The 57,671-nt window shown below is 43.1% G+C and carries 48 protein-coding genes and 4 tRNA genes; 26 read left to right on the forward strand and 26 right to left on the reverse strand.

Features of this window, described 5'->3' with window-relative positions; all coding sequences use genetic code 11:
• Window positions 1–159 precede the first annotated feature (159 nt).
• From C1E24_RS06865 to murB, 7 genes are all read right to left on the reverse strand, one after another.
• A tRNA-Thr gene (locus tag C1E24_RS06865) sits at window positions 160–235 on the reverse strand.
• 12 nt (window positions 236–247) lie between these two features.
• Window positions 248–322: transfer RNA gene (locus tag C1E24_RS06870), tRNA-Gly, on the reverse strand.
• 45 nt (window positions 323–367) lie between these two features.
• Window positions 368–452 (reverse strand) — tRNA-Tyr (locus tag C1E24_RS06875).
• A 47-nt stretch (window positions 453–499) separates the two neighbouring features.
• A tRNA-Thr gene (locus C1E24_RS06880) sits at window positions 500–575 on the reverse strand.
• A gap of 121 nt (window positions 576–696) precedes the next feature.
• Complete coding sequence (locus tag C1E24_RS06885) at window positions 697–1,401, reverse strand: type III pantothenate kinase (protein WP_138480018.1); 705 nt, start codon at window positions 1,399–1,401, stop codon at window positions 697–699.
• Window positions 1,398–2,399, reverse strand: a complete 1,002-nt coding sequence (gene birA / locus C1E24_RS06890; RefSeq protein WP_138480019.1) for a bifunctional biotin--[acetyl-CoA-carboxylase] ligase/biotin operon repressor BirA — start codon at window positions 2,397–2,399, stop codon at window positions 1,398–1,400. Before birA ends, C1E24_RS06885 begins: the two co-directional genes overlap by 4 nt.
• Window positions 2,396–3,406 carry a UDP-N-acetylmuramate dehydrogenase gene (gene murB / locus C1E24_RS06895; protein WP_138480021.1) on the reverse strand — a complete coding sequence of 337 codons (1,011 nt, stop codon included), beginning with the start codon at window positions 3,404–3,406 and terminating at the stop codon, window positions 2,396–2,398. The genes birA and murB overlap by 4 nt, the downstream gene beginning before the upstream one ends.
• A 130-nt stretch (window positions 3,407–3,536) precedes the next feature.
• Here murB and C1E24_RS06900 point away from each other — a divergent pair, with 130 nt between their 5' ends.
• Complete coding sequence (locus C1E24_RS06900; protein ID WP_138480023.1) at window positions 3,537–5,381, forward strand: M1 family metallopeptidase; 1,845 nt, start codon at window positions 3,537–3,539, stop codon at window positions 5,379–5,381.
• A gap of 49 nt (window positions 5,382–5,430) precedes the next feature.
• Here the strand turns inward: C1E24_RS06900 and C1E24_RS06905 are convergent, their stop codons facing one another.
• Window positions 5,431–5,613, reverse strand: coding sequence for a hypothetical protein (locus C1E24_RS06905; RefSeq protein ID WP_138480025.1), 183 nt, complete (start codon window positions 5,611–5,613; stop codon window positions 5,431–5,433).
• A gap of 67 nt (window positions 5,614–5,680) precedes the next feature.
• Window positions 5,681–6,292, reverse strand: coding sequence for a DUF2057 family protein (locus C1E24_RS06910; RefSeq protein ID WP_171040820.1), 612 nt, complete (start codon window positions 6,290–6,292; stop codon window positions 5,681–5,683).
• Between the two features lie 138 nt (window positions 6,293–6,430).
• On the opposite strand from C1E24_RS06910, the gene C1E24_RS06915 reads away from it, so the two are divergent.
• The 5 genes from C1E24_RS06915 to C1E24_RS06935 all read left to right on the forward strand — a co-directional run bounded on the left by C1E24_RS06915 (window position 6,431) and on the right by C1E24_RS06935 (window position 16,897).
• A complete protein-coding gene (locus C1E24_RS06915) occupies window positions 6,431–6,802 on the forward strand; it encodes a histidine triad nucleotide-binding protein (RefSeq protein WP_138480029.1) in 372 nt (123 codons plus the stop codon).
• Window positions 6,803–7,028: 226 nt separating this feature from the next.
• Window positions 7,029–7,685, forward strand: coding sequence for a helix-turn-helix transcriptional regulator (locus C1E24_RS06920; RefSeq protein WP_138480030.1), 657 nt, complete (start codon window positions 7,029–7,031; stop codon window positions 7,683–7,685).
• Between the two features lie 98 nt (window positions 7,686–7,783).
• The gene (locus tag C1E24_RS06925) at window positions 7,784–9,943 is read left to right on the forward strand and encodes an ATP-binding protein (protein ID WP_138480032.1); all 2,160 of its coding nucleotides are present in this window, start codon (window positions 7,784–7,786) and stop codon (window positions 9,941–9,943) included.
• Window positions 9,944–10,039: 96 nt separating this feature from the next.
• A complete protein-coding gene (locus tag C1E24_RS06930) occupies window positions 10,040–13,393 on the forward strand; it encodes an amidohydrolase family protein (RefSeq protein WP_138480034.1) in 3,354 nt (1,117 codons plus the stop codon).
• A 213-nt stretch (window positions 13,394–13,606) separates the two neighbouring features.
• Window positions 13,607–16,897: a methyl-accepting chemotaxis protein gene (locus tag C1E24_RS06935; RefSeq protein WP_138480036.1), complete on the forward strand. Its 3,291-nt coding sequence runs from the start codon at window positions 13,607–13,609 to the stop codon at window positions 16,895–16,897.
• Between the two features lie 73 nt (window positions 16,898–16,970).
• On the opposite strand, the gene C1E24_RS06940 is transcribed toward C1E24_RS06935, so the two are convergent.
• Window positions 16,971–17,573 (reverse strand): hypothetical protein, encoded by a 603-nt coding sequence (locus tag C1E24_RS06940; RefSeq protein ID WP_138480038.1) that lies wholly within the window; start codon window positions 17,571–17,573, stop codon window positions 16,971–16,973.
• A gap of 323 nt (window positions 17,574–17,896) precedes the next feature.
• Between C1E24_RS06940 and C1E24_RS06945 the strand changes: the two genes are divergently transcribed.
• From C1E24_RS06945 to C1E24_RS06970, 6 genes are all read left to right on the forward strand, one after another.
• The gene (locus C1E24_RS06945) at window positions 17,897–19,300 is read left to right on the forward strand and encodes a sensor histidine kinase (protein WP_138480039.1); all 1,404 of its coding nucleotides are present in this window, start codon (window positions 17,897–17,899) and stop codon (window positions 19,298–19,300) included.
• The gene (locus C1E24_RS06950; RefSeq protein WP_138480041.1) at window positions 19,293–20,648 is read left to right on the forward strand and encodes a sigma-54-dependent transcriptional regulator; all 1,356 of its coding nucleotides are present in this window, start codon (window positions 19,293–19,295) and stop codon (window positions 20,646–20,648) included. Before C1E24_RS06945 ends, C1E24_RS06950 begins: the two co-directional genes overlap by 8 nt.
• A 65-nt stretch (window positions 20,649–20,713) precedes the next feature.
• Window positions 20,714–21,733 (forward strand): metal-dependent hydrolase, encoded by a 1,020-nt coding sequence (locus C1E24_RS06955; RefSeq protein ID WP_138480043.1) that lies wholly within the window; start codon window positions 20,714–20,716, stop codon window positions 21,731–21,733.
• Between the two features lie 108 nt (window positions 21,734–21,841).
• Window positions 21,842–22,336, forward strand: a complete 495-nt coding sequence (locus tag C1E24_RS06960) for a hypothetical protein (protein WP_138480045.1) — start codon at window positions 21,842–21,844, stop codon at window positions 22,334–22,336.
• A 2-nt stretch (window positions 22,337–22,338) separates the two neighbouring features.
• The gene (locus tag C1E24_RS06965) at window positions 22,339–22,560 is read left to right on the forward strand and encodes a helix-turn-helix domain-containing protein (protein ID WP_138480047.1); all 222 of its coding nucleotides are present in this window, start codon (window positions 22,339–22,341) and stop codon (window positions 22,558–22,560) included.
• Entirely contained in the window at window positions 22,550–23,095 is a 546-nt protein-coding gene (locus tag C1E24_RS06970) for a hypothetical protein (RefSeq protein ID WP_138480049.1), read from the forward strand. The genes C1E24_RS06965 and C1E24_RS06970 overlap by 11 nt, the downstream gene beginning before the upstream one ends.
• An 87-nt stretch (window positions 23,096–23,182) precedes the next feature.
• Here the strand turns inward: C1E24_RS06970 and C1E24_RS06975 are convergent, their stop codons facing one another.
• Window positions 23,183–24,250 carry a glycosyltransferase family 4 protein gene (locus tag C1E24_RS06975; RefSeq protein ID WP_138480051.1) on the reverse strand — a complete coding sequence of 356 codons (1,068 nt, stop codon included), beginning with the start codon at window positions 24,248–24,250 and terminating at the stop codon, window positions 23,183–23,185.
• Between the two features lie 386 nt (window positions 24,251–24,636).
• Between C1E24_RS06975 and ahpC the strand changes: the two genes are divergently transcribed.
• From ahpC to C1E24_RS07000, 5 genes are all read left to right on the forward strand, one after another.
• A complete protein-coding gene (gene ahpC, locus C1E24_RS06980; protein WP_138480053.1) occupies window positions 24,637–25,206 on the forward strand; it encodes an alkyl hydroperoxide reductase subunit C in 570 nt (189 codons plus the stop codon).
• A gap of 224 nt (window positions 25,207–25,430) precedes the next feature.
• Entirely contained in the window at window positions 25,431–27,008 is a 1,578-nt protein-coding gene (gene ahpF / locus C1E24_RS06985; RefSeq protein ID WP_138480055.1) for an alkyl hydroperoxide reductase subunit F, read from the forward strand.
• Window positions 27,009–27,227: 219 nt separating this feature from the next.
• A complete protein-coding gene (locus C1E24_RS06990) occupies window positions 27,228–27,881 on the forward strand; it encodes an XRE family transcriptional regulator (protein ID WP_058028442.1) in 654 nt (217 codons plus the stop codon).
• A gap of 250 nt (window positions 27,882–28,131) precedes the next feature.
• Window positions 28,132–29,451: a trypsin-like serine protease gene (locus C1E24_RS06995; protein WP_240721959.1), complete on the forward strand. Its 1,320-nt coding sequence runs from the start codon at window positions 28,132–28,134 to the stop codon at window positions 29,449–29,451.
• Window positions 29,452–29,525: 74 nt separating this feature from the next.
• Entirely contained in the window at window positions 29,526–29,756 is a 231-nt protein-coding gene (locus C1E24_RS07000; protein ID WP_138480057.1) for a hypothetical protein, read from the forward strand.
• A gap of 50 nt (window positions 29,757–29,806) precedes the next feature.
• Here the strand turns inward: C1E24_RS07000 and C1E24_RS07005 are convergent, their stop codons facing one another.
• Entirely contained in the window at window positions 29,807–31,891 is a 2,085-nt protein-coding gene (locus C1E24_RS07005) for a winged helix-turn-helix domain-containing protein (RefSeq protein WP_138480059.1), read from the reverse strand.
• Between the two features lie 330 nt (window positions 31,892–32,221).
• Here C1E24_RS07005 and C1E24_RS07010 point away from each other — a divergent pair, with 330 nt between their 5' ends.
• Both C1E24_RS07010 and C1E24_RS07015 read left to right on the forward strand, forming a co-directional pair.
• Window positions 32,222–35,248 carry a TonB-dependent receptor plug domain-containing protein gene (locus C1E24_RS07010; protein ID WP_138480061.1) on the forward strand — a complete coding sequence of 1,009 codons (3,027 nt, stop codon included), beginning with the start codon at window positions 32,222–32,224 and terminating at the stop codon, window positions 35,246–35,248.
• Between the two features lie 109 nt (window positions 35,249–35,357).
• Window positions 35,358–36,443, forward strand: coding sequence for a metallophosphoesterase (locus C1E24_RS07015; RefSeq protein WP_138480062.1), 1,086 nt, complete (start codon window positions 35,358–35,360; stop codon window positions 36,441–36,443).
• A 64-nt stretch (window positions 36,444–36,507) separates the two neighbouring features.
• On the opposite strand, the gene C1E24_RS07020 is transcribed toward C1E24_RS07015, so the two are convergent.
• The 5 genes from C1E24_RS07020 to C1E24_RS07040 all read right to left on the reverse strand — a co-directional run bounded on the left by C1E24_RS07020 (window position 36,508) and on the right by C1E24_RS07040 (window position 42,432).
• A complete protein-coding gene (locus tag C1E24_RS07020) occupies window positions 36,508–37,038 on the reverse strand; it encodes a DUF4124 domain-containing protein (RefSeq protein ID WP_240721960.1) in 531 nt (176 codons plus the stop codon).
• Window positions 37,039–37,415: 377 nt separating this feature from the next.
• Window positions 37,416–38,156, reverse strand: a complete 741-nt coding sequence (locus tag C1E24_RS07025) for a phosphoadenylyl-sulfate reductase (RefSeq protein ID WP_138480064.1) — start codon at window positions 38,154–38,156, stop codon at window positions 37,416–37,418.
• Between the two features lie 45 nt (window positions 38,157–38,201).
• Window positions 38,202–39,920, reverse strand: a complete 1,719-nt coding sequence (cysI, locus tag C1E24_RS07030) for an assimilatory sulfite reductase (NADPH) hemoprotein subunit (protein ID WP_138480066.1) — start codon at window positions 39,918–39,920, stop codon at window positions 38,202–38,204.
• Between the two features lie 60 nt (window positions 39,921–39,980).
• Window positions 39,981–41,795, reverse strand: coding sequence for an assimilatory sulfite reductase (NADPH) flavoprotein subunit (locus C1E24_RS07035; RefSeq protein WP_138480068.1), 1,815 nt, complete (start codon window positions 41,793–41,795; stop codon window positions 39,981–39,983).
• Window positions 41,796–42,051: 256 nt separating this feature from the next.
• Window positions 42,052–42,432 carry a hypothetical protein gene (locus tag C1E24_RS07040; protein WP_138480070.1) on the reverse strand — a complete coding sequence of 127 codons (381 nt, stop codon included), beginning with the start codon at window positions 42,430–42,432 and terminating at the stop codon, window positions 42,052–42,054.
• A gap of 242 nt (window positions 42,433–42,674) precedes the next feature.
• Here C1E24_RS07040 and C1E24_RS07045 point away from each other — a divergent pair, with 242 nt between their 5' ends.
• The 5 genes from C1E24_RS07045 to C1E24_RS07065 all read left to right on the forward strand — a co-directional run bounded on the left by C1E24_RS07045 (window position 42,675) and on the right by C1E24_RS07065 (window position 46,732).
• The gene (locus tag C1E24_RS07045) at window positions 42,675–43,382 is read left to right on the forward strand and encodes a hypothetical protein (RefSeq protein ID WP_138480072.1); all 708 of its coding nucleotides are present in this window, start codon (window positions 42,675–42,677) and stop codon (window positions 43,380–43,382) included.
• 127 nt (window positions 43,383–43,509) lie between these two features.
• The gene (locus C1E24_RS07050) at window positions 43,510–44,142 is read left to right on the forward strand and encodes an endonuclease (RefSeq protein ID WP_138480074.1); all 633 of its coding nucleotides are present in this window, start codon (window positions 43,510–43,512) and stop codon (window positions 44,140–44,142) included.
• Window positions 44,143–44,230: 88 nt separating this feature from the next.
• Complete coding sequence (locus tag C1E24_RS07055; RefSeq protein WP_138480076.1) at window positions 44,231–45,940, forward strand: S41 family peptidase; 1,710 nt, start codon at window positions 44,231–44,233, stop codon at window positions 45,938–45,940.
• Window positions 45,940–46,320, forward strand: a complete 381-nt coding sequence (locus tag C1E24_RS07060) for a hypothetical protein (protein ID WP_138480078.1) — start codon at window positions 45,940–45,942, stop codon at window positions 46,318–46,320. The genes C1E24_RS07055 and C1E24_RS07060 overlap by 1 nt, the downstream gene beginning before the upstream one ends.
• Before the next feature lie 52 nt (window positions 46,321–46,372).
• The gene (locus C1E24_RS07065; protein ID WP_138480080.1) at window positions 46,373–46,732 is read left to right on the forward strand and encodes a hypothetical protein; all 360 of its coding nucleotides are present in this window, start codon (window positions 46,373–46,375) and stop codon (window positions 46,730–46,732) included.
• A 15-nt stretch (window positions 46,733–46,747) separates the two neighbouring features.
• On the opposite strand, the gene C1E24_RS07070 is transcribed toward C1E24_RS07065, so the two are convergent.
• The 7 genes from C1E24_RS07070 to fabR all read right to left on the reverse strand — a co-directional run bounded on the left by C1E24_RS07070 (window position 46,748) and on the right by fabR (window position 53,669).
• The gene (locus tag C1E24_RS07070) at window positions 46,748–47,164 is read right to left on the reverse strand and encodes a globin family protein (protein ID WP_138480081.1); all 417 of its coding nucleotides are present in this window, start codon (window positions 47,162–47,164) and stop codon (window positions 46,748–46,750) included.
• Window positions 47,165–47,255: 91 nt separating this feature from the next.
• Complete coding sequence (locus C1E24_RS07075; RefSeq protein WP_138480083.1) at window positions 47,256–47,846, reverse strand: hypothetical protein; 591 nt, start codon at window positions 47,844–47,846, stop codon at window positions 47,256–47,258.
• 79 nt (window positions 47,847–47,925) lie between these two features.
• Entirely contained in the window at window positions 47,926–48,525 is a 600-nt protein-coding gene (gene leuD / locus C1E24_RS07080) for a 3-isopropylmalate dehydratase small subunit (RefSeq protein ID WP_138480085.1), read from the reverse strand.
• A complete protein-coding gene (leuC, locus tag C1E24_RS07085; RefSeq protein ID WP_138480087.1) occupies window positions 48,525–49,925 on the reverse strand; it encodes a 3-isopropylmalate dehydratase large subunit in 1,401 nt (466 codons plus the stop codon). Before leuC ends, leuD begins: the two co-directional genes overlap by 1 nt.
• 51 nt (window positions 49,926–49,976) lie before the next feature.
• On the reverse strand, window positions 49,977–51,053 hold the full coding sequence (gene leuB / locus C1E24_RS07090) for a 3-isopropylmalate dehydrogenase (RefSeq protein WP_138480089.1): 1,077 nt from the start codon (window positions 51,051–51,053) through the stop codon (window positions 49,977–49,979).
• Window positions 51,050–52,597, reverse strand: coding sequence for a 2-isopropylmalate synthase (leuA, locus tag C1E24_RS07095; RefSeq protein ID WP_138480091.1), 1,548 nt, complete (start codon window positions 52,595–52,597; stop codon window positions 51,050–51,052). The genes leuB and leuA overlap by 4 nt, the downstream gene beginning before the upstream one ends.
• A 445-nt stretch (window positions 52,598–53,042) precedes the next feature.
• Window positions 53,043–53,669 carry an HTH-type transcriptional repressor FabR gene (fabR, locus tag C1E24_RS07100; protein WP_058028411.1) on the reverse strand — a complete coding sequence of 209 codons (627 nt, stop codon included), beginning with the start codon at window positions 53,667–53,669 and terminating at the stop codon, window positions 53,043–53,045.
• Window positions 53,670–53,772: 103 nt separating this feature from the next.
• Here fabR and C1E24_RS07105 point away from each other — a divergent pair, with 103 nt between their 5' ends.
• On the forward strand, window positions 53,773–54,900 hold the full coding sequence (locus C1E24_RS07105; RefSeq protein ID WP_138480093.1) for an acyl-CoA desaturase: 1,128 nt from the start codon (window positions 53,773–53,775) through the stop codon (window positions 54,898–54,900).
• Between the two features lie 82 nt (window positions 54,901–54,982).
• The gene (gene sthA / locus C1E24_RS07110; protein ID WP_138480105.1) at window positions 54,983–56,371 is read left to right on the forward strand and encodes a Si-specific NAD(P)(+) transhydrogenase; all 1,389 of its coding nucleotides are present in this window, start codon (window positions 54,983–54,985) and stop codon (window positions 56,369–56,371) included.
• Window positions 56,372–56,445: 74 nt separating this feature from the next.
• Here sthA and C1E24_RS07115 read toward each other — a convergent pair whose 3' ends face one another.
• On the reverse strand, window positions 56,446–57,093 hold the full coding sequence (locus tag C1E24_RS07115; protein WP_138480095.1) for a cytochrome b/b6 domain-containing protein: 648 nt from the start codon (window positions 57,091–57,093) through the stop codon (window positions 56,446–56,448).
• Window positions 57,094–57,238: 145 nt separating this feature from the next.
• A complete protein-coding gene (locus C1E24_RS07120) occupies window positions 57,239–57,421 on the reverse strand; it encodes a PA3496 family putative envelope integrity protein (protein WP_138480097.1) in 183 nt (60 codons plus the stop codon).
• Between the last annotated feature and the right edge of the window lie 250 nt (window positions 57,422–57,671).

Below are 57,671 nucleotides of genomic sequence, written 5' to 3' on the forward strand. Positions count from 1 at the left end.
TTCAAACTTTTCTTTTGCCATGACGGAACCTATAAGTAAGATTTATGTGTATCTAGATTACATATAAAAATAACCCGCAAAATGCAGATTAAAATTATTCTTCAATTATTAAGTATTTTTATGACAAGTCAAAGGAAGTATTATGGAAGATTCTAGTACTGGTGCTGATAGGCAGATTTGAACTGCCGACCTCACCCTTACCAAGGGTGCGCTCTACCGACTGAGCTATATCAGCACACCAGAACTCTGGAGCGGGCAGCGGGAATCGAACCCGCATCATCAGCTTGGAAGGCTGAGGTAATAGCCATTATACGATGCCCGCTTTAGGAACCTGTTATTCAACTACCTCTAACCGTCAAGAATAAAGTGGTGGAGGGAGCTGGATTCGAACCAGCGAAGGCAGAGCCGTCAGATTTACAGTCTGATCCCTTTGGCCGCTCGGGAACCCCTCCACGTCAAAAATTCTTGCCTAAAGCGCCTCATAGTGAGGGTAAATAAATGGTGCCGACTATCCGAGTCGAACGGATGACCTACTGATTACAAGTCAGTTGCTCTACCAACTGAGCTAAGTCGGCACTGCTTTAGTACGGGGCAGGATTCTAGAGCAAGGTTTGGGGCGATGCAACAAGAATCTGAAAAAAAATCAAAGTTTCTTGTTTAAATGCTCACATTTACAACAAAAAAGCCAAAAAACATCTATTTGCGTATGAATTCACACCAATTTCTCAGCCCTTTTAAAACCAGGTCATCGACATATACACTTGGCTTTTCAAAGTGAAGTTGTAATAACTCGCCATATCCACCAGCAAAAATCACCTGAATATCGTCAAAATCACTCTTTAATTGTGCAATGCCCGCTTCAACAGCACCTAAGGTAGCAATCAAGGCTCCATTCTTAACCGCATTTGGGGTGTTTCTACCAAGATCAGGCAAAAATAAACTCTCTGAGTCTGAAAATACCTTTTGCGTGTTACTCACAAGACTGTCGATCATCATATCTAAACCGGGCAAAATCCACCCACCTAGATGCTCACCAGATTTAGTAACCACATCCACTTTACTTGCCGTGCCCGAATCCACTACCACACAATGTTTTTTTGGATATAAGTAATGGCAGGCAACTACCCCCAACCAACGGTCAATGCCGAGATTTTGAAATTGCGGATAAGCACATTTAACTGTACCAAGCTGTGCTGTCACATTTGCTTGTAATAAAGGTATGCTGAGCTGCTGTGCTTTAGCAGTTATATCTGCAAGCAGTTTGTCGGGCCCAACTTGTGCAATCGCGATTTCTTTAACCGCTGACCACTTAATATCATCTTCTTCTATAAGGGTGATCTGGCCATTTACTTCACCGGCAACTTTTAATGCGGTATTGCCCACATCGATTAACAATCTCATTCTGTTACTTCCTTACGCAATGAAATCTCTCCACCATAGTAGCTTTTCACTTCGCCATCTTGTCGCAGTACAATGCCGCCTTGATGATCAATGCCTTCACAAATACCGCGCCATTGTCTTTGCCCAGTAGAAAGGCAAACCACTTCTCCGGCAAATGCGTTTAGTGCATTCCACTGCGTGACCATCTCGGTTAAGCCTGACACCTGATATTGCGCTAACCTTTCATCGAGGGCATAAGTTAAATGTGCCACCAGCTTATCTTTATCTAGTTCATTGCTGTGAGAGGCTATATCTGTCCAAGGTTGATCAATATGCTGTGATGCCGTTTCAGGCATTTGTAAATTAATACCGATACCAATTACTAAATGACATGGCCCTTCAACCTGACCATCTAATTCGACTAATACGCCGGCTAGCTTTTTATGATTCAGATAAATATCGTTGGGCCACTTCAGCGCCACTTCCAAGCCATAAAGCGCTTTTAGCGCATCATACACCGCAAGGCCTACCGCAATAGACACGCCCATCGCTGCTTGTAGTCCATCATCTAAACGCCAGTAATAACTGTAATACAGGTTTGCACCAAATGGAGATTGCCAAGTACGGCCGCGACGGCCACGCCCTGCTTCTTGCATTTCAGCGACCAGCACTTGCCCTGAATTAATCGGCAATTTATTTTGCACACGGCGCATTAACTCTGAATTGGTTGAATCAATAATAGGCATCACTTCAAGCTGTTTTTGCTGCCCCGACAGCGCTTGGTAATACTGATTAACAGCTGATTCATCAAGTAAAGGGACACTGTGATTGAGTTTGTAACCTCTGCCACTGAGCTTAAAGATGTCGATGCCCATTTCTTGTAGCGACTTAATATGTTTCGATACCGCAGCGCGAGAAATATCTAAGCTTTCACCTAAATGCTGCCCGGACACAAACTCTCCCTTATTAAGGGCTTTTAAAATAGCCAGCTTGTTCCCTTGTGGTCCTTTATAACTCATGCTTGCACACCTTGTAGTTGCACATTGCCATTTGCAGCAATCACACGCACTTCATGATCTAGTTGTACATTGAATTTTTGCCACACACTTTGTTGGATATGTTGGATCATGGCTTTAAGATCTGAGGCTGTACCCGCACCTTGATTAACCAGTACTAAAGCTTGTTTGTGATACACGGCAATGCCCCCTAACTCAAAGCCCTTGAGCCCGGCTTGTTCAATCAACCATCCTGCGGCTAATTTTGTATGCTTAGCATCGACTGGATAATTTGGCATATCAGGATACTGCTTTAACAAAGTTTGTACTTGCTCGCTTCCCACAATGGGGTTTTTGAAAAAACTACCGGCATTGGCTAGCTCTTTCGGATCAGGGAGTTTACTTTGTCGTATTTCAATCACTTTGTTAAATACCTGCTGTGCAGTGACCGTATTTTTATCAAGCGATTGTAAAGGTCCATAGCTAATTACAGGCTGCCATTGTTTAGGTAGCTCAAACAGCACTTCGGTAATAATAAACGTCTCTTTCAACGCCTGCTTGAACACAGACTCTCGATAAGCAAAACCACACTCAGCTTGCGCTAGTTCTACAAATTGTGCTTTGGCAATATCATAACCTTTGACCGATTTAATGAACTGCCCGACCTCAACGCCATACGCACCGATGTTTTGTACAGGAGCTGCCCCCACCGTCCCCGGGATTAAGGCCAGATTTTCAAAACCAAATACGCCTTGTTCAAGTAAATAAATAACCAGTTGATGCCAGTTCTCACCTGCGGCTACTTGAACATGCCAAACATCTTGTTGTTCTGTCACTGCTATGCCTTTAGTGGCAATTTGCAATACCGTGCCAGCAAAGTCTTCAATAAACACCGTATTGCTACCCTCACCCATTACATAGCAAGGCTTAGAAAAATCGAGCTCAGTGAGGTTATCTGGATGAGTAATGGTTATGAGCGCTGCACAGTGGGCAGGTAAAGCAAAAGTATGGAGCGATTGGACTGATGGCACGTTCAACCTAACAAGTAATATAGTAATCGGGCTAGTTTACCCTATGCTATGCCTGTACGCACCTATGTGATCTTATCCTTAAGCATGATATAAATGCCGCTCGTTTACTCAATCCGTGCAAGGATAAACAATGAAAAAAACTGCTTTAGCCGCAAGCTTAATGCTGGCAGGCTTCTCTCACAGCGCATTGGCAACACAGGCGTTCGACGAACATACCTATGCAAATTTAAAAGATGTAGTCAGTACCCACCTGCATTTAGACCTAGACGTGGATTTTGCAGATAAGCAACTGGAAGGCTTTGTAGAGCACACCCTTGATTGGCGCAATGCGTCAGCGCGTACCCTAGTTCTAGATACTCGCGACCTTGAAATAGATAAGGTGATGTACCAAGGTAAAAACGGCCAATGGCACAAAGCAGATTTCACCCTCGCACAACGCAATGGCGTAAAAGGCGCAAAGCTGACCATTCGCTTTAAAGAGCAAGCTAATAAAGCCCGTATTTACTACAACAGCTTACCGCAAGCTTCTGGCCTTCAATGGTTAACACCGGTACAAACTGCCAGTAAAACACACCCGTTTATGTACAGTCAGTCACAAGCAATTCATGCGCGTAGCTGGATCCCAGTGCAAGACACACCAGCAATGCGTACTACCTACACAGCCCGCATTCAAACACCAAAAGATGTTCGTGCGGTCATGAGTGCTGATAACTCAGAAGCATTTGTTAAAGACGGTGACTACTGGTTTGATATGCCGCAGGCTATTCCACCTTACCTCATTGCGATTGGTGCGGGTAACCTAGAATATAAAGAAATGTCACACCAGACTGCGATTTTCGCAGAGCCACAAATTCTAGATGCCTCGGTGGCAGAGTTTAATGACACGCAGGCGATGATCGACAAAACCAATGCGATGTACGGTGAATATGCATGGGGTCGTTACGACCTACTGATGCTGCCGCCAAGCTTCCCGTTTGGTGGCATGGAAAACCCACGTCTGTCATTCATCACCCCAACCGTTGTTGCAGGTGACAAAAGCCTAGTTAACCTAATTGCCCATGAACTTGCGCACTCTTGGTCAGGCAACCTAGTGACTAACGCGACGTGGGAAGACTTATGGCTAAATGAAGGTTTCACCTCTTATGTTGAAAACCGTATCATGGAAGAAGTATTTGGCCGCGACCGTGCTGTAATGGAGCAAGCATTAGATGCCGCAGGTCTGCGTGCACAGCTAAAAAATATTCCAGCGCCAGATACCCGCCTTAACTTAAAACTTAATGGTCGCGATCCAGATGATGCGTTCAGCAAAGTACCTTATATCAAAGGTCAGTTATTCTTAATTTACTTAGAAGAAAAGTACGGTCGTGCGCGCTTTGACGAGTTTGTAAAAGGCTACTTTGCAAAATATTCGTTTAAATCTCTAACAACTGCTGAGTTTGTAGAATACCTAAATACGCACTTACTAGAAAAACACCCTGGTATCGTGTCTTTAGAAAAAGCTAAAGAGTGGATCTACGAGCCGGGTTTACCTGCAGATGCGCCAAACCCGACTTCAGATGCATTTAATAAAGTCGATGCTGCAACAGCAGCTTGGTTAAAAGGTAACAAAGACTTGGCAGACTTACCAACGGACGCATGGACAGTGCACGAGTGGTTACACTTTTTAAATAACCTACCGCGTGATTTAAGCCTAGATAAGATGGCGAAGTTAGACGAAGCATTTAACCTAACTAATTCAACCAATGCTGAGCGCGCATTTGCTTGGTATATGTTGGCAGTGGGTAATGGCTATGAGGCTATTTATCCGGCACTGGATAAGCACCTTACTAGCATTGGTCGTCGTAAACTCATCGTGCCTTTATACAAGTCTCTTGTGCAACATGGCAAACGCGATTGGGCACAAAAGGTATATAACAACGCACGTCCGGGTTATCACCCGTTAGCACAAGGTACTGTGGACGCGATTTTTAAATAAACAGACAAAAAATAGCCTCTGTAAAGAGGCTATTAATTAATAACTATTTTTAGAAAGCCTTACAATCACAATTAGTCGCTGTTCTGCCTAAGTAACCTCGACAAGTAAAGCCACCTTCTTGAGACGCTGCGCCTGGATTACCACCCGCAACTTTTGGTGTGAACTCTTTTTCAATTAGCTGTTTGTTAGCATTAAGGTTTTTTAAATTTTTTTTATTTAGTGTAAGTTTCATTTTCATTTCCTTGTTTTCTTTATCGAAACAAACGAAAGGTAACACCATTCAAATTAAATTAAAACATCTAGTTAACCTTAACCGCTTTCAAAAACGCCTTTCGCTGCTTTTCATCGGCCTGTTGCCACCAGTAGTGCAACATAAGTTCAGCACTTGGGTGCGTCACCCCTTCAATCTGTTTTCTACTCTTAGGTGCAGTTTGTGTTGTAATCGCCATTGGCGTTGCTACAGTTTGAACAGTTGCAGCGACCACAGCGGGAGCTACCACTGCTTTAGGTTTTACTTTGACAGCCTCTTGCTGGGACTTATTCGGTGCTATCACATATACACTCGGTGATTTAGCAAACTGCTCGGCTGCATCCGCATCTTTTGCCCTATCAAAACCAACACGATATTGGCCATCTTGCGTGATGGTCACTTCAATCCAAAAAGGCGCTGATGACACAGTTTGATGCTCATCATAGTCTAGCTCATATAGGTCACTATATTTTATCTGCACTTTGTGAGCACCAATTGGCAAGTCAAAGTCAAGTTTCTTACTAAACAAAGAGTGTTCAACTTGTTTACCATTGACTGTGATTGGGATCAGCTCTTCTGGAAAGCTAAGAGTTGCAGCCTGCACTGCTAGATTAAAACTCCCCAACAAAACCGCTAAAATTAAGCCTTTAGTTTGACTCATCACACACTCCCTCATTGAATTTTTATCATCTAACCGTTTGCAGTTTGACAGTTCATAGATTCTTTGTCATTAGTGTATAGACACTAAAATAGTTTTAATAAACCAATAGATAGCAACAACATACTTTTAGGATACATCATGGCCGAAGCCACTATTTTTGACAAAATTATTAGTAAAAAAATACCTGCCGATATCATCTATGAAGATGAACACACGCTGGCTTTTCGAGACATTAATCCGCAGGCCCCTTTTCATGTACTGGTGATCCCTAAAACACCCATCGCGACTATTAATGATGTCAATGAAACTAACGCCCATTTAATTGGTCAACTCTACGTAGTAGCGGCGAAGTTAGCAAAAGAGCATGGCTTTGCAGAAGATGGTTATCGTGTCGTGATGAATTGTAACGAGCACGGGGGTCAAACTGTGTTTCATGTTCACTTGCACGTACTGGCAGGTTTAGAAATGGGCTGGCCACCGTTCACAAATAAGAAAAAAGAATTAATTTAAAAAATTCTGCGTTAATAAATGTAAATGAATAAGCTATTAATGCGACTAACAAAATAATAACATTATCAATTAGTTAAAATTGAAAATGCCAATTAGTCGCATTATTTAACAAAAACGCTTGTATATATAGCAAAATTTTCTATATTTTTAGTAGCAAACTCATACAAAAGGTCTGAGTCGCGTGTTAGCATTAAAGCAATAATTTGAATGAGAGCGTCCATTTAAAATGAGCAGTACCGCCTTTTTACTTTTAGATAAAGAGCCAATTAATACAATTGGCATTAATGTCCTTCAACCTTTACTCAAAACCCAAGGTTTAGAAGTTACTACCGGCACAGACATTACTGAAGTGCCAGAAGATACCAGATTGTTATTCATCGAAACCGCACAAAACGATGCATGGAACAAACTAAAAGAACATTTAGTTAAGCTAAAAGTAAATTGCGATATCGTGCTATTTAATCTAGACGAAAACCCTGAACTTGCAAACCGTGCATTACTAAGTGGTATTCGCGGCGTATTCTATACCACTGATAACGCTGATGTACTGATGAAAGGGATCCGTTTACTAATGGAAAACCAACTTTGGTATCGTCGTGACATCATGTGTAATGCCCTTAACCGTATGTTGCAATTCAATAAAGATGCACTTCATAAACTCACTGAAGGCGATATTGAACCGGTTAAGTTGACCAAACGTGAAAAAGCCATCATTTCACTGATGAGTAAGGGTGCGAAGAACAAAGAAATCGCCGAAGATTTAAATATCAGCCCGCATACAGTTAAAACTCATCTTTACAGTGCATTCAGAAAGACTAAATGCCGTAACCGAATTGAATTGTTGTCTTGGGCGCAACAAAATATCCCAGACGAAATTCGTTAACAAAACAATTCTCAAAAGAGGAAGCCTAGCTTCCTCTTTCTTTACCTGTTCCTAACTTCCCTCTATGCTAGAGTCATTACTTAATAAGTTCGACGCGTATGTTTGATCCCAAAACTCTCTATTTTACTAGTGGCGCTATGATGGCCATGATGACCTTGTTATGTTACTTAACTTGGCGAACCAATAAAAACATACCCGGCACTGCCACTTATACCCTCTATCCGCTGGTACTTTTTCTGGCAACTATGAGCTTTTCACTTCATGGTTATTTAGAGCATTGGCAAACCATAGGCATTGGTAATGCGCTTTTATTTGCCGCATCCATTATTCATGTATTAGCGATCAGCCAATTCTTAGAGCATAAAGGTTGGGAGTTAAAGAGTTTCTTAGCATTTACCTGCGTTTTACTCGTTGCTTTGGGCTACTACAGCATAGTCGACGACAATTTAAGAGCGCGGATCTGGATTTCAGACTTACAGCACATCGCTGAAATTGTGTTGCTTCTATCAATGTTTTGGCGATTTGCCCGCCCACGCTACCCCAATGGCACCATTGTATATACCATAGTGCTTGGTTTGCTGCTTATCGCTTTTATTGGCCGCTCAATTATGATGGGAGAGGTCACACACCTTACCATTATGCAAGACACTTGGTTCACCAGCACTGTGTTCATTAATGGCGTGCTCTCTCCAATCTTCTATGCCACTGGTATGGCCCTGCTCTGCAATGAGCGACGTGAATTACATTTAAATGCGCTGACTGAAAAAGCACAAAAAGATTTAGAAATACGTGGCTTATTTTTATCTACAGTAAGCCACGAAATCCGCACCCCGTTAAACGGTATTCTTGGCAGCGCACAGCTGGTGCTAAGCCGTACCAAGAGTCCAAAAAATAAAGCCTATTGCGAAGCCATTATTAATTCCGCAGAGTCACTGAATTTACTCATTGATAAAGTACTCGATTACGCCAGTTTAGAGCAAAGTGATGAGTCACTCTATGAAGAAGATATCGAGCTCAAGACTTGGTTAAATAATCTCTGCTTGCTACTCACGCCATTAGCAGAACAAAAACAATTGAAGTTTGAGCTCGACTATGACCTGCCTGAACAGGCTTGTTATTACTGTGACCAACAAAAGCTTCGACAAATTATCATTAACCTCGTCGGCAATGCCATTAAGTTTACCGACTCAGGAACAGTAAAAATTAAAGTCCACCTTGAGCAAGATAGTGCTATGGCACATACCGTCACATTCAGCGTGATCGACTCAGGCCCAGGCATTGAAGATGACGATATTGAAAAACTGACTCAGCCTTATGTGCAAAGTAGCGCAGGTAAAGTAAAAGGCGGTACTGGTTTGGGGTTGGCGATTACTGCACGCTTACTCGAACGTTTAGGTTCGAAGCTTGAAATTGCCAGTCAGTTAAATAAAGGCAGTGTGTTTAGTTTTAGTCTAAATCTTGCCATTGGTGAGCTCAGCCTTGTCCCGCAACGTCTTCATGAGACAGACTGTGTGACTGGACTTAACATTTTATTAGTCGAAGATTTAGAGTTAAACCAAAAAATTGCCATTGAGTTTATGGCTGAAGATGAGCACAAAGTTAAGCTCGCAACCACAGGGCAGTCAGCACTCGATTTACTCCAGAACCACCAGTTTGATGCTGTGTTGCTCGATATGAATCTACCAGATTTGACCGGTCAAGAAGTACTGAAGTCATTGAAAAAAATAGAGCATAAAAATCAGCGTACCCCCTTCCTCGCGTTTACAGCAAGTTTAAGCCCGGATGAAATAAAAGAGTACATGATGTTGGGGATCAAAGACATTGTTGCCAAACCCATCAAACAAGAGAAGCTACGCCAAGCGCTCAGTGATTCACAGACACTAAAAGAGCCTACCATCAGTGTTGAGCTGGCTGATGTGCTATATGATGAAACCGCGGCAAGCTCTTTACAGAAAAACTTTAATGAAGATGAAGTGTCTTCTATTTACAATGAATTTGTACTTTCTGCACGCAACAAATTAATTAGCATTCAGCAGCAGTTAGACATAGACAACGACCAATGCATAAAAATGCTGCACCGCCAAGCGAGCACAGCCTTACAATTAGGTTTTAATCGCTATGGGCAAATGCTAAAAACCATCGAGCGTCGTTTACTAGAAGATAAATCTGCCCACGAAGAACTGACTCAAGCCATGGTCTTGTGGCAAGACAGCTTATCGGCATATTTGCAATTCGTTCGCTCCCAAACGCTGAATTAAGGCGTTTTATCGCGCAGAGTCGACACCTAGAAGTAAATTCGTCATGCTAATGACAAGTGTGGATATCACACATATAACAAAACAAAGGGAACCATTATGGCATTACTTAAAACACCACTGGCGCTGGCCGTCAGTTTAGCCGTATTCGGTGCAAGTGCTCCTGCGCTTGCTAATGCTGATAGTAAAGCAACCGATAAGGCAGCTGTAAAAACTGAAGCTAAAACAACAGAAAAATGGGATGTACTAAACCCACCAGGTGAAAAGCAAACCATCACCATCGACACCAACGAAACGACATGGAGTAACCTAGACGTTAGTCCTGATGGCAAAAACATTATCTTCGATATGTTAGGCGACATCTATGTGATGCCTATCTCAGGTGGTAAAGCAACAGCAATTACCAATGACAGAGCATGGAACTTCCAACCGAAATTCTCTCCAGATGGGTCTAAAATTGCGTTTATCTCTGACCGAGAAGGTGCTGAGAACCTATGGGTTATGGATGTGAACGGCGAGAACATGCGTAAAGTATCGACCGAATCTCACAACCTACTTCACAACCCTGCATGGTCGCCAGATGGTCAATACCTTGCGGTTAAGCAAGGTCAAGTAACTGGCCGTACAATTCCTGGTGGTTCAATTCGTATGTACCACATTTCTGGTGGTAAAGGCGTGGTTGTTCGCGACCGTCTACACGGTGCTAAATCACAGAAGAACGTTGCAGAACCGGCTTTCTCAAAAAACGGTAAAAAAATCTATTACTCAGTTGATGCAACGGCAGGCGTACGCTGGCAATACAACAAAAACGCACTTGAGTCAGTCTTTGAGATCCGCTCTTGGGATTTAGCAACCGGTGAAGAAGAGACTGTGATCCGCGGCTCAGGTGGTGCTATTCGTCCAACGCCAAGCCCAGACGGTAAATCGCTTGCATTTGTAAAGCGCATCGAGAATGGCAAAGAGATGCAAAGTGCCCTGTATATCAAAGATCTTAAGTCAGGTATCGAGACTGAAATCTTTGCAGGTCTAGACCGTGACTTACAAGAAGCAAATGGCGCACAAGGTAATACGCCAGCATTCGCTTACACGCCAGACGGAAGAGCATTAGTGTTCTGGTCGGGCGGTGTATTCCACAAAGTAGATATTGCCAGCAAGCAAGCGCAAGTGATCCCAACGCGTGTTGTGGCTGAAAAGCAAATCACGCCAGCGCTGAAGTTTGCAGTAGACGTTGCCCCTGACACATTCAAAGTGAAACTGGCACGTTGGTCACAAATTTCTCCAGATGGTAAAACAGCCCTATTCCAAGCACTTGGTCACCTTTACACCAAAGACATCGCGTCAGGTAAAGTAAAGCGTGTGACTAAGCAAAACGACCACTTTGAGTTCTACCCTAGCTTCTCTCGTGATGGCAAATATATTGTCTATACAAGCTGGGATGACCAAGATTTAGGCGCGGTTCGCGTGGTATCTGCAAAAGGTGGTAAAGGTAAAGTGATCACGCAAGAGCCAGGTCACTACATCAACCCAAGCTTCTCACCAGATGGTAAAAAAGTACTTTACCGCAAAGTAACCGGTGGTTACTTACTCAGTGGTGACTGGTCAATGGAGCCGGGCATTTACTTAACCAGCGTTAAGGGCGGTGAAGCAAAGCGCATCATCAAACGTGGTGACAACCCACACTTTGGTGCTGACAGCGACCGTATCTTCTTCAATGTTGCAAGCAGCGAAACTAGCCGTGAACTTAAATCAGTCGACTTAAACGGTCAGCAAGAGCGCTCACACTTCAAAGGTGAATACATCTTTGACTACCGCGTATCACCAAACGGCAAATACGTGGCCTTCATTGAAAACTTCAATACCTTTGTAGCGCCATTCACAAGCACAGGTAAAACACTATCTATTAACAAGGGCACTAAATCATTCCCTGTTAAGCAAGTGTCTAAGTATTCTGGTGACTTCTTAAACTGGAAAGCTGACAGCAGCGCATTAACTTGGGCGTTTGGTCCTAACCTTTATCAACGCAAGCTAACTGATACATTTGCGTTCTTAGAAGGCGCAGCAGATGATGTCAGCGAGCTAACGGCTGAAGGCATCGACTTAAGCTTTGAGAAAAAAGCGGATAAGCCAGAAGGCATACTAGCCCTAGTTGGCGGTAAAGTCGTCACCATGCGTAACGCAGACCAAGAGCAAGAAATCATCGAAGACGGCGTGGTCCTTATCGAAGATAACCGCATTATCGCAGTCGGTACGCGCAGCGATGTGAACATTCCTAGCAAAGCAAAAGTCATGGATATCTCAGGTAAGACTGTGATCCCAGGTCTTGTAGATGCACACGCACACGGCAGCTATGGTAGCCGCAACTTGCAGCCTGAGCAGAACTGGAACCAGTTCTCAAACGTAAGCTTTGGTGTAACAACCATTCACGATCCATCGAACGATTCAAACGAAGTGTTCTCAATGGCTGAACTTCAGCGCGCTGGTCTAACGGTTGCACCACGTATTTACTCTGTAGGTCGTATTTTATACGCAGGTAATGCACCGGGTTATAAAACGCCGATCAACAATCTTGAAGACGCTCAGTTCCACGTTAAGCGCCTGAAAGATGCGGGTGCTATTTCTGTTAAAAGCTACAACCACCCTCGTCGTGACACCCGCCAGCAAGTGTTAGAAGCAGCGAAAGAAATGGAAATCATGGTGGTGCCTGAAGGCGGTTCTAAGTTCCAACAGAACATGAACATGATCATCGACGGCCACACAGGTCTTGAACACGCGCTACCGATTCCAAACATCTACTCAGACGTGGTACAAATGTGGAGCCAAACCAAAGCGGGCTTTACACCAACCTTTAACGTCGCTTACGGTGGTATTAAAGGGGAAGATTACTTCTACGATAAAACAGAAGTATGGAAGAACGAACGCCTAAAAGCATTCGTACCTGACTACATTCTAAACACACGCTCAATTCGTCGTCCTACGGCACCAGAGCACCACTATAACCACATCAATGCCGCTAAGTCGGCGAAGCAACTGCGCGACAAAGGCGTAACGGTTCACATTGGTGCACACGGTCAACGTGAAGGTTTAGGCGCACACTGGGAGCTATGGTCAATGGCACAAGGTGGCTTCACAGCATGGGAAGCGCTTCGTAGTGGTACAATTGATGGCGCTAAATACCTAGCGCTAGACAATGACATTGGTACCATTGAAAAAGGCAAATTAGCCGACTTGGTGATCATCGATGGCGACGTATTAAACGATATTCGTCAATCAGAAAAAGTGGCTTACACAGTGCTAAATGGCCGTATCTTTGATGCTGCAACGATGAACGAAGTAGGTAACTACAATCGTGAGCGTCAGCCATTCTTCTTCGAAAACGGAAGCAAAGCACCGATGCACTCAGCAACCGAAGCGTATATGGAAGAAAAAGCACACAAATATCACTGGAAGCATTAATAACCCGAGCTCAGGCTAATTATTACAGTTTGATGTAGTGTAAAAACTTCAAAAGGCCGCAAATCAGCGGCCTTTTTTACATTCATAAAAAAATAACCTAAATTTGCAACAAAATCGGACGATAACTGTAGACGCAACTAATAATTGTTCTAAACTTTGCACCTATATTAGTCACCATCTCAAATAAGATATAATCTTAAAAAGGAATGCGCTATGACCAGCCCATTGACGTCTTTCCGCTCATTGAATTTGAGCAGAAAACTCATCGCCGCGTTTTTAACTGTGGCCCTAGTTCCTATCGTGGTAATCATTTCAATTGCGCTATATAAAGCTTCTACCGCGTTAGAACAACAAGCCTACTCACAACTTGCAGCAGTAGGTGAAATAAAGAAAAGTGCAGTTTCTAGGCATTTCGAAAGCGTCAAAGATAATTTATACACACTGGCAATCAGTCAAAAAACCGCTGATGCCTCAAAAGCATTTATTGCCAGTTTCAATGAGCTTGAAGGGCTAAATAGCAAGCCACAAAGCTTAACCCGTTACTATCAGCAAGATTTCAGTAGCAAGTTCAGAGCAGAAAATCCAAACACCTCTGTACCAAGCTCAGTCTTAGATGGTCTTAGCCCGAGAGCACTTGAGTTACAGGCTCGTTATATTGCTGACAATCCGCATCCGCTAGGTGAAAAGTCTGCACTAGACTCAACCGGTCACAATGATGCCTACGACCTAGCACACCAAAAATTTCATAGTTTTTTCAGTGAAGTAGCTAATGTTTATGACTTCTACGATATCTTTATTATCGATAATCAAAGCGGCTATGTTATTTACTCTGTTTATAAAGAGCTAGACTTTGCGACCTCACTTAATAACGGCCCATACGCAAATAGTAATCTCGCCTCAGTATTTAATGAAGCCAAAGACTTATTCAGCCAATCTGATTTTGCGTTTGTCGATTATCAGCAATACTTACCTTCGTATAATGCACCTGCCAGTTTTATTGCGGCCCCGATTATCTATGAAGGTATGCCACAAGCTACACTGGTATTTCAGTTATCAATCGACGCATTAAATAGCATCATGACTGAGCGTGAAGGCTTAGGTGAAACCGGCGAAACCTATCTTGTTGGTCCCGATGGCTTAATGCGTTCAGACTCTTATTTAGACCCAGAAAATCACTCTGTGATTAATTCATTTAAGTATCCGAACAAAGGCAGTGTGAATACCGAGGCATTCAAACTCGCTATGTCGGGCCAAGAAGGTGAAAAAATCATTACAGACTACAACGGTCAACCTGTCCTTTCAGCCTATCGCAATATCGATGTATTTGGCAATAACTGGGCTCTTTTAGCAGAAATAGATGAAAAAGAAGCCTTCTCAGCTGTCACATTATTAAGAAATGTACTGTTAGGCATTCTGGCAGTTGCCATCGCTTTTATTGTCGCTGTCGCTATTTTCTTTGCTCGTTCACTTACACAGCCAGTGCATGAACTCATGGCCACGATGCGCCGAGTTGAAAAAGAAGGCGATTTCTCGCTTCGTGCTCCTGTTTCTTCTAAAGACGAAATTGGTCGCTGTGCAGTGGCGTTTAATTCACTGTTAGAAGCACTGCAAACTTCAATTAGCGCATCGAATCGCGTGCTTAATGAAATGGCTGACGGTAAATTCCATGACCGTATTAAGGTTGAATGTAAAGGTGAACTAAACACCCTTAAGCAAGCAACCAATAACTGTGCAAATAGTTTAGACGTGGCGATTGGTGAGATTAACCATGTCATCAGCGCTATGTCTCAAGGTCAATTCGACAAGCAATTACAAGCGCCTATGTCAGGGGATCTTGCGCACCTTAAAGACAACATTAATTGTTCTTTAAACTCACTCGATAGCACCATGAATGCCATTGTTGAGACTATGGCTAATGTGGCTAAAGGCAATTTCACCGACACCATTCAAGTTGAAGCACAAGGTAAGCTAAACGAGCTAAAAGTTAGCGTGAATGATTCCGTGAAAAGCATCAATGGTGCCGTTGCCGAGATTAATATGGTGATGGGTGCTATCCGTCAGGGTGATTTCTCTAAGCGTGTTAACTTACCACTTCAAGGTCAGCTTGAGGCACTAAAAGACGATATCAATTTCAGTGTTGCCAACTTAGCTGAAATCATTAGTGATATCAGCAATGTCATGGCTGCTGTGAATAAAGGTGATTTCAAACATATCGTTGAATGTAACGCTGAAGGTGAGCTAGGCCAACTTAAGCAAGACATTAATGCCTCGATTAACAGCCTAGATAAAGCAATGAGCGAAATTTCTGCGGTGATGATGGCAATCAGTCACGGCCGTTTCGACCGCACCATTGATTCTCCAATGACGGGCCAGCTCAATACCCTCAAGCAAGACATCAACCGCTCAGTATTGACCTTAGACCAAGTGATCCAAGAGCTAGCAAGCGTGATGGCGGCCATGTCTGAAGGTGACTTCACTCAGAAGATTGAGTCAGATCTACAAGGCCAGCTACTACAACTTAAAGAAGACATTAATGGCTCAACCGATACCATTTCTGATGCCATCAATGAAGTGACACAAGTGCTTAGCGCAGTGGCACAGGGTAATTTAACACACTCAATTAATAGTGATTACCAAGGGGTATTCTTAACCCTTAAGCATGATGTGAATAGCACCATTGCAAAACTTACAGAGGTGATCCAAGGCATTCAGATTGCTGCTAACCAAGTCTCACAAAGTGCCGGCGAAATCGCCAATAGCAATACCGAGATAAGTTCACGTACTGAAGAGCAAGCAGCCAACCTTGAAGAAGCCAGCGCCAGCACCAGCAATATGTTGGATGAAATTGGTCAAGTTGCCGACCAATCAGATGTAGCTGTGGAACTCGCTGAAAGCGCCGAAGCCATTGCCAAAGAAGGTGGCACACTATCGCACGATACGGTATTGGCCATTGACGAAGTTAACACGGCGAGCAAAGACATTAATGAAATCGTGTCTGTTATCGACGGCATCGCTTTCCAAACTAATTTACTTGCCCTTAACGCTGCGGTAGAAGCCGCCAGAGCCGGTGATAATGGTCGCGGGTTCGCAGTTGTCGCTAATGAAGTTCGCGAACTCGCTGGTCGCAGCGCATCTTCAGCCCGACAGATCAAAGACATCATTGCCAACTCAAATGACAAAGTTGAGCAAGGCACTGAGCTAGCCAATAGTTCAGGTCAAAAGCTAGAACAAATTGTTGGTGCGGTTGCACAAGTAAATCACTCGATTGTGAAAATCAACCAATCGACTATGACTCAGCAGCAGGCAATTAGAGAAGTTGATACGGTTGTACAACGACTGACTCATCTAATTCAAGAAAACTCCGCCATTACTGAAGAAACTATGGCTGCTGCGAAGCAAATGGCCGACCAAGCGCATAATATGCGACGCTCATTAGAGTATTTCAATTTAGGTGAAAGCGACTATGCTGAGCCAACTTTGCTGGTGCATCACTACAACCGATAGCACCCTGCAATAAACAAAAAAAACGGCCCATTAGGGCCGTTTTCTTTTATCAAACTCAGTTAATACTTTTAATTCAGTATTTTTCATTTAGCAAAGTTTGCAGCTCATCAATTTGCTCTGGTGTTAACTTGGTTTCTTTCAGTAATGACGTGATCAACTTAAACTCATGATCGCCTTCACCATCTGTACCAAACGAGAACTTAAAGATTTTAGGCGCTTTAGCTGGCTTAACTGGTTTTGGTGCGCCTGGCGGTAACGGTGGCTCTGGTGGTAAATGAAGCGTAAAATCTTCACTGTCATGTTGTACAAATACCACTTTGTTTACTTCACCATCTTTACCTAGCTTTTGAACCACCTTATCGGCAAAGACAGTGACTTTATTATCATTTAAGTCGATTTGTTCGAGCACTTCCTCAATCTTCTGACGTGCTTCATCAGGTAAATCGGCCAACTTTTCAACAAGTACTTCACTGTTCAGATCTGCTTTATCAAGCTTAATGACTCGAACATCACTATTATGACCTTCACTCACCATCACTTTGACATCATCATTGATTTGTTTAACTTTAATCACATGAAGTGCTTCTTTATCTGTTGCGTAACTGCTGGCCGCAAAAACAATACCTGCAGCAGCAAGTGCTTTGGCGACTTTTTTATACTTAATGGTTGAAAACATGATCTTCTCCTTATAGTGCGATTTATACACGCTAAAATAAAATGTCGACCTAGATATAGAAAAAGGCATGCCAAATTACTTTTTATAATACTTTCATGGTGTTACTAATATTTATTAGAAAGGTCAATGAAAAATATCCTGATATCAGGATAAAGTAAGGCTGATATCAGGAATACTAGGTAGGTAAAATCTAAGCACTTAAAAAAACTCTAATTAATCTGCATAATTTCATAAACTTACAAACCACTTGCGATCTAGCATTTTGGAATGCATCTTGTAGTAAGTGCTGTAGAAGCAGTTTAAAGATCTAATTGGGAGAGGGTGTGACGATTAAACGCTATTTTATTCTGGGTATTTTGGCGATATTTCTTTTACTCGCCGTGAGCCAAACATTGCTAGTCTTGCATTTCAAATCACAAGTCAGTGCAGATATCACAGAACAATCAAAGGTGATCACTAAGCAACTGATTGGTAAAGCTCGAGAAGATATCAATCAAATCATTCACAAATTAGATGGCGACGCTCCTAAAGTTGTGGTTTTATCTGACACAGTGACGATTTCGAACACCTTAGAGCGACCCCCTGCACCACCTCTGCCTCAGATGCCAACTGGAGCGCCGGAGCCAAATAAACCACCCATACCGACTCAGCCGGTTAAACCTGTAGTTACGATAAAAGCTGAATCACTCAAAGATGAAGTAAACTCAATATTTTTTCATTTTGAAGATGACAAAAGTATCAGGAAGATTATTAGCACTGAACACAACAGCCATACCCAAAGTCATAGCTTCGAACGCTTCACTTCGCTCATCCTTTGGAGTATTGCTCTATCAACGCTCATTGCCGTTGGTTTAATGCTGTATTTTGTACACCGCCTTACCCAGCCAATTACCGCGTTAAAACAAGGCTTTAATGATTTATCAGATGGTAAGCTTGGTACTCAACTGCCAGCACAGGGCGTGGGTGAAATTGCAACCTGCATTGACAGCTTTAATGCCACCAGCACTAAGCTCGAACAACTGAACCAAGTTGAAAAACAATTACAACAACAAAAACAATTGGCGGAGCTCGGCGAACTCAGTCGCGCTATCGCCCACTCTCTGAGAAACCCTTTACATACTTTGGGCCTCACGCTTGAGCAATTTTGGCAAAGCCAAGACAGCCAACTCAAGGACAGCTTAAAAACCATTGCGGATAATAAAATCGCGCATTTAAATAAGAGTATCAGCGCTTTGTTGCAGCTCAGTAATCAGGACTCTTCTAGAGCGCAAGCTGTGCCAATTTCTGCCGTTTTACAAGATATTCAACTCGAAGTAGGCCAACTTGATTTTGACCTTAATATTCAAGTAGCTGATAACTTGTCTATACAAGGTGCCGAATCTGAGATCCGCGCTATATTGCACACCCTGTTAGTTAACGCCATTGAGGCGCAGCAAGTCACTCAAAACACCCAAACCATTGAGGTGAAAGCCTATTCAGAGCAAAACACGTTATTTGTAGAAGTTGAAGATCATGGCGGTGGTTTTGAAGCGCATATTCTTGCTCAGTTATTTGACCCCCATGTGAGCAGCAAAGCCGATGGCGCGGGCATGGGCTTGTATTTAGCTAAACGTTTAGCAGAACTTTACTATGAGGGTGATATAAAAGTTCAAAATATACAAAATGGCGCACGTGTTACCTTGCAACTAACGCAGTCATCGCTTGAAGAAGGAGCAATTCATGACTAAACCCCAACCTATCTTGTTGGTTGAAGACGACCAAGCGCAAAATACCCTGATCAGCGCCATGCTAAGTGCTGCGAACTATCACGTTTATAGCGCCTTTAGCGTTGAAGATGCCATCGTCACCCTTAAAAACTATGCAGATATCGAACTCATCTTTACCGATTGGAAACTAGGTAACCTATCGGGCATGGACTTGATCAAATACGTGCGGGCACAACAAAAGCATATTGGTATTGTCGTCGCGACTGCCTATGGGTCAATTGAGCATGCCGTTGAAGCCATCGAACTGGGCGCTGATGACTACTTGAGCAAGCCATTTCAGCGCCAAGAGTTACTGTTGGCACTGGCCAAAGCCAATAAGGCTAATCAGTTACGTCTTGCCAACCAGCAGCTCAGCTCGCAAATAAGCGAGCAAAACCAGTTGGTCGATATCATTGGCCATGCTCCGTGTATGCAAAAAGTCTTTCAGCGTATAGAGCGCGTCAGTGCCACCAGCGCCACAGTGTTAATCAGTGGAGAAAGCGGCACAGGTAAAGAGCTTGCTGCACGTGCGCTTCATCAACTCTCAAATCGTAGTAAACAAGCGTTTATTGCCATTAACTGTGGGGCGATTCCTGAAAACCTAGCCGAATCAGAACTCTTTGGTGCACTCAAAGGCGCCTACACTGGGGCAACACAAGATAAACTCGGTAAGTTTGCCGCGGCCAACAAGGGCACGATATTTTTAGATGAAGTGGCAGAGCTGAGCCTCAATGTACAAACCAAGCTACTGCGCTTATTACAAGAAGGTGTGGTGACGCCGGTAGGTGACACCAAAGAGCATAGTATTGATGTCCGAGTACTTGCTGCAAGCCATAAAAACCTGCAACAAATGGTACAAGATGGTTTATTCAGAGAAGATTTATACTACCGCTTAAACGTAGTGCCGTTACATATGCCACCACTGCGAGAACGCCAAGAAGATATTCCACGATTAATAGAACACTTCTTAAAACGATTTAGTCAGCAATATGCTATTGAAGCCCCCCAACTGAGCAGCACACTACTAAAGCATCTCCTTAACTTTAATTGGCCCGGAAATGTGCGCCAACTCTCAAATACGCTGGAGCAATTTGTACTTCTGCAGGATGAAAATGAACTAAAGGAAAACCTAAGCAACACGGCTAACACGTCACAAAAGAATGGGCTGTTTACCTTACCAAGTGAGGGGTTAAATTGGGATGAATTTGAAAAAGACTGCTTACAACAAGCCCTCAACCGAGAAGGTGGCAATAAAACCCAAGCTGCCAAACTATTGGGGATTAGCTACAAGCAGTTTTTATATCGTCTAGAAAAGCATAATTTAAATTAAAAAAGATCGCATTGCGCACCACAGCACTATTAATTGCTTAAGCAAAGTTCACCGGGAGTAACAACTTGGATTCAGTCACGCAAATTTTACTTGGCAGTGCCGTGGGCTACGCCACTTTAGGCAATAAACTTGGTCGTAAGTCGCTACTTGTCGGTGCTGCTTTTGGCACCCTGCCCGACTTAGATGTACTGATAAACTTTGGAGGTGACGTCGAAAACTTTGTTTATCACCGCAGCTTTAGCCACTCTTTAATTGTGCAGTTACTGCTTAGCCCTGTATTTGCTTGGTTAATTGCAAAAATGAACTGGGCAAAATCCGTGTCGCTGACACGTTGGACTCTAGCCATATTTTTAATCATGAGCACCCACGCGCTGCTCGATACTTTTACAGTATATGGCACGCAGCTGCTTTGGCCTCTGAGCAATTATCCGTTTGGTATTTCCAGCGTGTTTATCATCGACCCCATGTATAGCCTACCTTTACTGTTTGCGTTTGTCGCTCTGTGCTTTGCTCGTACAAAACCCTATGCAAGCAAAATTAACACTACCGTACTGGTAGTGAGCTCGCTTTATCTGACTTGGAGCCTAGGGGCAAAATGCTTTATAGACAGCAAAATACTAGAGGCATTAGACAAGCAAGCCATTACTTTTAAACAATTCGAAAGTACCCCTTCGCCATTTAATACTTTGCTTTGGCGCGCCGTAGCGACCACAGAGCAAGGCCACTATGAGATTTATGCATCGGTTTTTGATTCAGTAGATGAGGTAGATACTCGATTTTATAAAACAGCAAATCATGTCCTTGATACCTTGAGTGAAGACCAACGTATTGCCTTACTGCAAAATTTTACCAAAGGCCTATACGGGGTTTATCAACAAGATCAGACTTATGTTTTTAGTGATTTAAGAATGGGCTTAGAAGGCTTTTATGTGTTTTCTTTTGAGATAGCCAAACAGGCTGAAAGTAGCATTAAACCAAGCGATTTCAGACAACTACAAAGTCGCCCTCCACTTAGTCGAGCAAGCCTAGTATTCGATAGGATCACCAATCCAAATATCGATTTATCACAAATTAAAGCTGATTAATAAAACATAAAACAATAAAAACTTATCGTTTTTCGATAAGTTTTTATTGTTTTCCAAATTTAACACGTTTATGCTTTACCTGTAACAGTGACTTTTTAAGGATAAAACATGAACGCATTCAAAAAATATATGGCGCGAGAGCGCAAGCAATTAAAAAGCTCAATCTTCCTAGTGGCGGTTTGGAGTTTTCTAGGCCTGCTCTCAATTGTTTTTTTGATCATAGGGCTAGAGCCACAAGATAACCTGTATGTTGAAGTTAGAAATGCACTGCAATTAGGCGCTGATGGCTTAGTAGCACTTGGGCTACTACTTGTGTTTTCTAAATTACTCAAAAGTTATGAGCAGGGTCAGCAAGTATTTAATGCTATCAGCTTACAAACCAACCTACTGATCGCCAGAGTTATCTTACTCTATGCGCTTATCGCTAAGCCTATGCTGAGCATCGTGCTTGAAATGATTTATTTTGATATCGAGGTCAGCTTGATGGATTACTTTGCCAATATTGAAATAGTGCTCGCCACGGCTGGATACATACTGCATGTGTTCTGTGCCAACAATAAAGTCGCCAAAGATCTCGAAGAAGAACAAGAGTTAACGATTTAATTATGGCTATCATCATTAACTTAGATGTCATGCTCGCAAAACGGAAAATGAAATCCAGTGAGTTAGCTGAGCAAATAGGCATTACGCCACAAAACCTCAGTGTGCTGAAAAGTGGTAAAGCCAAAGCGATTCGCTTTAGTACCCTAGACGCTATTTGTGATGCACTTGAGTGTCAACCAGGTGATTTGATTGAATTTCAAAAGGACAATAACGATGAAAATTAATACTGAATTTAACTATCAAGATAATATCATTGCCATTGAAGCAAACATGTTTGGCAAAGAGGTTATTTATCTGAATGGCGAAAAGGTATCAGAGCAAAGAAACATCTCATCAAAAGGCACTCACTGCATTGAGGTTAACGAGGAGCAATTGCAAATCAAACTCACGGTTGTGTCTCAACTAAAAGGTAACCTCGTTATAGAACTCAGTAATTCGCAAGGTCTAATTGAGTCTAAAACCATCGACCTCTATTACGAATATGGTCAACAAAACCCAGAAGCTGGCGTTAAGTTCACACCTGAAGAATATAACTGGAAAGACGAACTTGAGTTGCCTTGGTATTTTATTATTTATGGCCTGTTAATTACCTTAGTTATGCTGTGCCAAATTTTAGAAAAGTCTCCTATAGAGGCAACTTGGCCTGATCAGGTGACATTTTATGGCTGTATCGGTCTGGCAGTTATCGCCTGCACAGAGATTGTTTATCGGATTTTAAAACAATTTAAAATATTAAGCTCACAGCAGAAAAACATCTGATTTAAACTAAAAATGACAAGAAAACGATATGGATGATACTGACTCAGTGCCATCCATTATTGTGTGTATTAGACACACCTTGTTACTTTAGACTAACGATGATTGATACAACTTTAGTGTTTTCTCAACGGCACCTTGCAGGGTTAAGTTTGCAGAAATATCTTGCTGTAAAAGCTCTACTTGTTGTTGATAATACGCTGGGTTGTCTAGATATTTGGAAATTTGCTGGATCAAGCCTTGGGGCGTAGGTGCTGGAAAAGTGGTGGGCTCAAAGTTATTTGCCATCAAAGCCGAAAAGTTTTTCGTGGTGATTGGCTCACCAAGATTATGAACATTGACAGGCAATACAGCCGTATTATTACATAATGCGTCCATCGCGGAACGAGCGCAGGCTAGTGCAAGACCAGCTTGCTGGTATTCTAAACCAAGCTCAGATGTATACCCTCTAAAGTCAATTACCTGCTTGCCTAATGAAGAGTTAGTTTGCTCTATTAGTTCTTTTAATTCTGACGAAAACTTTCCTTCACCGAAAACCAGTAGCTTTACGTCATTATTTAGTTGATATAACTCTGGCAAGACATCCTTGATCAACATAGTCAAAACCGCAAAGTGTCGTTTATCGATACGACTTCCATACATTAAGGTAAAAGGTTCTTTATTTTTGCTAAGAGGGTAAGGACGTACACCATTTAAAATAAGCGACGAATTTTGATGTAGCTTTGGATATTTCTTAGTTTGCTCATAGGTATTGCTGCGTACACAAATTAACTGCTGAACCCAACGACGTATCATAAATGAACGAATATCATATTTGAGCTGGCCATGTATCGTTGCAACATTCGGCGTGCCTGTTAACTTTGACGCCATAATTGCGAGTGAAATACCTAACCTTTGATGACCGTGAACGATGTCAATTTGCTGCTCTTTGATTATCTTTTTAATAAAAAATAAGTTTTTCAGATAATTAATATCATTCACTTTTAGCGCATGATGTTCCACCTGAGGTACCAAATGCTCAGTTTGCCCCCCCGCGTTTGATATCAGAACAACATGATGTCCAGACTCTGATAGCTGATTTGCGAGATCACATACATGAACCTCTGCACCACCCATATGGAAGTTTTTAGTAATCAGCAATATGTTTAGTTTTTTCATGGTAGACAGAGCTTCCTCACGTTGATGACATCTGGGCTATAAGCCATGTTACTTTGGCAAAATAATGAAATTAGGTCTCAAAGCTAAACACAATACGCTCATCGCTATTGTGTTTTTATTTTAGAGCCAAACAATCAAATAAAAGGAGTATATCTCACCTTATTAAATCAAGAAAACCAATGTGCTCTTTCTGATCAGTTTAAACTCAAAGCTTTAAATTAATGAGGCATAAAGTATTCCAAGCCACATTCACAAAAATCGATTGAACTAATCAAAACAATCCATTTTATTTAAAAACCCAAACCCTCTATCTTAGTTACCAAGCAAAGGGGCACAGCAACAGGATGCCCCAAATGATGTAAATACAAACTAAGAGAGTAAACATTATGACTACTTCATTGATCAACACACAAATCAAACCATTCAATGCAACGGCTTACCACAATGGCGACTTCGTTGAAGTAAGTGAAAAAGACCTACTAGGTAAATGGTCAATCGTATTCTTCTACCCAGCTGACTTCACATTTGTATGTCCGACTGAGCTAGGTGACCTTGCTGACCATTACGCAAAACTTCAAGACATGGGCGTTGAAGTTTACTCAGTATCAACTGACACGCACTTCACACACAAAGCATGGCACGATGCGTCAGACACAATTAAGAAAATCCAATTCCCAATGATTGGTGACCCAACAGGTCGTATTACACGCAACTTCGGTGTAATGATTGAAGAAGAAGGGTTAGCACTTCGCGGTACTTTTGTAATCAACCCAGAAGGCGAAATCAAAGTAGTTGAAACACACGACCTAGGTATCGGCCGCGCTGCAAATGAATTAGTACGTAAAGTACAAGCAGCTCAGTATATTGCAAACCACGACGGTGAAGTATGTCCAGCTTCTTGGCAGCCAGGCGAAGAAACATTAGCGCCATCATTAGACCTAGTTGGCAAAATCTAACTATCCGTCATCTTTCGCACTGCACGGGTGTTGGCTACGCTTCTTCTTCCCAATCACATAGTAAAACTATGCTCATGGGATTCATAAGCTTGCCGCCTACGTGCAGCACGAAATCTATTGGATATTAATTTATTCAGTTAAAGGCTGTTACAGCAACAGCCTTTTATTCAAACCTTTACCTTAAGCATGTCAAAAGGCGACGAGTAAAAAATAGGACAATCACCATGCTAGACCAAAATATTAAAACGCAATTACAAAGCCACTTTGCTGCCATTACCGATCCTATCGAGCTAGTGCTTGCCCTAGATGACAGCAACAAATCAAACGAATTAAAAAGCTTAGCAAACGATTTAAGTTCATTGAGCACACACATCACAGTGTCAGAACAAAGTGATGCGACCCGTGCACCGAACATGTCTGTGCGCTCACCCAAGCGCAATACACACATCGATTTTGCGGGCATTCCGATGGGTCATGAGTTTACCTCATTGGTATTGGCACTGTTACAAACAGGTGGACACCCAAGCAAAGCCTCTGAAGAAGAACTGAGCATCATTGATGGCATTACTGAGCCATTAAACTTTGAAATCTATATATCTCTGAGCTGCCAAACTTGTCCGCAAGTGGTACAAGCGCTTAATACGATGGCGGCCAGAAACAGCAATATTAAAGCGACCATGATCGACGGCGCACTGTTCCAAGACGAAGTGAACGCACGCAACATCATGGCTGTGCCGAGTGTATTTTTAAACGGTCAGCAATTCTCACAAGGTGCCCTATCACTGAGCGATATTCTTAATAAACTAGACACAGGCGCGGCGGCCAAACAAGCCGAGAAGCTCAATGAAAAAGACCCATTTGACGTACTGGTTGTCGGTGGTGGGCCTGCAGGTGCATCGGCAGCCATTTATGCTGCACGTAAAGGTTTAAATACCGGTGTTGTCGCCGAGCGTTTTGGTGGTCAAGTTGCCGATACCCTCGCCATTGAGAACTTTATTTCAGTCAAAGCCACTGAAGGGCCAAAGCTGGTTGCCCAACTTGAAGAGCACGTTAAAGAATACGATGTCGATGTTATGAAAGGCCAACGCGCTGCGGGTATTGCTCGCGGTGACTACATCGAAGTGCCCCTAGAATCAGGTGCGACGTTAAAAGCGAAATCAGTGATCATGGCAACCGGTGCGCGCTGGAGAAACATGAATGTACCAGGCGAGCAAGAATACAAAGGCAAAGGCGTCGCTTACTGCCCACACTGTGATGGCCCATTATTTAAAGGCAAGCCAGTTGCGGTGATCGGCGGCGGTAACTCAGGTATTGAAGCGGCAATTGACCTTGCAAACATTACCTCGCACGTCACCGTATTAGAATTTGTCGACACATTACGTGCCGACGAGGTGCTTATTCGCAAAGCCAACAGCTTGCCGAATATCACTATTATTAAGAATGCGCAAACCACCGAAGTACTCGGTGATGGCAAGCGTGTAACAGGATTAAGCTACACCGACCGCGTATCGGGTGAGCAACACCAAGTAGACTTAGCCGGTATTTTTGTACAGATCGGCTTAATTCCGAACAGTGAATTTTTAAAAGAAACCGACGTACAGCTGAGCCGCTTTGGTGAAATTGAAGTTGATAAACACGGTGCCACCAGCATGAGTGGTGTCTATGCTGCGGGAGATGTGACTGACTCAGCGTTTAAGCAAATCATTATCGCCATGGGCTCAGGGGCAACCGCCAGCTTAGGGGCTTTTGATTACCTTATTCGCCACAGCGATGAATCACAAACCGAAGCAAGCGCAGCGTAATAAACTAAATAGCTGCACCCAAGCACCGATTTACTCCTAATACTTGCTATTACACCCAGCAAGTCCAAAGCAGCCCTAGAGTTAGGTCAAGGGCTGCTTTTTTCTGTAATTAACCCAAACCTGACTACTTATTCCGCAGTTGCACTGCACTTGGCTATACAAGTGTCAGGTCAGAGATTATGCTGTGCGGCCAAATTAAAGATGTTGAGGTGATGTATTATGAGCACGGCTTTTTCTCGTCGTTTTATGGAGCTGGTTGAGCAATTTGCTGGCGGTAACAAACGCCAATTTGCCATTTTAACAGGCAAGTCACCTTCGCATATTTATCGTATTTGTCGTGGTTTAAGCCGCCCTTCAATGACCTACCTTGAACACCTTTATGGCCTATTTAGTATCGACTTAAATTGGCTATTAACTGGCGAGCAGCCCGTCGATAAACCGTTTTCATCAAGCCAAGACGAATTATTAATGGTGCCACAACTCGACGTTGAGGCCAGTGCGGGTTTTGGTAGCATGGGCGGCAGTGAAGATGTCACCGAGCAATTTGCGCTAAATAAACGCTGGTTAAGCTCACAACTTGGTGTGCACAGCGACCGTTTGGCATTCGTGTCTATTCGCGGTGACAGTATGCTGCCAACCCTTGAGCATGGCGACATGGTGCTGGTTGATTTAAGCCAACAACAAGTCAGTCGTGAAGGCGTGTATGTGATTCAAACCCAAGATGGTTTAATGGCAAAGCGCTTAAAGCAAAAATCTGATCATATTGCAGTCGTATCAGATAACGATGCTTACCCAAGCTGGCAAATTGATAGCCAGAACGCCGAGCAACACGGTGTGGCGGGTCGCATTGTCTGGTGTGGTCGCAGCTTATAACAATGGCTTTTAAACTTATGCAGGTGACGTAAGTCACTTGCAAAACGTTCAAAGTTACCACAATGTAAACAAAATCAAATCAGACCACTTTCTTCATTCTTTTATAAACCTCCCATTAAAGCTATATCTTACTTGATTAAGCTGAAAGACACTCCCTGACTTGAAAAATAATCATTAACATTTCATTTGCATTTAACCAACCAGTACCCATAATCACCACTCGATTAAAAAAACAACAAGGACACCCGTTGTGAAAAAACTCAACCTATTAACAACAAGTTTAGCGATTGCGCTTTCAAGTGTATTTGCAGCCCAAGCACAAAGCGATACCTTGCCATTTATTCCTGAACAGGATACTGCTGAAATCACCCCACAAATTGTTGGTGGTGGTCCTGCGAACACGGCGAACTGGCAGTTCTATACTCAAATTTTGAACTCAAATGGTACGACTGCTTTTTGTGGTGGTAGTTATATTGGTGACGGCTATGTTCTGACTGCCGCGCACTGTGTCAGCAGTAAAGCAGCCCGCTTTATTGATGTAAAAGTGGCCGGTTTTAGACTCGGTGGCACAGATGGCGACCGCATTGGCGTTGTTGAAAAGTACGTGCATCCGCAATATAACCGCAGCACGTTGAACTATGACATCGCGCTATTAAAACTAGAACGCACACCAACACAAGGGCAAGCCGTTCGTTTGGCAACAGGCTCTTTAAGCCAATACGCCCGCAGCGGTGACTTATTATCTGTAGCCGGATTAGGTCGTTTATCAGAAGGTGGTAGTCGTCCTTCATTCATCCAAGAAGTCGATGTGCCACTTGTCTCTGATGCTATCTGTAATCAATCAGGTGGTAATTATGCCAATGTAGGCAGCGTCGCGTTTTGTGCAGGCTACCCACAAGGTCAAAAAGATTCATGTAGTGGCGACAGTGGCGGCCCTATCGTGATCAACCGCGGCGGCGAGATTGTACAGCTAGGTACAGTCAGTTGGGGGATCGGCTGTGCACGTCCTAGTAAATACGGTGTATATGCCGATGTGGCAGCACTGAGTGGTTGGATCGACGAAATTAAATTCGGTGGCGGCGGCTCAAACCTAGTTTATAAGCAAAGCCAAACCTTAGCTGACTTCACATTATATGAAGTTGTTTCGCACCGCTTTAACATCAGTAATACAGGCAGTGAAGCATCAGCACTTAATGCGGTTACAGTGCGCGGCAGTGGTGTAACAAGTGGTCTGGTTGTGACTTCTGATACTTGTAGCAACCGCACACTGAGCCAAAATGATAATTGTAGTGTCAATGTAGAATTCACAGCCACTCAGTCTGGTACCGCAGGCGTGACCTTTGAATTTACAGAAGCTGGCAGCAACACTAATCACGCAGGATCTATTTCTGCAAAAGCAGCTGATATTCCTGTATGTGCAGGCTCTTGGGATGCCAATACCGTTTATCGTAAACCTGACCGTGTAACTTACAACGGCAAAGTGTACGAAGCAAAGTGGTGGACGCTAGATGAAAAGCCTGGCTCTTCACAAGTTTGGCAGCTAATCGGTAATGATCCGAGCTGTAAGTAATAGTAAGCCGAGGGGAGTGTGCTCCCCTTTTGATATAAAACAAAGTTAAACCTACTGACAAATAAGGAAAGATCATGTCTAAAATCACCAAACTCATTGCCGCTGCTAGCTTAAGTTTTATCACCACAGCGTCACTTGCAGTTGTAGCTGCAACGCCTTGCTCAAGTAATTGCAGTGCATGGGCTAAGCAACAACAACTGTCATTTTGTGCCCGTGTAGGTGGCGGCTCAGCTTGTGCATCAAGCCAAGGTCTCTACAACCACCTGCTACAGCAATGTAAGCAAGGTCAGTGTCAGGGTGTTTAATTAGAACACTTTGAGCAGTCGATTAAGGCGTAAGTGCATACATTCACGCCTTAGTTTTTTATAGTTAGACGGTTAATGTCTGATTGTGGCGTTAAACTCTGAGTAAATAGCAGTGCTTGTGTTGTCTCATCAAAGACAAACGGAGCCGCTTTACTAAAACTTGATTTAGGCAATCGCAATAACTTTTCAGTGGTTTTACTATTTAAATCGTAAGCATGAATAAAGTTATAGTCGTCGCCCAAGTGCTTATAGAAGACCTTTTCTGGCGTCGCTAGCCAAGCATATCGGGTATTAAATTGCGCTTTTGCAATTAACAACGCCTGCTTCTCACCTTGCTTTATCCATAAACCTTTACCATTAACAAACAGCAGTTCATGCTCAGAAATATACTGCCCGGATCGGGCTGGTTTAGTTAACAGAGCTGAAAGTGCCATGGTTTCAACATTTAGGCGAAATAGTTGCCACCCTTCATCTGTTGATTGACGGATCACGATATCTTGCCCGTTACCATGCCAAAACGGTCGGCCTATTTTGCCAAAAGATAAATCAAGACGACGTAATTGCTTCGAGCCATAATCGAACACATAGAGCTTATCGTGGCCATCGGCTTCATCTGAACTCACGACGAGTAGTTTATCACCTTGCAAAGACCAACTTGGGTAGCGTAAGTTACGATGTAACTGAGTGATTTGTTCTCGACCCGTGCCATCTAAGTTCGCCAGCCATAGCTCATAATACCCTGATTCATTTGACAGAAATGCTAATTTTTCATGCGCGCGTGATAAAGACGGGTACTGGTTTGAATAGTGAGATTCAATTAACGGCGATGGCATAGACATTACTTCACTGTCTAATGCAAAACTGGCGATAAAATAATTCTCTCGACGTTTCTGGTAATACAAGTTCCCAGAGTCATCAAAATGGGGGTAGCTAAAGCCTCTCGGAGCCAACTTGGTTTGTGCTTTAGTCTCTAAGTCAACGACATAGCCACGACGTTTATCCGCAGCTTGTGCACCATATACCAAGTATTGACCATTCGGATGAAAGCTCATACCAACGATATCTGCATGACTTGAGTCCAATATTTGGAACTCCTTCTTACCTAGATGATAAAGACTCAAGCGCTCTTCTGACGTGCTTTTACGCTGTGTGACCGCTAAATACTGCCCATCAGGCGAAAAAGCCACATCTCGATCTCTCAAGTCACACTCTGTATCACAACTCAGCCGCTCAGGTGTTGCGTCGTCTTGGCTTAAATCGAGCAAGTAAATACCATCTTGCGACGCCAAAGGTGCTTTGCCATTAAACGCCAAGGTTTTACCGTCTGGGCTGATCGCAATATAGTTATAACCAGAATCAGTCGGGCAACTGGTCAAAACCAACTGCTCTAAGTCAGCTAAAGAGAGTCGAACAATTTCACACGCTTGGCTATTCTTCTGAGCAAAATATAAATATTGCTGATCGGGGCTCCAGACTGCTTTCCAAGGTCTTTTATCTGAAAAGGTCAGCTGCTTAATAGGTACGTTGGGGTGGGTTAAATCTTTTAAATAAAGCTGACTGTCTTGCCCCTGCTGCCAAATAAACGCTAACTGTTTACCGTCTTGTGAAGGACTCGGGCGCAATTCACTGCCCGGCATTTTCGTGATTTCATCTATTTGAGAGGCTGACTTTACAGGCGCTTCAATGGGAGACTTCAAGAAGGACCAAGCCACTAAAACCATCATTATGCACACTAAGCCAAAAGCAACTTGATATTTGTAAGACTTTTTCTCAATCAGTGACGCTGGTTTAATTGTTTCTGAGGATAAGCTCAGGGGCTCGGGTGTTAGTGTCAGCTTGTAGCCCTTTTTACGGATCGTTTCAACAACATCAAGGGGTGCACTTGGGTGAGCAAATAATTGTCTAAGCTGCCAAATCGTGTTGGTGAGGGCTTTTTCACCGATGATTTCATTACCATGCCATACGCCTTCAATCAGCTCATTGCGACTCACAACTTCAGGGTATCGTTGTACTAGAACTTGTAATAGCTCCATCACTTTCGGTTGAGCCGCTACCTTTTCGCCATTCAGCACCACCAAGTGTTCATCAATAAACACTTGATACGGACCCAACTGAAACGACTTTTCATACTGCATGTTCTTCGCTCTACTTAACCACTTGACTTGCAACCGCTACTTTTTATTCATATTTATTCAGTGCGGGCGAATAGTTTTATCTTACCTTATTTATAAAAAACAGGGAGTAGCTAGAGTTATTTAATTGCAACAAATAATTTTACTTAACAATTCACAAGATTATGAAAAGTAATAAAAAGATATAAAAAAGAGATAAATCGGATGTTCCCGAGGTTGAGTTAGGAGGGCAATTTATCAAGTCTCATGTGTCCTTGATCATCAAGGTATAAGAAACACAACACAAAAACAGACATCACTTTAACAAGTTAACTCATCAAAACGGGAACAACCATGAACAAGAAGCAACTTTGCGTTGCCGTGCAAGCCGCCCTATTTGGTGCCGTATTCAGCACCCATGCACAGCAAAATGATTTAGATGCCGTAAAAGTAAAACAAAACCAAACGACAATAGAGCAAGAAGAAGAGAAAGTTGAGAAGATTGTTGTCACCGGTTCACGTATTAAACGAGATAGTTTTAGTGTCGCCACACCACTAGTGACTATGAATAAAGATGCAATTTCAGATACTGGCTTAGGCTCTCTGTCTGAAATTCTAGTCGATAATATTCCTTCAATTAATGCCTCTATCAGTAACACCACCAGCCAATCGAGTGTAGCGTCGACGGGTATCTCGTCTATCAGCCTGCGAGGCTTAGGTTCAGATAGAACACTTACCCTTATTGATGGACGCCGCGTCGTATCAAACAGTTACAGCGGTAACGTGGTCAGCCTAAGTACCATTCCAAGTGGTATGGTACAACGCATTGAGGTGATCAGTGGCGGTGCATCAGCCACTTATGGTGCCGATGCGGTTGCCGGTGTTGTAAATATCATCACACAAACTGACAAAGAAGGCGCAACATTTAAGACGCGTACTGGTGAGTCATTTGATGGCGGCGGCAAAGAATTCACGCTAGATTTTGATTTTGGTAGCAGCTTTGATGATGGTCGTGGCTATGCTTTTGTCAGTGCAAACTGGGATCGACAATTTGGTATGAGCTTCTTCGATCGCGAACGCGCTCAAATTGAAGATGCATACCGCTACAGTGAAAGCGAAATGTGTAACCAGATGCAGACCGCAACAGGTTACCAGTGTATGCGTGACATCACTCAGGCTGATTGGGTAAGTAAGAGTGACGGCATTCCAGGTGGCGTATTCTTAGAAAACTCGAAAAATGACAAACAATTTTGGTATGACGGTCAAACATTGCGCGACGACTGGAAAGACAACGAAGAAATTTACGGTCTCAATACACGTCAATATGTGATGTTAAAAGTACCAAATGACAGTTTTTCTATCGCAGGTAAGGTTGATTATGAACTAACTGATGATGTTAGCTTTTATGGTCAGGTGCAACTCAGTATCGATGAATCATTCAACGACAAGTCACCAGAAGATGAGTATGAAGGTGCAAGCCAGACCATTTATGATCCAGAAACCGGAGAACGCTTAGGCCGTATTAAACCTGGTTATATTCCGCTAGATAACCCATTCGTTCCACAAGCCATTCTTGATAGTGAACCTTACAAAGATCGTATTTATTGGGACAGACGCTTCAATGAAGTCGGTAATATTGCCACCGATAACACACGTACCACCATACGTTCATGGGCTGGCTTGAAAGGCACTGCATTCGACGGAGAGTGGGATTGGGATGTGTCAGTCGGTCTAGGTAAATTCCACCAAGAGCAGTTGCGTTATAACGAACTCGATGTGCGTAAACTAAGCCATGCCCTAAATGCTGAAAAGCTTGCTGATGGAACCATTCAATGTAAAGACGAGGCAGCACGTGTAGCTGGTTGTGTGCCAATCAATCTATTTGGTGAGGGCTCTATCACTCCAGAAATGGCTGACTGGATCCGCGTTAATCCTGAAATCAATACCTATATTGATCAAACTAACATTGTTGGTTACATGACCGGTGAGCTGTTTGAGCTACCAGCCGGTGCCGTATCGGCAGTATTTGGTGGTGAATATCGTAAAGATAAACAAGATCTTCAAACCAGTATTGGTATGCGTGAAGGCGGTATTACCTTTAATGTTGTACCCCAGTTTGAAGGCTCTATCGATGTCTACGAGAGTTTTGCTGAATTTGATGTGCCGCTACTTAAAGATGCGCCACTAGCGAAAAACCTTTCTCTCGAAACCTCGCTACGCTTAGCAAAATACAGCATAGATGCCGTAGGCACAGTGCCTAGCTATAAGTTAGGCATATTGTGGCAACCTATTGAAGATCTGACTATTCGTACTAACTTTGCCCGTGCGCAACGTGCTCCGACTATCACTGAACTGATGTCTCCTGCTCGCGGTGACTACGATAGCTTTACTGACATTTGTGAGGGCTTAACGGCAACTTCGACCAATGCAGGGCATGATAAATGTCGTCAAGACCCTGTGTTCACGGCTTTACTGGCTGAAGACCCGGACTTTGAATTCGATCCAAGCTCAGGTAGTAAATACTCACCAAATGCAGGTAATGCCAACCTAAGAGAAGAAACGGCTGACACCTTCACATTTGGTTTTACTATGGCGCCAAGTGCCATTGAAGACCTGCAAATTGCCGTTGATTATTATGATATTGCCATTGAAGGCGCTATCTCGGTGATCTCTAATGAACGCATCTTACAAGAGTGTTACGATTCAAGCGCCGCATTTGGCAGTAGTAACCCTTTCTGTAATGAAATAAGCCGTGATGATGAGGGTAATATTACCGAAATCGTACAACGTGAAGATAACTTAGACGAAGTCAGTAGCCGTGGTATCGATGTCGCCATCGAGTATAAATACGACTTTGAAACCTTAGGTCGCTTATCTTTTAAAGCGGACTATAACCATATTCTTGAAAGCTCAACCACTTACCTTGGTTTAGATGGCCTAGAGACCGATGACTATGCAGGCTATGGTAGCTCAAAAGACAAATTATCAGCCTCAGTAGTTTGGCGTCTAGATGAGTGGCGAGTTCGTTATGCGATGAAATATTTAGGGTCATTTACTGATAGCCTAAGCCGTGAGCGAGAATACACCGCTGCACTAGAGCGAAATGCTGAGCGCTGTGCATCAACTGAAGAAGACAATGGCTGTATCGCTAGCCCTGAAGCGCTGGCATATCACAAATATGGCAGCTATATGCGTCACGATGTATCTGTATCATATAATACAGACTTGGCAGCTGACATTGAGTTACGCGTGTTTGGTGGTATTAACAACCTACTAGATGACAAGGGTGACTTTATGCCGGGCGGTCGTGGTAACTTCTATAGCCGATATGGCACAGGTATGGGTCGCTTTGGCTACTTAGGCGCAGAAATTAAGTTTTAATTTTTAGCATTAGAACAGCAGCCTTGATAGCCTCAAAAAGCGTGTAATCAAGGCTGTTTCTTTTCTAAGAAAAAAACTGACACTCGCCAATTTAAACAGGATAAAAATAATGATAAAAAGCCGCTTTCGCATCACACTGTGTGCCTCACTGATATTTGCTTCACAAATCAGCGCTGCAGAATCGACCAGCAAAGAAGTCATTTCTGACGGTCCATACATTGACGTGCACGCCAGTGCATTAACAGTCAATTGGATTTGCAATGACCAAGTTAAACGCAAAAAGGTCAATCTTGAAGGGGTCTCCCTGCCCTATGGATTTACTGATTGCGGTTTAACGGCAAACACTTCGCAGCTAACTTTTGATGAGCAGTTAATTGAGTTCCAAGGTGTTAAACGCGTAGCGGCCCTCAGTGATTTACACGGACAGTATGATCTGATGCTCACTTTACTTAAAAATAATGGCATCATTAACGCGCAAAACCAGTGGGCGTTCGGTGATGGCCATTTTGTAATAACCGGCGATATTTTTGACCGTGGCGAAAAGGTAACTGAAATCCTTTGGTTTATTCACGACCTAGAAAAGCAAGCCGAGCAAGCCGGCGGTAAAATTCATCTACTGCTAGGTAACCATGAAGTCATGGTTTTAAATGGCGACTTGCGTTATTTACATCCTAAATATGTCAAAGCAGAAAAGCTGCTAGAGACACCTTTCGACCAGTTATTTAATCAAGATACCATTTTAGGTCGTTGGCTGCGTAGTAAGCCTGTGCTGGTAAAAATCAACGACCACTTATATGCCCATGGTGGTTTTCATCCGCAGCTCGCTGAAGATAAGGTTACTTTAGACACCATAAACAAAACCTTTAAGTCTCACCTTGTTGAAAAAGAACTGCTGGAGAAACGTAAAGGCTTTGCCCGTTACTTACATAAAACCCATGGCCCAATTTGGTATCGCGGCTACTTTAAAGACGACGGTGCTACTGCTGAAGAACTGGATTTATTATTAAAGCATTTCGATGTGAATCACATCGTTGTTGGTCACACCTCTCAGAAAAAAATCGAAACCCGCTTTAAAGGTAAAGTGATTGCCATCGATAGTAGTATTAAACGCGGCAAGTATGGCGAAGTGTTATTTATTGAAAATGGTAAACATGAGCGTGGCACGTTAGAAGGCGAGAGGAAGAAGCTGAAATAGTTTTGTAATCCAGATAGTTAACTGGGGCGAAGGATACTTGAAGCAACTTCGCCCATATCACTATCTAATTCCCTTTTTCTTTCTTACCCTCAGTAACAGCATCTAGTTGCTTTTGTCTATCGTCCATTAGCTTTTGAATGTTTTTAGTGTTCTTCATCAGCTCTTTGACATCTTGCGGATTCATTGCGTTGGCTTTCAATGATTCGCTCTCAGCGGTTTGTTTGTCTTTATATAAAATTGACGTATCTTCAGCGGCCATGATGGTGACTTTACTAGGGTCAAGTTGATGAGTTTGGCTGTTGCCTTTTGGGTTTGGTTGGTCTGAGTAAATCCAGTTGCCATTTTCATCTTGCCATTTATAAATGGTTGGCTGTTTTGTAGTTTGGTTCTCATCAGTGGTTGCTTGTTTGGCGTAATCTACTGCTTTATTTAAGTGGCGTTTAGACTCGTCTAATAAGCTTTGCGTATCATTTTCAACTTTATTGAAGATTGCATCAATAGACAGATATGGTTGACCGTCAGGACGCTTAATTACAAACAATGATGCCACACCAATCAGCATCACCATAATCATCATATATGCTTTATAACCCACGAGAACACTCCGTCGTATCGACTCTTTATTATTTTAGTTTGGTTATAGATATTATACCAATTAGTGTAATTTAGTGAGCAATTTTGAGGCTGATAAAATTTGGCGATTGCCAGGCAAAAACTTCGTGATTTAGTTGTTCTAAATGAGAAGTTTTTAACATAGCAAGCGTCAGTTTTAGTACCTCAAATTGTTTAAGTATTACGACTGATTGGTATCAACAGGAAATGTGGAATAAAAAAGCACAGGCTTTGAGGCCTGTGCTTTTTATTTACATCAAGGCAAAATTATTAATGGCTGTATGTTTAGACTAGTTTCTAACAATTCGCCATTTAAATAACCTGAATTCAGGTTAAATAAGAACTTTTCAATATGAGTTTTTAGATACCGTCACCGTCAATGTGTAGACCACACTCACGATTAAGGCCGAAGAAGCGTGTTTCTTCTTCTGTCATACCTGGCTCTAACTTACGGGTAGTATGCACATCGCCCATCGACACATACCCTTCGTCCCAAAGCGGATGATACGGTAGATCATGCTTGGTCAAATACATATACACGTCGCGGTTGCTCCACTCGATGATCGGGTACACTTTTACAATACCTCGGCTGATCTCAAGTACTTGTTTGTCAGCACGACTTGATGCCTGATCACGACGTAAGCCACTGAACCAAGTCTTTGCACCAATATCTTCGATAGCACGAGTCATAGGCTCCACCTTGTTTAAGGTGTTGTATTGTTTAATGCCTTCTTGACCTTGCTCCCAAAGCTTACCGTACTTAGCTTCTTGCCAAGCTGGACTCATTGGTGAACGATATACTTTTAAATTTAAGTCTAAACGCTCTGTTAAGTAATCTACAAACTGGTAAGTTTCTGGAAACAAGTAGCCAGTATCAGTTAATACCACTGGAATATCTGACTTCTCAGTTGAAACCAAGTGCAACATAACTGCCGCTTGAATACCAAAGCTTGAAGATAAAAATGCCGTATCGGGCAAGTTTTCAAGCGCCCATGCCACACGCTGTTGCGGTGTCATTGGCTCTAACAAAGCATTCGCTTCGGCAAGTAACGCTTTTTGCGCTTCGCCTTCTAACTCTAATAATTGTTTAAAATTACTCATGCTTGTTCCTAGGTTGGCAGGCTTGCCTGCCAACTCAATGATTTCTTAAGCGTGGAAGTCTGTTTTAGAAACTTTCACTTCGGCAACGATTTCCTTGCGGATAGCGAAATCACCAAAACATTCGCCTTCATTGCGCTCTTTAGCCCATTGGCCAATTAATTCATCTAATGCTGGTAGGTAAACATCTTCACCCACGTTTTCTAGGTAAAGCTTAGGTACGCGCGTACCTTCACGGTTACCACCTAGGTAAACGTTGTATTTACCTGGGCCTTTACCGACAAAACCAATTTCAGCCAACATCGCACGACCACAGCCATTTGGACAACCAACAACACGCATGATGATGTCGTCATTCGGGATTTCGTGCTTAGCTAAAATCGCTTCTGTTTTCTCGATAAGCTCTGGCAAGTAACGCTCTGCTTCAGCCATTGCAAGCGGACATGTCGGTAATGCCACACACGCCATTGAATTCTTTTGCTGTTCAGAGTGTGAATCGTCAATTAAACCATGCTCACGGGCAATCTGCTCAATGATGTCTTTTTGATCGGCAGGTACACCGGCAACAATTAAGTTTTGGTTAGCTGTCATGCGGAAATCACCTTGGTGAATTTCAGCAATCTTACGACAACCCGTTTTAAGTGGCTGACCCGGGTAATCTAGAATACGACCACTTTGGATAAATAGCGTTAGGTGGTGCTTACCATCAATACCTTCTACCCAGCCAATACGGTCGCCACGATATTTAAACTCATATGGACGACTGTCTTCAAATTTAACGCCGGCGCGGTTTTCTACTTCTGCTTTAAATGCATCACTACCAAATGTATCTAAGGTGTACTTAGTTTTTGCATTCTTACGGTTAACACGGTTACCCCAGTCACGCTGTACAGATACGACGTGCTCAGCAATTTTTAGCGTGTGCTCAAGCGGGATAAAACCAAAATCATCCGCTTTACGAGGGTATGTGTTTACATCACCGTGGGTCATAGCAAGACCACCACCAACTAGTACGTTAAAACCAACTAGTTTGCCGTCTTCTGCAATCGCTACAAAGTTAAGGTCATTTGCGTGAACGTCTACTTCGTTATTTGGTGGAATCGTCACTGTCGTTTTGAACTTACGTGGTAAGTAAGTTGAACCTAAAATTGGCTCTTCTGTTGTTTCTGTCTTCTCACCGTTTAACCAAATTTCAGCATACGCCTTAGTGTGTGGTAGTAAATGCTCAGAAATCTTCGCTGCCCACTCGTAAGCTTCTTGGTGTAACTCAGACTCAACTGGGTTAGTCGTACATAGTACGTTACGGTTAACGTCACCGGCAGTTGCAATTGAGTCAATGCCAACGCTGTTTAGCATTTGGTGCATTTCTTTAATGCCCGGCTTTAACACACCGTGGAATTGGAATGTTTGACGCGTTGTTAGACGAATACTGCCGTAAATAGTTTTATCGCCAGCAAACTCATCAATCGCTAACCACTGCTTAGGCGTGATAATACCACCAGGCATACGTGCGCGAAGCATCACGTTGTGCATTGGCTCAAGTTTTTGCTTAGTACGCTCTGGACGAATATCACGGTCATCCTGCTGATACATACCGTGGAAACGGATCAGCTGGAAGTTATCCGCTGTAAAACCACCTGTAAGCTGGTCTTTTAAATCCGTTGTAATCGTACCGCGTAAAAAGTTACTTTGTGTTTTTAGTCTTTCGTTATCAGCAAACTTGGCATTTGGGTCTAGCTTGCTGTTAGGTTTGTAATCTGTGCTCATGGCTTATCCTAAAATTCTACTGTGACGGTCAGTGTGGTGTACTAGTACTAGCACTTGCTACTAGTACACGTCTTTTTGATAACGGTTGTTGCTGCGAAGCTCTTTTAGGTAGCTTTCAGCTTGCTCGTCATCTTTGCCACCATGGGCTTTAATAATGTCGATAAGTGCTTGGTGAACGTCTTTCGCCATGCGGTTAGCGTCACCACAAATATAGAAGTGTGCACCTTTTTCTAACCATGCAAATACTTCTTCGCCTTTCTCACGAAGTCTGTCTTGCACGTATACTTTTTCTGCTTGGTCGCGGCTAAATGCTAGGTCTACTTTGTTTAGTAGGCCAGACTTCACATAACCTTGGATCTCTACTTGGTATAAGAAATCTTGCGTGAAGTGTGGGTTACCGAAGAATAACCAGTTCTCACCTTCAGCTTCACGTGCATCACGCTCTTGTAAGAATGCACGGAATGGAGCGATACCTGTACCTGGGCCTACCATGATAACTGGCGTGTTATCATCACTTGGTAAACGGAAGTTGTCGTTATGCTCGCTAAATACTTTAACTTGTACGCCTTCTTCTGCACGGTGTGCAAGGTAACCAGAACAACCACCAAAGTGTTTTTCACCAAAGGCATCAAACTCTACTAAACCAACAGTTAAGTGCACTTCTTCTTCAACCTCAGCTTGGCTTGAAGCAATTGAATATAAACGTGCTTGTAACTTACGTAGGCTGTTCGCTAGGTCTTGTGCACTAATATCGCTTAGGTTTTGCTTGATGATATCGAAGATTTGACGCGCTTCGATGTACTCACGCATCGCTGCTTTGTCTTCAACTAGCTTTAATAGCTCAGCGTTGTTAGTTGCTTGTGCGTACTTTTCAACGAAACCAGGGTAAGACTGAGTTAGCTCTAGCTTTTCAATAAGCGCTGTACGAATTGATAGCGTTTCTTCACCTAAAGTGATTTCAGTTGCGCCATCAATGTTTAATAGTGCTAGCGTTTCATCAACAAGTGCTTCGTCATTTAAGAAGTAAACACCTAAAGAATCACCCGGAAGGTAAGTAATGTCAGAGCCTTCTAGTGAGATTTCAATGTGACGTACGTCTTTCGTTGAATCGCGACCTGTGATCTTTTGTACCACACTTAGCTCAGCCGCAAATGGGTTTTGCTTAGTGTATTGGCTTTGTGCTGGTGCTGCACCGAAGCCAGCCATAGGAATAACTTGTGCTGAACCTTGTGACTGTGCTTTTAGCTCAGGTTCGAATGCATCAACTGCACCACCGATCCAAGCTGATGCTTGGTCTTCATAATCAACGTCCAAGTCAGCGCGAGCAACAACCGTTTCTGCACCTAGTGCTTTAAAGCGCTCTTCAAAATCAATCGCCGTTTGGCAGAAGAATTCGTAGCTTGAATCACCTAAGCCGATAACCGCTACTTTAACGCCATCTAGTTTAGGTGCTTTTTTCGATGCTAAGAACGCGTGTAGGTTTTCAGCGTCTTCTGGCGGCTCACCCTCACCATAAGTAGAAACAGCGACAGCAATAAACTTTTCTTTCTTAAGTTGAGCAGGTTTGTAGTCAGCCATGTTCACCAGCTTAACCGCCAGGCCTTTCGCCTCTGCAGCTGCTTTTAGCTGGTTAGCAACGCCTTTAGCATTACCAGTTTGCGAACCATATAGAATGGTGAGTGCTGCCGCTTCGCCTGCAGCTGGCGCTTGACCACCCACTACACCGCTTAATGCAGCTGTATTTGCATTTGCAGCTAGGTAACCACTTACCCAAGCTTGCTGAATTGGGTTTAGCTCGGCCACTAAACCTTGTAATTTTTGCACTTGCTCTTGTGTCAGCGGGCTTGCCGCGGCACTAAGTTGACTTAACAACATGGAATCTATCCCCTAACCCTAAACCGTCTGCTTAGTTTGCTTGCTGAAATACTTCTACTCGAAGTAAGGTTTTCTAAGGCTGAAGCATACTGATTTGCGTTACCAAGGATAAAGAATTAGATCTGCTTTGTTATTCCATTTGGTTATCAAAGAGCAAAAACACCATTAAAAACAGTTTTAAAAAAATTCTGCTCGAAAACAAAAAAACGCGATCTTGGAAACCCAAAATCGCGTTTTTTGTTAAATCAATGCTAGCTTAACTTTCAACCGGGTAAATGGTGATTTCAATTCCAGCGCCAATCGCCGAGATTCTCAGTAGCGTATCGGCACTGATTGGCTGAGAAAAGCACTTAGGTGCAGCGCCCGAGTTAAAGCCAATATCAAAAGTACGCTTAGAACACGATAACCATTGCTTAAGCGCACTTTTAGAACAAGACTCAATGAGCTCGCATAGATGATTAATCGCTTTATCAGGGCTTACCACATCAGCATCTGCTTCAATGCGTGCTAAATGACGATAGTCGTCTTTATCATAGTGCAGCACCATAGCCTTCTTCTTTAAATCGTCTACCAAGACACTAATATCCTGTTTTGATTCAAGCTCTAGGTCTACATTTAAGAATTGGATTTCTGACATTATGACTGTTCTCTTTTTAAGCTATATTTTTTAAGGTGTAACAAAGCGATACTTAATATAGACAAGTGTAACTAACTCACCGAATGGTTGCTACCGCTAAGGCATTTTAAAACTGAACAAATATTGTTCTTATCTACTAAACAAGATTTAATACGACTTTTAGGCTGAGACAATTTGTCGCAGTGACAGAAAAACCTTTTTAGGTACACTGAGCACTTTTCTCATTTGCTTGGATAAAAATAATGACAAAAACAGCATTTAAACCCATTCGAAAAATACATAAATGGCTTGGCTACCTACTCGCTATTCAAATATTCGCTTGGTTATTAGGCGGGTTTGTCATGAGCGCCATTCCGCTTGAAAAAGTACATGGCAAACACTTAGCTCACCGTCAGCTCGATAATCCATTTAAGCGAGCCGATTACTCAACTGATTTGAATATCATTACAAAAAGCCAAGATGCACTCTCAAACATTGCTTTCAAACACCTATTAGAGATACCCATCATTAAAGTGCAAGCTGATAAAACGACTTGGTTTAACGGCAGAACAGGTGAAGCGCTTGCAGCACCAAATGAATCTTTAATTAGAAGACAGGCCGATGCCCACTATTTAGGCAATGGCAAAATCAATGCAGTTCAATTGTTAGCTAAAGGCCCAAGAGAAATTGGCTATAGAGAAAACGTCTGGGCAGTCACTTACAACGACTGGTGTAGTACGACACTCTATTTAGAAGCGCAAAGCGGGCAAATCATTACAGTAAGAAGCACCATTTGGCGTATTTTTGATTTTTTCTGGATGCTACACATTATGGATTATGACGAACGAGAAGACTTCAATAACCCACTACTCATTAGCTTCTCTGTCGTCAGTGTGTTGTTTTGTCTCTCTGGTATGTTCTTATTATTTCAAGCACCACCTTGGCGCAAGCGCAGACAAAAACCAGCTTAGCGGAACATGCGCCCTATATTTTTAGGGCGTGAATCTTTGTAAAAACCGTTGCAATCAACAAGATAATTTTAAAGCCTTTATTGCGGTGATATAGTGCATTTTTCTGTAGTCCACTTAGGTGAGAGAAATGCGCCCGCTATTCGCGTTAATGGCTTTGCTGTTGCTGAGCCCGCCAACTTTTGGCAAAGAATTTTCAAGCTTTTCACAAGCAAAAAAACACCTCAATAAAACCTTACCTCAAGATGCCACCACGCTTTATTGCGGCTGTAAGATCAAACGCCAAGGCAAAAAACTTATTCCTGATGCAAACAGTTGTGGTTATGAACCTAGAAAACCCTACACCCATGCAGGCAAACCAAATAGCCGCGCCACGCGTATTGAATGGGAGCACATTGTTTCAGCTTGGGAGTTTGGCCACCAGCTACAATGCTGGCAAGATGGTGGTAGGAAAAACTGTAGAAAAGTCAGTGCTAAATTTCGCAAAATGGAAGCTGATATTAACAATTTAGCGCCCACTATTGGTGAAATAAACGGCGACAGAAGTAATTATCGTTTTGGTATGTTGCCTAATACTGCATTAAAGCACGGTGCTTGCCCTGTTAAAGTCGATTTTAAGGCACGCACAGTAGAGCCGCCTGATTTTGCCAAAAAGCGTATTGCGGATGCTTATTTTTATATGCAAAGCACCTATGGCTTGAAGTTATCTAAAAAACAGCAACAATTATTTACAACTTGGCAAAAAAAGGACGGGTACAATTAGCATTAAACTCGCTTTATCAAGTTGTACCAATTGTGTTTACAAACACTTGTTGGTATTTTGATCACACACGATGTGATAGGAATATATTATGAAACTAAATACATTAAGCTTCAGCATTGCGCTTGCTTTATCTGCAACAGTATTGGCTGGTTGTGGCGGTGGTAGCTCAAATAACGATAATCAACAAACAGCAACACCTACAACGCCTTCAACAAATACAGGAAGTACAGGAAGTACAGGAAGTACAGGTGGAACGGTAACAGAGCCAACTTGGACGCTAAATAAGTACGATCCTTCGAGCTCTTTTGTAAACCAATGTGAAACACCTCGTACTGGCACAGACCCATATGAAAATGCACCGTACCCTGATAAAGCCGGTACTACCATGCATGAAAAAATGTTTTTACGCTCATATACCAACGAAACTTATCTTTGGTATGACGAAGTAGAAGACAACGATCCTAAATCATTTGATTCAGTCGGTGAGTATTTCGCACAGTTAAAAACGACCGCGATTACCGATTCAGACAAGGCAAAAGACCAATTCCATTATTCTGAAAGTTACGATGACTTTAAAAAAGAAGCGCAATCGGGCGTGGTATCTGGTTATGGCGTAAGATGGGCGTTCATTAGTACCACCCCGCCTCGCGTGCTTAGAGCTGCTTTCACACAAGACGGTTCTCCAGCTGACAAAGCAGGCCTGCTTCGAGGTGACACGGTTATAGCCATTAATGGCACAGATATAAATACCTCTGATTCGGCTGGTGTAGATAAACTAAATGCAGGTTTACTGCCTAAAGCTGGTGAAGAACACACCTTTACTATTCAGCGTGAAGGTGAAGAGAATCCTATAGAGATTGTAATGACGGCGGGTGATGTGCAATCAACCCCTGTTCAAAATGCACAAGTGATAGAGCACGCTGACAAAAAAGTAGGTTATGTACAATTCAACCAATTTATTTCTGTTGGTCAAGATCCACTCGTCACAGCATTCCAGCAGTTTTCAGATGAAAACATCAATGAGCTTGTACTCGACATGCGCTACAACGGTGGCGGTTTAGTTGTGATGTCTGCTCAGCTTGGTTACATGGTAGCCGGTGAAGAGCAAACACGAGCAAGTGAAAACAACGGAGCAGCTAAGAGCGCGCAAAATAATGCAAAGGTGTTCAGTCGTACGCTGCGCAATGACAAAATTGAAGCGGCTAGCACTGAAGAAGATTATTATACCTTTGAAAATCGCAAAATTGATTGGAACGCGAGCGTATACACTAACCAAATCTTACCAAGTGTAAGCCTAGATACTGTGTATATACTTTCAAGTGCAGGCACTTGCTCTGCCAGTGAATCATTGATCAATGGCTTGCGCGGTATCGATGTGAATGTGGTACTGATTGGTGGACAAACCTGTGGTAAACCATATGGCTTCACTCCAACTCCAAACTGTGGCGAAGTTTACTATACAGTACAATTTAAAGGCGCAAACGCCAAAGAGTTCGGTGACTATGCTGACGGCTTTATCCCAGTCGAAAACGAAAACTCTGAAGCAGGCCTATCGGCGAGAGTACCAGGCTGTAATATTGCGGATGACTTCTCTAAACAGCTTGGTGACAAGCAAGAAGGTATGCTCGCTGCGGCGCTAACACATATTGAAACTGGCGCTTGTCCTGTAGTTGCAAAAGAAACCGCTAACCGTGCGCCAAGCATGCAGAAAACAGTGTTAGATGACAGCCTTAATATCGCTCAGCCATTCCACCCAATGCGCAATAGCATGGTTGATATTAAGGTGAAAGAGCAGTAATGCACTGCAGACTCGTTACCCTACTTTTGGGCGTAACATTGTTGGTTGGGTGTGCACACACCCAACCAACAAAGCCTATTCCAGCGGTTATAAAACACACCACCCCGACCATGAAAGCGGAATTACAGCAAGCCATCGTTTCACTAAAAGGCGGAATCGCACCGCTGTTGTCTGATACCACTTTTATGAACAATAACGAATTATTGCTAGAACATGGCCGCTCAACCGATGATTCAGGAAACCCAATTCTAGGTGCACATTCACTGACTGTTCAGCGATTTGTGCTACAACTAAGAGAAACAGGCTGTGTGCTTTTCTACCCTAAGACTGCGCAGTTTGTATTACTAAAAAGCGTTTCTTGCCAGCCCATGGTAGAATAGTCTGCTTTTAGAGGCGTATGGATCTCGCCAATTCATCAACTTTGGGATTGTTATGAAAATACAATGGATTAAATTATTGGCTGTTGGGGCACTAGGCGGACTGCTCACCGCTTGTCATCATACACCGACACCACTCGGGAAGCCTGAAAAAGTATATGACTTTGATCACAAAATCCATTATGAACAAACTAAGTTCAGCGATGACCACTACTTCTTAAAGATCCGCTCAGATGATTATGCACACTTCACCCGACAGAGCGTATTTCTATTAAGGCACTCAGAAAAGCTTTGCCAAGGCATGAATGCACAATTGACCTTACAAAAAGGTGTGCAAGACTTTGAAAGATTACCCACTCACCCTCGCGCTTATCAGCCAGATCTGCAAGCCGAAGTAAAATGCGTGCCCAGATAATAAACTTTACTGCGCTTAGCGATTAAAAGCATGCGCCTTCATCACGGTTGCAATCATTCGAAACGTATCAACCCATGCTTGGCGCAATTCAGGCGTCCAAGCATCCCCTAACCCCATTTTTAAAGTATATAAAAGCGCATTGCCTACTGGAGTAAAGTCTTTGGCCTGCACCCCATACCCCACATGCCGTTCAGCCAATTGATGAATTACGGGCACCAGCGCATTTATATCATCAAGCCCCCTCACTGCCACGCGCAAGGTCATCATTAACTTTTGCCCTTGGCTTTTAATATCACTTTTAAATAGCTGCTTGAGTGACGGATCGTATTGGAACAGTGTTTGATAGAAAAGCGCTGCGGCTTCTTCTGCATGGGGCTCTATTTGAACAAAACTGCGTTGTACTAGCTTTTTTTGCCTATCGGTGATCGACATAACTGACCTCTAGTTGGCAGATGCCGAGTCATTCGACACCATCACGATAGTTCTAAAGCTAGTCGCAATAGTGTCAAAAAGCGAATAAAGACTAGTCTTTATAACCCCAAGGTGCTTTTGGCGGTGTGATCGGTTTCGTTAAATCAAAATCAACTCTAAACTCGCGACCTTCACGCACTAAACGGTAAGTAAACTTATCGTCATAAATGTACATTTGCCAAGTGTTGCCCATTGACTGAGGAATACCTTGGCTCACAAATAACTCTTTTGAATACTGATCAGCAGGGAAAGACTGCACGTTTGCAAAGCCTGCATCAACGGTATGGCCGCCATACATGGTTGACGGATCATCGTCGCCGTTTTCTAAACGGTGGTCGTGCTTCAAACTCAAGCCACTGCCGGTTTTGGTGATGATCCAAGTACGAGACGCATCTTTTCCTACATGAAAAGGCACTTGCAGTTTTTTTTCGTCACAACGACGCACATGCATCACGAGTTTAGCTTCATTAAACTTGCTCGGGCCTTGGTTATCCAGCGTTACTTTTCCTTGATACGCTTTACCACAATGCGCCGCAATTTTATCGAAGAATGCATCATGGGTTGGAATTGATACCAATGGCGCTGGACGCGCGATGGCTGAGCCACTAATAAGTAGTGCAAGAACGGCTAGGCTTTTTTTCATTATGCTTGTCCTAAAAAAAGAAAAACCAGAGAGTAGTCAGCTCTCTGGTTAGATGCAAAAAAACGAGATTAACTTAGCTTTACTGCCAAGGGCGTTCAGCGGCTAAGTTAGCTTCAAACGCATCAATTCGCGCATTCAATTGCTCAGTCTCACCAATAAAATCTAAGCCACTTAATAAACGCGCTTTAATATCTGAGCGCACATCAAAGTCGATGGCATCGAAATACTGACTGCGGATCTGTTGACTTTCTAAATCGATTTCAACCTGAATATCTTGATGCTGCTCTGCAATCGCAAACAGGCTATCTAATGTGTCTGCCGATAGCGCGATACACAACATCTGGTTATTACCACAGTTGTTAAAGAAAATATCTGCAAAACTTTGCGCCAAGATCACAGTAAACCCATACTGTTTTAATGCCCAAGGCGCATGCTCACGAGATGAGCCACAACCAAAGTTATCACGTGTCAGAAGTACCGAAGCGCCTTGATAACATTCTGCGTTTAACACAAATTCAGGATTTGCGCTGCCATCATCTAAATAGCGCCAGTCATAAAACAGCGCTTTATCAAAGCCGTCACGACTGGTTGAAGTTAAAAACTGCTTTGGAATGATCTGATCGGTATCGACGTTATTTTTGTCTAAAGGTGCCAATAAACCTTGATGATAAACCGCCATTACACCGCTCCTCTAATATCTGTAAAGTGACCAGCTATCGCCGCTGCTGCCGCCATCGCAGGACTCACTAAGTGAGTTCGACCACCACGGCCCTGACGACCTTCAAAGTTACGGTTAGAGGTCGACGCACAGCGCTTTTCAGAACCCAACTTGTCATCGTTCATTGCAAGACACATAGAGCAGCCTGGCTCACGCCATTCAAATCCAGCTGCTTTAAAAATATCTGCTAAGCCTTCTTGCTCTGCCTGCTGTTTGACTAGGCCTGAACCCGGTACTATCAAGGCTTCAACACCAGTCGCAACCTGCTTGCCATTGACAATCTCAGCTGCCGCACGCAAATCTTCAATGCGGCTGTTGGTACAGGAGCCGATAAATACGGTATCGACTTTTGCATCAGATAACTTCTGGCCCGCTTCAAGACCCATGTATTTCAAGGCTGCACGCATGGCATCTGCTTTGATTAAATCGGCTTCTTTGTCTGGGTTTGGCACTAGTTCATCAATACCAATAACTTGCTCTGGGCTTGTGCCCCAAGTCACTTGTGGCTGAATGTCTTGCGCATCGAGTTCAACCACTAAATCAAACTGCGCATTCTCATCTGATTTCAGTGTCTGCCAATATTCAACAGCAGCTTTGAAATCATCTCCTTTTGGTGCGAACGGACGCCCTTCAAGATACGCAAACGTTGTCTCGTCTGGCGCGATTAAGCCCGCTTTGGCACCCATTTCGATGCTCATATTACACAGCGTCATGCGCGCTTCCATCGACAACGCTTCGATGCCTTCGCCACAAAACTCTGCCACATAGCCCGTACCACCAGCGGTACCTAACTTGCCAATCACAGCTAGAATTAAATCTTTTGAGGTCACGGTTGGACGCAGCACACCATTAATTTGGATCTTCAACGACTTAGCTTTTTTCTGCTGTAGCGTTTGCGTTGCTAATACGTGCTCTACCTCAGAAGTACCAATACCATGTGCTAACGCACCGAATGCACCGTGTGTTGAGGTGTGGCTATCACCACATACAATTGTAGTCCCCGGTAAGGTGATCCCCTGTTCAGGACCCATGACATGCACTATGCCTTGGTTAATCGAGTTTAAGTCATACAACTCAATACCAAAGTCGTTACAGTTTTGTGCTAGCGCCATTAACTGGTTTTTTGACACTTCACTTGCGGCATCTAGCGAACGACTCTTGGTCGAAACATTATGATCCATGGTCGCAAAAGTTTTCTCAGGGCAACGTACTTTGCGGTTATTCTCGCGCAGCCCCGCAAATGCTTGTGGTGATGTCACTTCATGTACTAAGTGACGATCAATATAAAGTAAATCGGTTTGTTCGTTGATTTGTGCAACCACATGAGATTGCCAAATTTTATCGTATAAGGTCTGAGCCACTTGCTACATCCTCTTATCTTGGCTGCATGACGGTGCAGCCATCAGCCAAAATTAAATACGTGAAACGATTGCTTGCGCTACATCTTGTGTGGTGTAACCGCCTTGAGGGTAGATATCTGGTGTACCCACACCTGCAGCAACAGCCTCTGCCACAGCCTTCTCAATAGTGCGTGCCGCTTCATCTTGCCCAAGAGAATAACGTAGCATGAGTGCTGCACTCAGAATTTGTGCAATCGGGTTTGCAATGCCCTTACCTGCAATATCTGGCGCTGAACCGCCAGCAGGCTCATATAAACCAAAGCCTGACTGGTTTAAACTGGCCGAGGGTAATAAACCCATTGAGCCTGTGATCATGGCGCATTCATCTGACAAAATATCACCAAACAAATTGTCGCAAAGTAATACATCAAATTGGCTTGGTTGCTTCACCAGCTGCATTGCTGCGTTGTCTACATAAATATAATCAAGCGTCACTTCTGGGTAGTCTTTACTCACTTCGGTGACAACTTCGCGCCACAGTACGCTTGATGCCAATACATTGGCTTTGTCTACTGACGTAACATGGTTACTGCGTAAACGCGCTGCTTCGAAAGCAAAACGCGCGATGCGCTCAATTTCAGCACGAGAATAACGTTGCGTGTCGAATGCAGCTTCACTCGCCCCCTCGCCTTCACGGCCTTTTTCACCAAAATAAATACCGCCTGTTAACTCACGTACACATAAAATATCGAAGCCTTGCGCACTGATATCTGCTCGTAGAGGAGACGCGGCGCTCAGTGCAGGTAATAGCTGTGCTGGGCGCAAGTTACAGAACAAACCAAAATGCTTACGAAGTGGCAGTAAAGATGCACGCTCTGGCTGTTCGTTCGGTGGTAAATGCTCCCACTTAGGGCCACCTACTGAGCCAAATAAAATGGCATCCGCTTTTTCACACGCCGCTAAAGTAGAGTCAGGAAGCGCCGCACCAAATTCATCAATGGCAGCACCGCCAATGGCATGGTGCTCACGTTGTAGCGTAAAATTAAACTTAGCGCTCACCGCATCTAATACTTGCTCGGCGGCAGACATGACTTCAGGGCCGATGCCATCTCCAGCTAAAACGGCGACTTGGTAACTTTGTTGGCTCATCCTGCTTTCCTTTGTTGTTTTAAGTCAGACACTTTTTGTGCTCTGTCAATTAAGTTATATACGCGGATCATGGCGCGTACTGAAGCTTCTACGATATCGGCAGCAAGACCGGCGCCGTGATATTGGCGGCCATCGTATTTCGCAATAATATTTACCTGACCAAGCGAGCTCGCGCCCTGGCCTGTGGCATCTAAGTTGTATTCAATCACTTCAACTGCCATACCCGTTATGCGTTCAATGGCTTTGAATGAGGCTTCGACCGGACCATTACCTGTGGCAGCTTCTTGCTTTGATTGTCCGCCCACAGTCATGCCAATGGTCGAACTGGCAACTGATTGTGAATTTGACGCTGAGTTTACAAACTCAAGTTGGTAGGTTTCGTCTTTATCACTGATCTGATTAAAGTAGATCATGGCTTCTAGGTCATAGTCATAGACCGTGCCTTTTTGGTCCGCTAGCGCTAAGAAACTTTCATATAAGCTATCCATGTCATAGTCAGACTTTTGATAGCCTAATTCTTCTAAGCGATGCTCAATGACATGGCGACCTGAACGCGAGGTCATATTTAATTGGTTGTTTGGTACACCCACGATTTCTGGGGCCATAATCTCGTAGGTGTTTTGTGCTTTTAACACGCCATCTTGGTGAATACCTGAACTGTGAGCAAAGGCATTCTCGCCGACAATGGCCTTATTCGGCTGCACAGGCATATTACAAATGGTTTCAACTTGGCGCGACGCGCGGTAAATTTCTTCGCTGCGAATATCGGTGTAAACACCTAAATAGTCGTGACGCATCTTCATGATCATCGCCACTTCTTCTAACGAACAGTTACCCGCTCGCTCACCAATACCATTAATCGTACATTCGATTTGTCGTGCACCAGCTTGTACTGCAGCAATCGAGTTTGCTACCGCCAAACCTAAGTCGTTATGGCAATGCACACTTAGACGCGCTTGGTCGATGTTTGGCACGTTATTCATTAAATGATGGATCATCGCCGCATACTCGTCAGGCGTCACATAGCCCACGGTATCAGGTAAGTTGATGGTTGAAGCGCCCGCTTTAATCGCTTGTTCGACAATACGACATAAATCCCAATGCGGAGTACGGCCGGCATCTTCACACGAAAACTCCACATCATCGGTGTAATTTCGGGCTAACTTGATTGATTTTACCGCCATTGCAGTCGCATCATCTAGGCTCATGCGTAGCTTGTGTTCAAGGTGTAAAGGGCTGGTTGCAATGAAGGTATGGATACGGCTTTGCTCTGCTGGACGTAATGCTTCACCACAAGCTTCAATGTCTTTTGCCACAGCCCGGGCTAAACCACAAATCGCAGGGCCTTTAATTTCAGTGGCGATGCGCTGTACTGCACGAAAATCTGCAGGACTTGAAACCGGGAAACCAACTTCCATGACATCCACATTAAGGCGGCTGATGGCATGTGCAAGCTGTACTTTATCATCTTCAGTTAAGCTCGCCTTTAACGCCTGCTCACCGTCTCTTAATGTTGTATCGAAAATCCAAACCTTATCTTTCATACCTTAGCTCCTCACCCCTTTGTATCGCCCTTTGAACACCATCGCTATAAGCAAATAGTTTTAGTCAGTCTTTAGATAACAGTGCAAAAACAAAAAACCCCGCAATGTGCGGGGTTTTCGTTATGCTGCATTTCACACGCACACCGCCCCACACCGATACTTGATCAGTAAGAGGTTTAATAGCAGTGACAATTGTGTGAACTTTTTCATTTCTTAATCTGCATGTTTTGTATTTATGCTGTAACTGATGCGATTTTTAACACGCCTACACACTTGAAATCAAGCATAAACAATTCAACAAAGCAGCAAAAACAGAATTGACAGAGAAACCAAAAAGCAAATTGAGTTTGAAATGAGAATAAAAAAACCCTTAAACATAAAAATTAAGGGTCTTTTTAAATTTGAACAGTAAACAATCGAGTAGATTAATTTTTATATGATTTTTTTATGAAGGCTTTGAATTTACTTGATGTGTGCCGTAATGATTCGCGCCTTTGGCGATATAACGCAACTGCCAAATCAGACGCTCGGTTAATTCTTCTCGTTGTTGTGTGTCTTGATCAAGTGCATCTGCACCAGCATTAAATACCAAGGTCACCATGGCTTCTGCTTGCATATAAGCATGATTCGCATCGCAGGGTGTTTCGGCTTCTAAATAATGTGCAAGCTCTAAAATAAAATGTTGGATTTCGCGTGCGACTGCAGCACGAAATGCTTTTGATGTGCCTGAGCGCTCTCTTAACAACAATCTAAATTGGTTACTCGACGTATCGATGAACTCCATAAAAGTCAGCACAGAAGTATTGATCACACTGCCGCCACTCGCTATACGACGGCGTGCTTGGCGCATCAGTTGACGCAGTGTTAAACCCGCTTCATCAACCATGGTTAAACCGAGTTCATTCATGTCTTTAAAGTGTCGGTAAAACGAAGTTGGTGCAATGCCCGCTTCTCTTGCCACTTCTCTTAAACTCAAATTAGAAAAACTATGCTCCGCACTGAGCTGGTTAAATGCAGCTACAATCAAGGCTTGTCGGGTTTTTTGTTTTTGTTGTGCACGAACACCTGACATATTTTCTCCCTAGAGTTTATCGATAACTTGTGCAGTCTAATACTTGACGTGATGAGAATGAAATACTATTTTAGCGTACAAGTGTACGCTGAGATTTTTTAAGATGAAAAAACCCCCTCTCATTTGGACAAATGTTTTGTTTTTTGCCCTGTCATTTTTGGCAGCCATTACCCTAGTGCCGTGGTATGGAATAACCCATGGCTTTGAAACCAGCACTTGGGTAGCTTTTGTTGTATGTATGTTTTATGCCGGTTTATCAATCACCGCGGGTTACCATCGCTTATGGGCGCATAAAACGTATGAAGCTCACCCTGCAGTGCAATGGGTGTTTGCACTAGGCGGTGCATTCGCATTGCAAAATAGCGCATTACATTGGAGTAGCGATCACCGTGTTCATCATGGTCAAGTCGATGATCCTGTTAAAGACCCTTATGCCGCAACCAATGGCTTTTGGTATAGCCACATTGGTTGGATGTTGCGTGACTACCAAGGTAAAAACTATGGCGACTACAGCAATGCTAGAGACTTACAACGCAACCCTATCGTGATGTTTCAACACCGTCATTACATGAAACTTGTGTTACTAACGAATGTGGGTATTCCATTACTGCTAGGTGCACTGTTTGGTGACATTATTGGTATGTTGTTATTGGCGGGTGTGTTAAGACTGGTATTGAGTCAGCACTTTACTTTCTTTATCAACTCACTGGCGCATATTTGGGGCTCTCGCCCATATACCGAAAAAAATACCGCCCGTGATAATGGCTTTTTAGCGTTGTTCACCTACGGTGAGGGCTATCACAATTTCCACCATATTTTTGCCAGTGACTATCGCAATGGCATTCGTTGGTACCACTACGACCCAACAAAATGGATGATCCGTGCATTTGCGGCGGTTGGCCTTGCCAGCAAACTTAAACGCACACCAGTCGAGCGTATAGAAAAAGCCAAAGCTGAAACCTTGTTACTTAAGACTAAAGTTAAGCTGGCAAAATTGCCTTTAGCCCAAGATCAGCTTACATTGTTACAACAAGAATATGATTTGCTTCTAAAAAAGTTACAAACCTTTTGTGCGGCACAAAAGCAATTATTAGAAGCAAAAGCTGATTCCATGCGTGAGCAATGTGATACTTCGGCAATTGCCAAGCAATACAAAGAGCTAGAAGCGGCTTGGCAGGCGCAAAAGCAAGCATGGTTAGCACTAAATGCAAGGCTATTATCGAACGCCTAACGGTGATAGCCAACTCGCAAGTTGAGGAGGGGCTGTGGCCAAACAAAAAGCAGAATCAAATACAGACAAGCCGGCGTCATTTATGTATGACGCCATTATTATAGGTTCAGGCCCTGGCGGTGAAGGTGCCGCCATGAATCTATCTAAAAGCCACAAACGGGTTGCCGTTATCGAACGCCATAAAGCGGTTGGTGGTGGCTGCGTTCATTGGGGCACTATTCCTTCAAAAGCACTCAGACACTCTGTTAGTCGCTTAATAGAATACAAACAAAACCCACTTTTCAGCCTCACTGAAAAGCCGCAGCGTTTAACCTTTGGCGATATTCTTAGCCATGCCAGTAATGTGATCTCTAAGCAATCAAATCTGCGCAGCAGCTTTTATGACAGAAACCGCATTGAGTTATTTCAAGGTGATGCCAGTTTTATTGACCGTTACTCAATTAAGGTGACTCATACAGATGGCTCTTATGAAGTTATCACGGCACCGATTATTGTGATTGCCACGGGTTCACGCCCATACCGTCCACCTGGTGTCGATTTCTCTCATCCTAGAATATATGACAGTGACACCATTTTAAGCCTAGAGCATGACCCTCAGCGCGTTTTAATCTATGGTGCCGGTGTTATTGGATGTGAGTATGCCTCTATCTTTAAAGGGCTTGGTGCTAAAGTTGATTTGATCAATACCCGCGATAGATTACTGGCGTTTATGGACGCGGAGATTTCTGATGCGCTAAGTTACCACTTCTGGAATAGCGGCATTGTTATTCGTCACAATGAAGAATTTGCTAAAGTTGAACCACATGAACACGGCGTCGTACTTCATCTGCAATCAGGAAAACGCGTACGTGCCGACTGCATTTTATTTGCCAATGGCAGAACCGGTAATACGGATAAGCTTAATCTTGCCGCAGTAGGCCTAAAAGCCGATGGCCGTGGACAATTAAAAGTTAACGATAGCTACCAAACCGAAATCGATAACATTTATGCCGTTGGTGATGTGATTGGTTACCCAAGTTTAGCCAGTGCTGCATTTGACCAGGGCCGTATCGCAGCCAAAGCCATTGTTTCAGGTGGTTGTAGCGAGAAGCTGATCAATGACATTCCTGCAGGTATTTATACCATTCCTGAAATGAGTTCAGTGGGCAAAACAGAGCAAGAGCTAACAGCAGCTAAAATCCCTTACGAGGTCGGGAGAGCCCAGTTTAAGCACCTTGCGCGTGCGCAGATCACAGGCACACAAGTGGGTAGCTTGAAGCTGTTATTCCACTCAGAAACTAAAGAGATTTTAGGTGTTCACTGCTTCGGTGAGCGCGCCTCAGAAATCGTTCACATCGGCCAAGCAATTATGGAACAAAAGGGCCCGGGTAATAACATCGAATACTTTGTTAATACCACCTTTAACTATCCAACCATGGCAGAAGCCTATCGTGTAGCAGCGTTAAATGGCTTAAACCGCTTGAGTGACTAAGTAACTCACCACATAAAAATGCAAAAACCCGATAAACTGAGTTTATCGGGTTTTTTATTCACTCAAGTTTTGGCTTATCCCATCAATTGACTTAAAGGCTCCATACCCCACAAGAAAATTAATACCGCAGCGAACAGAGCAAAGATGATATAAGCTATCCAACCAGCCTTCATTTTTGGCTGTTGCAAGCTTGATTCTACGGTTCCTGTTAAAAGCGTTTTGATGAGGTTTTTACCTTTAAAACGATAGGCAATGATAGCCAAGATATGTAATGCAATTGCGGCAATTATAAAATCGATATTACTGTGGTGTATTGATCCTGCTAACTCAACAAGATCATAGCTGACATACTGAACTAACGGACCATCAACAAGAATATCGTCTGTGGTAAATAACCCTGTGACGAGTTGTAGAAGGATCAACACAAAAAACAGCACAACCATCAGGCTGCCTGCGGCATTGTGGCCAACTCTGTCTTCTTTGCCTTTTAATGCATTAACAACCTTTGTAGGATGATTAATCAACTTGCTTAGCCTAGCTGTTTCACTACCAATTACACCCCAAATTAATCGGGCTAACATCAATGCTAACAACAAGTAACCTGTAACAAAGTGCAACTCTAACCAGCCTTCTTCTCCACTGATATAGAGCACACCTAACGCAATGACCAACAACCAGTGAAAGCCTCGAATAAAGCCATCCCAAACCTTAACTTTGCCCATATTAATCTCAAACTATTTTATGCCATGCGCACCATTATGACGTACTGCGGGAGCGTGTCTAGATAGTTGAGATTTAACGCAGAGTTACTTCTAGCCCTGACTTTGACTTAAGCGAAGAAACTTAGCTAAAAACAGCCCGTTTTGTTTAATCAATATCCCCAAACTCATCATCACCTAAGCATTCGCGTAAGCGCTTTTGTTCAAAATAATCTTCTAACCTTTTTCGAGCACGGCGCTTTTGAATGCTAGAAGACTCTGTATTTAAATCATCTAACTCCGCACCAAACTCATCATCAATAGGCGCATCTTCAGAAAAGGAATTACGCATGGTGACAACCTCATGACTATAAGCACAATACTGAATTAATAATTAGCTCGATTTTTTAGGTTTGCAAACTTTACGATGTCACTTTGCATGGAGACCACAATGTTAAAAATCGTAATAATTGGTTAAATAAACCACTTTTATTTTTATTTTAGCTATAAGCACACTTACAAAAAGAAAACAAAAACACGTAACAATATGAATTTAAATAACTTTAATTTTTGGCATTCATCTTGATAAGTAATCATCGAGT

Origin of the sequence: Pseudoalteromonas phenolica, from assembly GCF_005876835.1 — a bacterium.
GTDB classification, from domain to species: domain Bacteria; phylum Pseudomonadota; class Gammaproteobacteria; order Enterobacterales; family Alteromonadaceae; genus Pseudoalteromonas; species Pseudoalteromonas phenolica_B.

Coding starts and splice junctions, on each gene's coding strand:
- C1E24_RS06885 (WP_138480018.1), bottom strand. CDS start 1,401: ATGAGATTGTTAATCGATGTGGGCAATACCGCATTAAAAGTTGCCGGT.
- birA (WP_138480019.1), bottom strand. CDS start 2,399: ATGAGTTATAAAGGACCACAAGGGAACAAGCTGGCTATTTTAAAAGCC.
- C1E24_RS06900 (WP_138480023.1), top strand. CDS start 3,537: ATGAAAAAAACTGCTTTAGCCGCAAGCTTAATGCTGGCAGGCTTCTCT.
- C1E24_RS06905 (WP_138480025.1), bottom strand. CDS start 5,613: ATGAAACTTACACTAAATAAAAAAAATTTAAAAAACCTTAATGCTAAC.
- C1E24_RS06910 (WP_171040820.1), bottom strand. CDS start 6,292: ATGAGTCAAACTAAAGGCTTAATTTTAGCGGTTTTGTTGGGGAGTTTT.
- C1E24_RS06915 (WP_138480029.1), top strand. CDS start 6,431: ATGGCCGAAGCCACTATTTTTGACAAAATTATTAGTAAAAAAATACCT.
- C1E24_RS06920 (WP_138480030.1), top strand. CDS start 7,029: ATGAGCAGTACCGCCTTTTTACTTTTAGATAAAGAGCCAATTAATACA.
- C1E24_RS06925 (WP_138480032.1), top strand. CDS start 7,784: ATGTTTGATCCCAAAACTCTCTATTTTACTAGTGGCGCTATGATGGCC.
- C1E24_RS06930 (WP_138480034.1), top strand. CDS start 10,040: ATGGCATTACTTAAAACACCACTGGCGCTGGCCGTCAGTTTAGCCGTA.
- C1E24_RS06935 (WP_138480036.1), top strand. CDS start 13,607: ATGACCAGCCCATTGACGTCTTTCCGCTCATTGAATTTGAGCAGAAAA.
- C1E24_RS06940 (WP_138480038.1), bottom strand. CDS start 17,573: ATGTTTTCAACCATTAAGTATAAAAAAGTCGCCAAAGCACTTGCTGCT.
- C1E24_RS06950 (WP_138480041.1), top strand. CDS start 19,293: ATGACTAAACCCCAACCTATCTTGTTGGTTGAAGACGACCAAGCGCAA.
- C1E24_RS06960 (WP_138480045.1), top strand. CDS start 21,842: ATGAACGCATTCAAAAAATATATGGCGCGAGAGCGCAAGCAATTAAAA.
- C1E24_RS06965 (WP_138480047.1), top strand. CDS start 22,339: ATGGCTATCATCATTAACTTAGATGTCATGCTCGCAAAACGGAAAATG.
- C1E24_RS06970 (WP_138480049.1), top strand. CDS start 22,550: ATGAAAATTAATACTGAATTTAACTATCAAGATAATATCATTGCCATT.
- C1E24_RS06975 (WP_138480051.1), bottom strand. CDS start 24,250: ATGAAAAAACTAAACATATTGCTGATTACTAAAAACTTCCATATGGGT.
- ahpC (WP_138480053.1), top strand. CDS start 24,637: ATGACTACTTCATTGATCAACACACAAATCAAACCATTCAATGCAACG.
- ahpF (WP_138480055.1), top strand. CDS start 25,431: ATGCTAGACCAAAATATTAAAACGCAATTACAAAGCCACTTTGCTGCC.
- C1E24_RS06990 (WP_058028442.1), top strand. CDS start 27,228: ATGAGCACGGCTTTTTCTCGTCGTTTTATGGAGCTGGTTGAGCAATTT.
- C1E24_RS07000 (WP_138480057.1), top strand. CDS start 29,526: ATGTCTAAAATCACCAAACTCATTGCCGCTGCTAGCTTAAGTTTTATC.
- C1E24_RS07005 (WP_138480059.1), bottom strand. CDS start 31,891: ATGCAGTATGAAAAGTCGTTTCAGTTGGGTCCGTATCAAGTGTTTATT.
- C1E24_RS07010 (WP_138480061.1), top strand. CDS start 32,222: ATGAACAAGAAGCAACTTTGCGTTGCCGTGCAAGCCGCCCTATTTGGT.
- C1E24_RS07015 (WP_138480062.1), top strand. CDS start 35,358: ATGATAAAAAGCCGCTTTCGCATCACACTGTGTGCCTCACTGATATTT.
- C1E24_RS07025 (WP_138480064.1), bottom strand. CDS start 38,156: ATGAGTAATTTTAAACAATTATTAGAGTTAGAAGGCGAAGCGCAAAAA.
- cysI (WP_138480066.1), bottom strand. CDS start 39,920: ATGAGCACAGATTACAAACCTAACAGCAAGCTAGACCCAAATGCCAAG.
- C1E24_RS07035 (WP_138480068.1), bottom strand. CDS start 41,795: ATGTTGTTAAGTCAACTTAGTGCCGCGGCAAGCCCGCTGACACAAGAG.
- C1E24_RS07040 (WP_138480070.1), bottom strand. CDS start 42,432: ATGTCAGAAATCCAATTCTTAAATGTAGACCTAGAGCTTGAATCAAAA.
- C1E24_RS07045 (WP_138480072.1), top strand. CDS start 42,675: ATGACAAAAACAGCATTTAAACCCATTCGAAAAATACATAAATGGCTT.
- C1E24_RS07050 (WP_138480074.1), top strand. CDS start 43,510: ATGCGCCCGCTATTCGCGTTAATGGCTTTGCTGTTGCTGAGCCCGCCA.
- C1E24_RS07055 (WP_138480076.1), top strand. CDS start 44,231: ATGAAACTAAATACATTAAGCTTCAGCATTGCGCTTGCTTTATCTGCA.
- C1E24_RS07060 (WP_138480078.1), top strand. CDS start 45,940: ATGCACTGCAGACTCGTTACCCTACTTTTGGGCGTAACATTGTTGGTT.
- C1E24_RS07065 (WP_138480080.1), top strand. CDS start 46,373: ATGAAAATACAATGGATTAAATTATTGGCTGTTGGGGCACTAGGCGGA.
- C1E24_RS07070 (WP_138480081.1), bottom strand. CDS start 47,164: ATGTCGATCACCGATAGGCAAAAAAAGCTAGTACAACGCAGTTTTGTT.
- C1E24_RS07075 (WP_138480083.1), bottom strand. CDS start 47,846: ATGAAAAAAAGCCTAGCCGTTCTTGCACTACTTATTAGTGGCTCAGCC.
- leuD (WP_138480085.1), bottom strand. CDS start 48,525: ATGGCGGTTTATCATCAAGGTTTATTGGCACCTTTAGACAAAAATAAC.
- leuB (WP_138480089.1), bottom strand. CDS start 51,053: ATGAGCCAACAAAGTTACCAAGTCGCCGTTTTAGCTGGAGATGGCATC.
- leuA (WP_138480091.1), bottom strand. CDS start 52,597: ATGAAAGATAAGGTTTGGATTTTCGATACAACATTAAGAGACGGTGAG.
- fabR (WP_058028411.1), bottom strand. CDS start 53,669: ATGTCAGGTGTTCGTGCACAACAAAAACAAAAAACCCGACAAGCCTTG.
- C1E24_RS07105 (WP_138480093.1), top strand. CDS start 53,773: ATGAAAAAACCCCCTCTCATTTGGACAAATGTTTTGTTTTTTGCCCTG.
- sthA (WP_138480105.1), top strand. CDS start 54,983: ATGTATGACGCCATTATTATAGGTTCAGGCCCTGGCGGTGAAGGTGCC.
- C1E24_RS07115 (WP_138480095.1), bottom strand. CDS start 57,093: ATGGGCAAAGTTAAGGTTTGGGATGGCTTTATTCGAGGCTTTCACTGG.
- C1E24_RS07120 (WP_138480097.1), bottom strand. CDS start 57,421: ATGCGTAATTCCTTTTCTGAAGATGCGCCTATTGATGATGAGTTTGGT.